Source organism: Micromonospora sp. NPDC048894 (assembly GCF_040649765.1).
Taxonomy (GTDB): domain Bacteria; phylum Actinomycetota; class Actinomycetes; order Mycobacteriales; family Micromonosporaceae; genus Micromonospora; species Micromonospora antibiotica.
Genome location: NZ_JBEZFY010000007.1, coordinates 341383 through 384990, shown reverse-complemented (window position 1 = coordinate 384990; position 43608 = coordinate 341383). Strand labels below are relative to the sequence as shown.

Below are 43608 nucleotides of genomic sequence, written 5' to 3'. Positions count from 1 at the left end.
TCCAACACCAAATCACCACCGCCAAAAACACCACCACCGACACCCCCGAACAACAACTCACCAACCTCCTCCACACCGGCGACACCTGGACGATCCCGGCGGCATAGCTGCGCGACCACGGGCCGGAACCTCACCGGCCGCCACCCGCCGAGGCCGACCCGACGCCGTACCGCACCGAGCCGGCAGCGGCGTCGAGCCGCGCACCCGCAGCACTGGATGAACGAGGGGACCACACCGATGAACGCCGGCATCTACGCCGTCAGTGACCTGCACGTGGCGTACCCGGAGAACCGGAAGATCGTGGAGAGCCTCTGGCCCCGCGCGGCCGGCGACTGGCTGATCGTCGCCGGTGACGTCGCCGAACTCTTCGCCGACGTCACCTGGGCGCTGACGCTGCTCAGCGAACGGTTCGGCAAGGTCATCTGGGCCCCCGGAAACCACGAGCTGTGGACCCACTCCCAGGACCCTGTCCGGCTGCGCGGGGAGGAGCGCTACCAGGCCATCGTGCGGCACTGCCGGAGCCTGGGCGTGAGCACCCCGGAGGACGAGTACCCGATGTGGACCGGAGCCGACGGCCCGCTGCTGGTGGCACCGCTGTTCGTCGGTTACGACTACTCGTTCCGCGAACCGGGCGTCACCAGTAAGGAACAGGCGCTGGCCCGCGCCCACGCCGCCGGGGTGGTCTGCGCCGACGAGGTGTTCCTGCACCCCGATCCGCACCCGAGCCGGGACGCCTGGTGCCGGGCCCGGGTGGCGCTGACCGAGACCCGGCTCGCCGGCTGCGACCCGACCGTACCGAAGGTCCTGGTCAACCACTACCCGCTGGTCCGGATGCCCACCGACATCCTGCGCTACCCCGAGTTCGCCCAGTGGTGCGGCACCGAACTCACCGCCGACTGGCACCGCCGGTTCCACGCCCGGACGGTGATCTACGGACACCTGCACATCCCTCGGGTGACCTGGCACGACGGGGTGCGGTTCGAGGAGGTCTCCGTCGGCTACCCCCGGGAGTGGCGCCCCCGCCCCCGCCCCGACTCGTGGCTGCGGCGGGTGCTGCCGGCACCCATCCAGGTCTGACGCCTCAGCCGTCCAGCAGGCGCTTCTTCTGCACCTTGCCCAGCGCGTTGCGGGGCAGGGCGTCGACCAGCCGGACCTCCCGGGGCCGCTTGTGCACCGACAGTTGCCGGGCGACGAAGTCCACCAGCTCCGGCCCGGTCACCCCGTCGCCGACCACGTACGCGGTGACCTGCTGCCCCAGATCCGGGTGCGGCAGGCCCACCACCGCAGCCTCGCGTACCCCCGGGTGGGCCAGCAGCGCCTCCTCCACCTCACCCGCCCCGATCCGGTACCCGCCGCTCTTGATCAGGTCGGTGCTCGCCCGCCCGACGATGCGGTGCCAGCCGTCGGGGCCGACGGTGGCGACGTCACCGGTGCGGAACCAGCCGTCGGCGGTACGGCTCGCCGCGTCGGCGTCCGGCCGGTTCAGGTAGCCGTCGAACAGGGTCGGGCCGGCGACCAGCAGCTCACCCATCGCCGTACCGTCGCTCGGCAGGTCGTGGCCCTGCTCGTCGACGATCCGGGTGCGTACCCCGGGCAGCGGCACCCCGACCGCACCCGGCCGGCGCGGCCCGTCGGCCCGGGCGCTCACCGTGATCAGGGTCTCCGTCATGCCGTACCGCTCGACGACCCGGTGCCCGGTCAACCCGGCGAGGCCGTCGAAGACCGCCGTGGGTAGCGCCGCGCTGCCCGACACCAGCAGCCGCGCGCGGCGCAACGCCCGCGCGGCGGCCGGTGCCGCGGCGATCCGCCCCCAGATCGTCGGTACGCCGAAACACAGCGTCCCACCGGCCGCCGCGTACCGCTCGGGGCGTGGCCGGCCGACGTGGTGCAACCGGCCGCCGATCCGCAACGGCCCGAGCACCCCGAGTACCAGCCCGTGCACGTGGAACAGCGGCAGCCCGTGCACCAGCAGGTCGTCCGGCGTCCACGCCCAGGCGTCGGCCAGCCCGTCCAGGCAGGTGGCGATGGCGGCCCGGGAGAGCAGCGCGCCCTTCGGCGCACCGGTCGTCCCGCTGGTGTAGAGGATCAGGGCGGTCCGCTCCGGGGCGGGCTCCGGATGCGTACCCGCCGACTCCCGGCGCAGGTCGACCGGGACGACCGGCAACCCGGCACCGGCCCCCGGGGAACCGTCGACCGCCGCGCCCACCGGCGCGAGCAGGGCCTGGGCCGCCGAATCGCGCAGGATGTGCTCCCGCTCCCGGGGTCCCGCGTCCGGCGGCACGGGCACCACCGCCGCACCGGCCCGCAGCGCGCCCACCACCCCCACCACGGTCTCCATCGTCGGGGTGGCCTCGACCGCCACCCGGTCCAGGCCGCGCAGGTCGTCGGCGACCGCGGTGGCCAGCCCCTGCAACCGGGACCGGGACAGCACCCGGTCATCCACCCGCACCAGGTCCGGGTGGTCGTCCATCGACGATGACATCGCGGCCAGCAGCGACACGGTCCCGCCCTCTCCGGCAGTTCGGCAGGGCGCGGTGCGGCCCCGTGCCGCCGACGCTAGTGCGGCGGCCGGCCCGTCACCACCCCCGACCGCCGGGGTGTCGGCGCGTCGACCCCGCCGCCGGGCACCACCGGCGGCCGGCACGGTTCAGGGGTCGGTTAAGGGTGCCGGTGCGCCAGCCGCGCCACCTACGGTCGATCCAGACGGATCCGTCGCCGGTCGACGGGGAAGGCGGCACCGACGTCATGACTTCCGAGCACCCACCAGCCGCGCCGTACCTCATGGTCACCGACGCGTCCGACGCCATCGCGTTCTACGCCCACGTCTTCGGCGCGGTCCCGCACCCACGGGAGTGCCTCGCCGACGGGCGGGTGCTCACCGCCGACCTCGTCGTGGCCGGTCACCGGTTCACCGTCAGCGAGTGGGCCGACCTGCCCGCGACGACCCCCCGGCTGCCGGTGCTGACCGTGGAGTCCACCGACCCCGATGCCGTGCTGCGCCGCGCCGTCGCGGTCGGCGCGCAGGTCAGTGCCGCCAACGGCACCCCCCGTGAGGTGCTGCTACGCGACCCGGACGGCCGCAGTTGGGCCATCACCCGGCCCGAACGCCCCGCCTGAGCCGCCCCCGCGCCCACACGGGCCCGCCGAGGCGGTTTGTCGGGGTCCGTCAGCGGTATCCGGGTCGGGTGTACGCCCAGCGCGGAGGAGGCACCGGTGAACGTCGACGACCTGCTGACCGAGACCTACGACCAACTGCCCGACCTGGTGGACGCCGCTGTGGACGGGCTCGGCCCCGACGAGCTGCGCCGGGCTCCCCGCCCCGGGGCCAACCCGGTCGGCTGGCTGGTCTGGCACCTCACCCGGATCCAGGACCAGCAGATCGCCGAGCTGCTGGGCGTCGACCAACTCTGGATCGCCGGTGACCGGGCGGCCCGGTTCGGACTTCCCGCCGACCCCGCCGACATCGGCTACGGCCACACCGCGGAGCAGGTCGCGGCGGTCCGACCGGAAAGCGCCCAGGTGCTCGTCGACTACCACCGGGCGGTGGCGGAGCGGACCCGCACGTTCCTGGCCGGCCTGCGCCCGACGGACCTGGACCGGGTGGTCGACGAGAGCTGGGACCCGCCGGTGACCCTCGGGGTCCGGCTGGTCAGCATCGTCGCCGACGCTCTCCAGCACGTCGGCCAGGCCGCCTACCTGCGGGGTCTGCTCCGCCCCTGAGCCGGTCCCACCCGCTCCGGGTGCGCCGACCTCATCCGGTGGGGGCGCATCTGGGTGCCGTGTGGCCGTCGGACAACTCCCTGATCCGGGCCGGCCCGCGCCGTTACCACCACGACGAGGAGGCCCCACGGGGCCGTCGCCCCCGGCTACGCTGACCGCCCGACCGGTGGCGGTGGTGTCGGTTCCGCCGGGGCGCCCCGGTCGGGTGTCAGGGCGTCCCGGTCGGGTGTCAGGGCGTCCCGGTCGGGCGGCGGGGTCGCGCCCCACCGGGCCAGGGCCCGGTCGACGCCGACGAAGAGCAGGCCGAGCAGCCAGAAGGCGACGGCGAAGAAGACCGCGCTGACCGTGACACCGGCGTAGCCGAGTTGTCCGGCGTCGACGAACGGGTACGGGTAGCGGTGCACGATCAGCCCGCGTACCAGGGCGAAACCCAGGTACGCCAGCGGGAAGGTCAGCCACCAGGCGGCGTACCGCAGGCGCAGCCGGCCACGTTCGTCGAACAGCGTCCAGTCGGCGAGGGCGAGCAACGGCACGACGGTGTGCAGGAACTGGTTGCCCACCGCCTCGGCGGGTCCCCGGTCCGGCTGGGCCATCGCGAACGGGCTGGCCGGGTTGGCCAGCACCAGGTGGTAGACCACGCCGGTGATGGTGATGTAGAGGGTCACCGCGCCCTTGAGCGCGGAGGGCGGTTCGGGTCGGGACTGCCCGGCCCGCCAGGCGGCGTACCCGGCGAACAGCCCGACCGCCAGGTTGCTCTGGATGGTGAAGTACGGCAGCAGACCGGTGACGGTGGCGGGGCCGAGGGCGGTGAGCACGATCCCGGCGAGCACACTGATCACGATCGCCAGCCGGAAGGCCACCGCCAGGCGTCGACGCCGCAGATTCATCGGCGCAAGCTACCAGCCGGTGGCACCGCTGGCGGCCGTGCCCCGTCCCTGGTCGCCAGCGGTGCCACCGGGCCGTCTGCCCGGTCGTCCCAGTCCTGCCCGGTTGTCCGGCCGGCTGCCAGGTTGCCCGATTGGTCCGTCCGGCTGCCAGGTTGCGAGGTCGTCCCGGCCGGTTGCCCGGTTGTCGCGTTCGGCTGCCGGTTGTCCGCTGGCTGGCGGGTCGTCCCGCCGACCGCGCGGCTGACTACTCGCTTTGTCCGCCTGGTTGGCGGGTCGTCCCCGCCAACCAGGCGGTTGACTACCCGCTCTGCTGGTCGGACGGGTCTGCGGAGGTGGGGCCGGGCGGTGCCGACCGCGACATGCCGGCCCGGGCGGCCCGGTAAGCGGACATCGCCGCCGGCTCCCCGCGCAGCTCAGCCGGGTTCGCAGCGGCGCGGATCGCGATCAGCAGCGCCACGAGCGGCGCGTGGCCCGGCACCGGCCCATCGCCCGGCCCGCTGAGCAGCCGCTCAGCGGTTTCCTGATCGAGGCGGTGTCCGGTCATCTCGTGTCGCTCAGCGCCACCCCGGTGCGGGGCGTCACATCGGGCGGGGCGCAGGTGGCCCCCGTCACACGGCACCGGACGGCGACGACGGGCCCGCCCGCGCCAGGCTCAGCCCATCGTCTTGGCGCCGTCGATCGACTCCCGGATGATGTCGGCGTGCCCGGCGTGCTGGGCGGTCTCCCCGATCACGTGCAGCAGGGTGCGCCGCACCGACCAGGCGGCACCCGGCTCGAACCAGGGCGCCACCGGCAGTGGATGGCTCGCGTCCAGGTCGAGGGTGGTGATCAGCTCGTCGGTGCGGGCCGCCGTCGCGGCGTACCGGGCGAGCAGATCGACCAGGGTGTCGTCGTCGGTCATCTGGAACATGCCGACCCAGTCGACCGGCTCGCTCTCCATCGCCTCGGCCCCGCCGACCATGAACCGTGCCCACCGGTCCTCCACCATGGTCACGTGCTTGATCAGGCCGCCCAGGCACAACTCGCTGGCGGTGCTGCGGGTCGCCGCCTGCGCGTCGGTCAGCCCGCGCACGGTGTGCCGCAGGAAGCCGCGGTGCATGCCGACAGCCTGCAACAGGTCGGCCCGTTCACCGGTGAGCACCCGCTCCGAAGTGGTCATCCCCGTCACCCTCCGTGGTCGATGTCGTCGAGGTGACCCTAGGGCCACCCTCCGACACTTTCCGGCCGCCACCCCGCGGCGTCACCACCACCGGGCGGTCGACGGGCGGCCACGCGGCGGAACCCAGCGGTTGCCGATCCGGTCGGCGGGCGGTCCACTGGACCACATGGGAACGATCAGGGTGGGCACCTCGTCCTGGGCGGATCAGACGCTGCTGCGCTCCGGCTGGTATCCCCGGGCGGCGCGTACCCCGGCCCAGCGGCTGGGCTGGTACGCCGGGCAGTTCGGACTGGTCGAGGTGGACACCTCGTACTACGCCGTCCCGGTGCCGGAGACCACCAGCGGCTGGGCGGCGGCCACACCACCCGGTTTCACCTTCGACGTCAAGGCGTTCAGCCTCTTCACCGGACACCCGACCCCGGTGCAGGTGCTACCGAGGGACCTGCGACCGGCCACCGGGCCGTCCCGGGTCCGCCGCCGGGACCTGCCCGAGGCGACGTACGACGCGTTGTGGGACCGGTTCCGGGCGGCGCTGGAGCCGCTCGCGGCGGCCGACCGGCTCGGCGCGGTGCTGTTGCAGTTCCCGCCGTGGCTGCTGCGGGGGGAGGGTGCCCGGCGGCGGATCGTCGAGCTGGCCGACCGGTGCCGGCCGTGGCGGGTCGCGGTGGAGCTGCGTCACGGGTCCTGGTTCGACGGCCTCGCGGCGGCCGAGACGGTGACCTTCCTGCGTGACCACGACCTCAGCCTGGTCTGCGTCGACATGCCGCAGGGGCACCCCTCCTCGGTGCCGCCGATCATGGTGGGTACGGCCGAGCCGGTGCTGGTCCGGATGCACGGCCACAGCGCGCACTGGGCGCACGGCAGCAAGGAGGACCGGTTCCGGTACGCCTACGCCGACGACGAACTACGTCGCTGGGCCGACCTGCTCACCGACCTGGCCGCCCGGTCCGGGGAGCTGCACGTGCTGTTCAACAACTGCTGCGCGGGGCAGGCCCAGCGGGACGCCGCCCGGCTGGCGGAGCTGCTCGGGGTGACCCCCACGACGGCCGTCGCCGGCCACTGACCCCGGTCACCGACCCTCGGGTGTGTCCCGGGCCGTCCACCACGCGACGTGCCGTCAGGCCGGGCGACCGGGCCGGCACGTTCGGCGGGCGGGTCGGGTCGCCGACCCGCCGGTGCGGGGCCCGCCGTCGTGCTGTCGACGGCGGGCCCCGCACCGGCCGGTCCCGGCCCGACGCTCAGCTGGCCATCGCCATCCGGCGGCGGGCCCCCGTCGCGGCCAACCGGCCCATCGTCATCGGGGCGCCCATCAGCCCACCGGCGCGACCGAGCATCCCCCGGAACACCTGGCCGGGCTTCTGCTGCTCACCCATGTACGCCGTGACCACCACCAACGCCCCGGTCAGTGCCGGAATGGTCCACTGGAGGACCTTCATCTGCCGCTGCCGGTGCGCCACCTCGGCGGGTGTCTGGTAGTTGGGCTCGGTGGTCCCCGACACCGGCGTGTTGCCGGCGTTCTGCAACTTCATGCCGATCAACCGGCTGTAGCCGGTCGCCGCGAGCGCGCTGACGGTCAGCGCCGTCTTCACCGCGCTCATCCGCCCCACCCCGGACTGGGCCATCATCCGGGGGCTCTCGGTGGCCAGTTCGCCCACCGCGCCGGCCAGGTGCGCGCCGATCGCCGCCGCGTTGACCGGGGTCCACCGCGACCAGCCGGCCGAGGCCACCGGGAGCCGTTGGGTCGAGTCGCTGATCCGTGCCGCCGCTCCGTTGACGCCCAGCGCTCCCATCAGGGAGCCACCGAACCAGGCCGCCAGGCCCAGGTCGTGCATCGAGCGTAGTGCGGTGTGTCGTTCAGACATCTGATCCCCCTCCACCGTGTGCTGGCGCAGCGGCATACCCGCCCCGGCGGCGGCTACGCGCCCGGCTCGCGGCCCGGCGGGGGATCAGCGGCGCGGCAGCCCGGCGGCGAAGTCGGCGACCCGCCGGGTCAGCGGCAACCCGGCCCGCACCCAGCGGAAGTGGTCCAGCGCAGCCCCCGCCTCGGCCACCGTGTACCGGTGCCGGGTGACCGGTGCGGCGGTGAGCTTGGCGCAGAGGTGGTCGACGACCGGGTGCGGGGTGTACTGGTCGTCGTCCACGCTGACCGCCAGCACCGGCAGGGACAACCGGCCCACGGCCGCCTCGCCGTCCACCCCGTCGAGGGTGGGGAAGTGGCCGGTCCGGGCGGTGCGTGCCCAGTCCCGGATCACCCCCCGCGCCTGCCGGCCACCGAACCCCCAGCCCGGCCAGACCCCGAGGGCCCCGGCCACCGCCGAGATCCCCTGGGAGTACGGCAGCACGCCGTAGCGCCGCAGACCCGGATAGCTGCGCCAGTACGGGACACCGACGGCGAGCAGGGCGAGCCCGTCGACCCGGCCCGTGCCGTGCAGTGCCAGGTGCAGCAGGGCGGCCTGCCCGCCGAGGGAGTGCCCGAGCAGCAGCGTGGGACGGCCGTCCAGCCGGGGCTTCAGCGCGTCGAGGACCGCGCCGACGTCGGTGGCCAGCTCGCGGTAGCCGTACCGGCAGGCCCGGGACGGCGGGGGCGTGCTGACGCCGGTGCCGCGCAGGTCGGCGACGGTCACGGCCAGGCCGGCGTCGTGCAGCGCGGTGGCGAACGGGCGGTAGTACCGGGCCCGGACCCCCATCGCCGGCCAGATCACCACCGCTGGGCCGCCGGGCGCCCCCACGGGCTCCGGGTAGACCTGGATGCCGATCCGTGCCCCGTCGACGTCGACGAACTCCTGCGTGTATGCCACGTCCCCGCTCACCGACCCATCCTACCGGCCGGTAATAACGGGTCGGTGCTCCGCCCCGACCGCTCCCGGCGCCCCCGGGGGTGGTCGGACCGGAGGCGGTCAGGCGGCTGCCGTGGCGACCTGACCGACCCCGCTGACCGAGGCGTAGACGGCGGTGAGCTGCTCCGCCCAGTGCCGGAAGGAGTAGCGGACGCGGATCCGGTCCAGGGCCGCCGTGGCGTACGCGAAGCGGCGTACCCGGTCGGCGAGCAGCCGGCGGATCGTGCCGCCCAGCGCCCGGGGGTCGCGCGGCGGCACCAGGTCCCCGGTCAACCCGTCGACGACGCTCTCCGCGATCCCCCCGACCTCCGTGCCGACCACGGGCACGCCGCACGCCATCGCCTCCAACGGGGTACGACCGAACGGCTCGTACCAGGGGGCGGCGACCAGCAGGTCGGCGGAGCGGTACCAGGCGGCCAACTCGTCGCGGGGCACCGACCCGACCAGTCGGACCCGGTCGGCGACCCCGCAGGACTCGGCGAGCGCGGTCAACCGGCGGGCGACCGGGTCGGCCGACAGCAGGTCGGCGGGGGGCCCACCGACCACCACGCACTCGGCCCCCGGCACCGCGGGCAACGCCCGGATGACGTCCTGGAAGCCGCTGCGTTCGCGCAGCGACCCGACGGTGAGCAGCCGGGGCCGGGCCGGGTCGCGGGGAACGACCGACCCCGCCGGCCCGAACACCGTCTCGTCCACCCCGGCCGGCACCAGGGTCAGCTTCGACCGGGGCACCCCGAGGCGGACCAGTTCCCCCAACTCGTCGTGCGACTGGACGACGACCCGGTCGGCGGCCCGCCCGAGGGCGCGTTCGTAGCCGATCCGACCCCGGGGTCCGGGGTCCCGGCCGGCCGAGCGGCGTCGGTGCGCGCTGCCCAGGTCGTGGTAGGTCAGCACCACCGGGGTGTTGGTACGGCGTCCGGCGTGCAGGGTGGCCAGGCCGCTCAGCCAGAAGTGGGCGTGCGCCACGTCCGGCCGCCAGCCGCCGTGCTGCCAGTGCTCGGCCAACCAGCGGCCGAACTCGCCCAGGTGCGGCAGGAGTTCGTCGGTCGGCACCTCCCGGGCGGGGCCGGCCGGCACGTGCCACACCTGGTACCCGGTGTCGGTCGACACGGTGTCGGGTGGGATGGGGGAGTCCCGCCGGGTGTAGACCCGCACCTCGTGGCCCTCGGCGGCCAGCGCCGCCGCCTGCTCGGCGACGTGCAGGTGCTGCGCACCGGTGTGCTGTCCGGTGGCGGCGAGCGGGCTGGCGTGCCCCGAGACCATCGCGATGCGCATGCTTCCTCCTCCGTGGGCCGGTCGCCGGCGAGGCGGCCCCGGTCACGCCGGGCCCCGGTCGTCGTCACCGGGTCCCGCGCACCGGGCGATCGGCGGGCACCCGGCCGCCGGTCAGGAGCCGATGCCCGGACGTCGCGCACCGCCCTGCATGCCCGAACCAGTTGCCCAGCGCGGAGGCGATAAACATCAACTTTCCGTACCGGCCCGACCGCCCTGCGTGCGCCGGTGGTCGGGCGGGGCGCGGTCCGCCGGACGGCCGTGGTGGGGAGGAACGTTCACCTCGGCTCGGGCAGCATCCCCGGGCCGAACACCTCGTAGCCGATCCGCTCCGCCGGTACGCCCCGGCGCAGCAGGTCGCCCCGGACCTGGTTCATGAACGGCAGCGGTCCGCAGAGGTGCACGTGCGCGTCCGGGGAGAGGGGGATCAGTTCCGGCTCGATCAGGCCCGGGGACACCTCGGCGACCAACGGCGGGGTGTCGTCCCCGGCGGTGCCCTGCTCGTACCAGAGCCGCAGGCGCAGCCGGGGCAGCCGGGCGTGCAGCGCGAGCAGGTCGGCCCGGTGGGCGTGGGCGGCGGCGTCCCGGTCGGCGTGGGCCAGCACCACCGGCCGGTCCGGTGCGGTGGCCGCCAGGTGCTCCAGGGCCGACATCGCCGGGGTGAGGCCGATCCCGGCGCTGACCAGCAGCAGCGGCCCGTCCCCGGCGACCGCGCTGACCTCACCGAAGGGTGGGCTCAGTCGCAGGATGTCGCCGGGGGCGACGCGTTCGTGCAGGAAGCTGGAGACCAGACCGTCCGGGGCGTCCCCGGTGCCCCGGACCCGTTTCACGGTGATCCGCCAGTGGTCGTCGGCGGGGCGGCCGGAGAGGCTGTACTGACGGATCTGCTGGCCGAGCCCGCCGCCGAGGTCCACCGCGACCGAGACGTACTGCCCGGGGACGAAGCCCGGCACCGGGCCGCCGTCGGCCGGGACGAGGGCGATCGAGACGACGTCGGTGGCTTCCGGGGTCACCCCGCCGACCCGCCAGTCGCGCCACACCGCGCCGTCCCCGGCCAACCCGGAGACCGTGTAGAGGCGGGCCTCCCGGGCGACGAGTTCGCAGGCCATCAGCCAGTACACCTCGTCCCAGGCGGCGGCGACCTGCGGGGTGACCGCCGCGCCGAGCACCTCGCCGACGGCGGCCAGCAGGTGCCGACCCACCAGCGGGTACTGGTCGGGGGTGATGCCGAGCGAGGCGTGTTTGTGCGCGATCCGGTCCAGGATCGCCGTCCACCCCGTCGTGTCGGCACCGGTGAGGTGCCCGGCGTACGCGACGACGGAGGCGGCCAGGGCCGCCTGCTGACGTCCGGTCGCCTGGTTTCCCCGGTTGAACAGGTTCAGCAGTTCCGGGTGGGCGGTGAACATCCGGGCGTAGAAGCGGCCGGTGATCTGGTCGGCATGGGCCCGGACCACGGGCAGGGTGGCGGTGACGACGGCGGCTGACGACTCCGAGAGCACGGCTCCTCCTTGCTGTTCGGCTACAGAGGACACCTAAACAGGAATCTCAGAGTCTTCTTAAGGGCCGAAGGTCCCGGGTCCGGGGACGCGGCGGTTCCGGCCGTCCGCCCCTGTCCGCCGCCGACTGCCCTGGTTAGGGTCGGGCGGTGAAGCTCAACCGGTCGACCGACATGGCCCTGCGGATCGCCATGCTCACCGCCCCAGCGTCGACCCGGACCACCGTCGACGAGCTGGCCGACCGGCTGGACCTGCCCCGCAGCCACGTGGCCAAGGTGGTGCAACGGTTGCAGCGCGCGGGCGTGCTGGTCACCGTGCGGGGCCGCTCCGGTGGGGTGGCCTTCGCCGAGGGGGCCGAGCGGATCACCGTCGGCCGGGTCGTACGCGCCTTCGAGGGGGAGGGTGAGGTGGTCTCCTGCGAGGAGTCCGGCTGCGCCCTGCGCGCCGGCTGCCGCCTGCGGGTCCAGCTCCGCCGCGCCCAGGCGGCCTTCCTCGCCGTCCTCGACGAGGTGCCGCTGGGCGACCTGGTCGACGCCTCGCCGACCGCCCTGCTGCTCAGCCTCGCCCCGCCCGCTCCGACGGCGACCTGAACCCGCGTCGCGCTCCCCGTGCCCCCGCACCCGGCCGGCGCGAGGCGAGCTGAGCGGCCCGGTCGGTGGGGCGAGCCGAGCGGTGCGGGCGGTGTGGCCGGTGGGAGCGGCTCGACCGCCCGCTCCCACCGGCCGCCGGTTCAGCTGACCTGGACCGTGCCGTCCGTCGACCGGACGCAGGCGACCGTACGGGCCGCCGTCGCCGCCGCGCCGGTCAGGCACCGACCCAGCACCTGGTGCCCGGCCGCGCTCGGGTGCCAGGACTCCTGGCAGGTCTGGAAGTACGTCCCGCAGGTGTTCGCGATCCGCTGGATGTCCAGCTTGTCGTAGCCGGACAGGCTGGTCACGAAGACTCCCGAGGTGCCGTCCTGGAGTCGGATCGGGGTGGCCAGCGCGTTGCCGGGGCTGCCCGCCGACTCGCACAGCCGGGCCCCGTCAAAGGCCCGCTGTACGTTGAGGTAGACCAGGTCGGCGGAGGGGAACTCGGCGGACAGCGTGCTGCGCACCGAGCTGACCAGGGTGCCCAGGCCCTGCGAGAAACGCTGGCCGGGGGCGAGGCTGGCCCGGTGGATCGGGCAACCGGCGGCGTACCGCTCGGCACCCAGGTCGCGGAACTTGTCCCGGGTGTCGTCCCGGCTGTCCTCCTCCCAGTAGGTCGAGGCCAGCTCCGGCGGCAGCGGGTTGGTGTAGTCCTGGAAGACGATCCGGTGCTGGCCGTCGGCGTCGATCTGGTCCAGCGTGGTGAGGATCTGCCGGACCGCCGCCGTCGTCTCCGCCGTCGCGGCGGCGACCTGGGCGGAGGTGGCCAGGTCGGCGTCCGAGCACGGCTCCTGCTCCACCGGTCCGCCCAGGTACGCCCAGAACTCCCACCACCCGGTCCAGGCGTCGGCGATGAACCGGTTCGCGCACTTCTCGGCGACGCTGCCGAACGTGAACGAGCTGTTGTTGGAGCCGAGGCCGACCAGCACCAGGTCGATGTCGTGGGTCTGCCCGACCGCGCGCAACTGGTCGAGCTGGGCGGCGACCTGCCGGCCCTTGGTCCGGCTGGCCGAGGCGTTGGCGATGTCGTACGGCTGGCCGCCGGAGCAGGCCAGGTTGAACCGGTCGGTGATCCCCGGCAGGTCCGCCTTGAACAGTGAGGCGTTGGGTGATCGGTGGCAGAAGTAGGCGTTGTTGTTCGGTGCCGACCAGCCCGGGAAGGGCTGGGCCACCCCGTTGAGGTCGGTCACCGGCGCGTACGCCCCGGCACCCTCGCCACTGATGAAGCTGTCGCCGAGGGCGACGGCGGCGGTGGGCAGGGCGGCGGCGGCCGGTGCGGCGGAGCCGACGGCGACCGGCAGGGCGGCCGTGGCGACGGTGAGGAGCGCCGCGAGGGCGCTCCGACGGAACCTGGACATGACGTCCCCCATCTGTCCATGCAAATGTGAAAGATCCTGCTGGGCCGGATCAGATCACTTGGCGAGATGGGCGTCAATGCCTCTTAACATGATCGTCGAATCACGGAAATGGTCGTTTCCGGGTCCCGTCCACCCGGCCGGGGAAGGCCCCGACGGTCGGCGGCGTTGTGCCCGGCAGACGCGCGACGCCGTCCGACGTGGGGCTGCACGCCGCTGTCGGGGCGTACGGCTACGCTCGCTGCGGCACGCCGCGCGTGGAGAGATCGAGACGGTGAGCGGCACCACACCGCCGAGACCGGGGAGTACGACCAGTTGACCGCACAGCCTGAGACCCTCTACGGGGCAGACGACCTCACCCACCTGGAGGGCCTGGACGCCGTCCGCAAGCGTCCCGGCATGTACATCGGCTCCACCGACAGTCGTGGCGTGGGTCACCTCGTCAACGAGATCCTCGACAACTCCACCGACGAGGGTGTCGCCGGTCATGCCCGTACCGTCGAGGTGATCCTGCACGCCGACGGCTCGGTGCAGGTCGACGACGACGGCCGGGGCATCCCCACCGACGTGCACGCCAAGTCCGGCATCTCCGGGGTCGAGCTGGTGCTCACCCGGCTGCACGCCGGTGGCAAGTTCGGCGGCTCCGGTTACAAGACCTCAGGTGGCCTGCACGGCGTGGGTGCCTCCGCGGTCAACGCGCTGTCCCGCCGGTTCGACGTGACCGTCCGACGCGGCGGCAAGGTGCACGCGATGTCGTTCCGGCACGGCGTGCCCGGGGTCTTCGCCGGTGACGGCCCGGACGCCCCGTTCACCGCCGGGCCCGGCCTCCAGGTCGTCGGGTCGATGAAGCGCGGCCAGCGCACCGGCACCTCGATCCGCTACTGGCACGACGCCCGCTACTTCGAGACCGGCGCCCGCCTCGACGTCGAGGCCGTCCGGATGAAGCTGCGCAACACCGCCTTCCTGGTCCCCGGGGTCGACTACCGGCTGCGCGACGAGACCGCCGAGGAGCCGGTCGAGGAGCGCTTCCACTTCCCCAACGGGCTCACCGACATGGTGGAGTTCCTGGCCCCGGCCGGCGACCGCCCGGTCTCCGGCACCCTGCTGGTCACCGGCGAGGGGAGCTACCGGGAGAACGCCGCCGACGCCAACGGCGTGATGCAGTCCAACGTGCAGCGCCGGGCCGAGGTGGAGATCGCCTTCCGGTGGGGCACCGGCTACGAGCGCACCGTCGAGTGCTTCACCAACACCATCCGCAACGCCCACGGCGGCACCCACCGCAAGGGGTTCGAGCGGGCGCTGACCCGGGCCCTGGCCGATGCCGTCCGCAACACCCGGGGGCTGCTCAAGCCCAAGGAGGACCCGCCCACCCTGGACGACGTCCTGGAGGGGATGACGGCGGTGCTGCACGTCCGCATCCCCGAGCCGCAGTTCACCTCGCAGACCAAGGACGAGCTCTCCACCGCCGGCATCACCAAGGTCCTCCAGACCCTGGTCGAGCAGCACGTCAAGGCGTGGCTGGAGGACAAGCGCAGCAAGGCCGAGGCGCGCACGGTGCTCCAGAAGATCGTCGACGCGGCCCGGGTGCGGCTGACCCAGAAGCAGCAGAAGGACGCCGCCCGGCGCAAGACCGCCCTGGAGGGCGCGTCGATGCCCGCCAAACTGGTCGACTGCCGCGCGACCGGGGTGGACCGCAGCGAGCTGTTCATCGTGGAGGGGGACAGCGCCCTGGGGTGTTTTACCGGCGACACCATGGTCGCGCTCGCCTCCGGCGAGGCTCGGTCCTTTGCCGATCTGGCGGCGGACTGGCAGCGGGGAGTGACCCATTTCGGCTACACCACCAACAAGGCGGGGCGCGTGGTGGTTGCTCCGCTGGTGGAGCCACGTCTCACCAAGAGAGCTGCCCGGCTGGTCCAGGTGCAGCTCGACAACGGCGCGTCGGTGCGTTGCACTCCGGATCACCTTTTCCGGCTGCGCGACGGTTCCTACCGACGGGCCGATGCCCTGACCCCCGGTGACTCACTGATGCCTCTGTACCGGAGCATTTCCAGTAAGGCCGAGGGGCACAAGCTGAACGGGTACGAGCGGATCTGGATGAACGACCGGGAGGAGTGGGTCTACACCCACTACCTCGCGGACGCCTGGAATCTTCGTCACGGTCGCGACAGCGCCACCAGCGGCAACGTCCGTCACCACATCGACATCAACAAGCGCAACAACGATCCGCGAAACATCCGACGGATGACCTGGGCCGACCACTCGGCACTGCACGCCGCGATGATGGGCGAACACGTCCACGCGGGCTGGCGGGAGTGGTTTGCCAACGGCGGCCGGGAGTTCAAGTCGGCCATGCTCAGCGCGCAGTGGCGCGATCCCGCATTCCGTGAGGCGTGCCTCGCCCGGCTGTTCGCGCTCAACGAGTCACCCGAATTCCGAGCCAAGCTGAACAAGGGCTTTCAGGACTGGTACGACGCGCTCAGTGACGAGGAAAAGGCCGCCTACGCCGACCGGATGCGGGACCGGCAGGCCCAGTACTGGTCACAGCCCGAGCACCGTGAGGCCGCTGCGGAGCGCGTCCGGAACTATTTCGCGGACCCTGCTCGTCGTTCCGCCTGGCGGGAGCGTTCGGTACGGCAGTGGGACAACTCCGAACTGCGTGCCTGGCGGTCGCGAAAGACCGTCGAACAGTTCAGTGATCCTGCCGAGCGGGAGCGCCAGCGCAACGCGGTGCGGGCGTGGCACGAGGAGAACCCCGAATTCGGGGCCCGTCACTCACGCTTGATGAAGCAGCGGTTGGCAGACCCGGACACCGGTCACCTTGCCCAGGCGCAGGCCGGTCGGGCTGCCTACGTGGCCAACGTGCCGAAGAGCGAGCGGGTCGGTCGCCAACAGGAGGGCAGGCGGCGGGCCGCGCTCAAGCGGCTCGCTCCGCTGCTGGTGCTACCGGATACGGAGCTTGCTGCGGCGTACGAAGCCGACCGTCTGACGTCCGCACGCACGGGACTCCGGTTCGATCGACTCCTGGCGTTCTACGACGGCGACTACGCCCGCCTCCGGGAGGCGGTCAATCTGGTGAACCACCGTGTCGTGTCGGTCGAGCCGCTTGACGAGACAGCGGACGTCTACGACCTGACCGTCGACGGTTACCACAATTTCGCCCTCGAAGCTGGGATCTTCGTCCACAACAGCGCACGGGTCGCTCGTACCTCGGAATACCAGGCGCTGCTGCCGATTCGCGGCAAGATCCTCAACGTGCAGAAGGCCAACCTCCAGCAGGTGCTCGACAACGCCGAGTGCGCGGCGATCGTGCAGGTGCTCGGGGCCGGCTCGGGGCGTACCTTCGACCTGTCCTCGTTGCGCTACGGCCGAGTGCTGATCATGGCGGACGCCGACGTGGACGGCGCGCACATCCGGACCCTGCTGATCACCCTCTTCGCCCGCTACATGCGACCGCTGATCGAGGCCGGCCGGCTCTACGCCGCGATGCCACCGCTACACAAGATCACCACCAAGGGGCGCACCCCGCAGACCACCTACACCTACACCCAGGCCGAGATGGAGGCGACGGTCCGCAAGCTGGAGAAGGCCGGCAAGCAGATCGTCACCCCGATCCCGCGCTTCAAGGGCCTCGGTGAGATGGACGCCGACGAGTTGTGGGACACCACGATGAATCCCGCCACCCGGGCGGTCCGCCGGATCACCCTCGACGACGTCGACGCCGCCGAGCGCATCCTCGAACTGCTGATGGGCGAGAAGGTCGAGCCGCGCCGCAACTGGCTCATCGACTCCTCCGACCGGGTCGACCGGGACGCGATCGACGCATGACCAGCACCGTGGCCGCCGTACCCCCGGAAGAGAGCTGAACGATGGCACGCCGTAAGGACGACCGCGCCAAGGTGGACCTGTCCGCCTTCGACCAGGCCGGCGCGCGGGTCTTCGACAACCCGCTGGTCACCGAGGTCTCCGACTCCTACCTGGAGTACGCCTTCTCGGTCATCCACTCCCGCGCCCTGCCCGACGCCCGCGACGGCCTCAAGCCGGTGCACCGCCGCATCCTGTGGTCGATGCACGAGCAGGGCCACCGCCCCGACCGGGGGCACGTGAAGTCCGCCCGGATCGTCGGGGATGTGATGGGCAAGTACCATCCGCACGGCGACACGGCGATCTACGACGCCATGGTCCGGCTCGCCCAGGACTTCTCCCTGAACACCCCGCTGATCGACGGGCACGGCAACTTCGGTTCCCCGGACGACGGTCCGGCCGCCGCGCGCTACACCGAGGCCCGCCTCTCCCGGGAGGCGATGCTGCTCGTCGGTGAGCTGGGCGAGGACACCGTCGACGTCGAACCCAACTACGACGGCTCGCTGACCCAGCCGACCGTGCTGCCCGCCGCCTTCCCCAACCTGCTGGTCAACGGCGCGTCCGGGATCGCGGTCGGGATGGCGACCAACATGATCCCGCACCACCTCGGCGAGGTGGTCTCCGCCGCCCGCTGGCTGATCAACCACCCGGACGCCGACCTCGACCGGTTGATGGAGTTCGTCCCCGGCCCCGACCTGCCCACCGGCGGTCTGCTGCTCGGCCTGGACGAGGTGCGCCGGGCGTACGAGACCGGGCGCGGCGTGGTGCGGATGCGCGGCCGGGTCGAGATCGGCCCGCTGGAGGGCAGCCGGGGGCGGCAGGCGATCACCGTGGTCGAGTTGCCCTACGGCGTCGGCGCGGAGAAGGTCATCGCGGCGATCACCAACGAGGTGAACAAGACCAAGCGGCTCACCGGCATCGCCGACGTCAAGGACCTCACCGACCGGGAGAGCGGCACCCGGCTGGTCGTCGAGTGCAAGGTCGGGGTCAACCCGCAGGCGTTGCTGGCCGACCTCTACCGGCTCACCCCGCTGGAGCAGTCCTTCGGCATCAACAACCTGGTGCTGGTCGACGGCCAGCCGCGCACCCTGGGGTTGAAGGCGCTGCTGGAGGTGTTCCTGGCCCACCGCTACGAGGTGGTGACCCGGCGCAGCGCGTACCGGCGGCGTAAGCGCCAGGAGCGGCTGCACCTGGTCGACGGACTGCTGGTCGCACTGCTCGACATCGACCGGGTGGTCAAGCTGATCCGGGCCAGCGAGGACGCCCAGGCCGCCAAGGACGGCCTGATGCAGAAGTTCAAGCTCTCCGAGATCCAGGCGACCTACATCCTCGACACCCCGCTGCGCCGGTTGACCAAGTACGACCGGATCGAGCTGGAGGCCGAACAGGACAAGCTGCGCGGGGAGATCGCCGAGCTGTCCAAGATCCTCGACGACCCGAAGGTGCTGCGCAAGGTCGTCTCCGACGAGTTGGCCGCCGTGGTGAAGCAGTTCTCCGGGGCGCGGCGGACCACCCTGGTCGACGGTGACCTCAAGGAGGTGCTCGCCGCGTCGGTGCCGGCCGGGCCGTTGGAGGTGGCCGACGACCCGTGTCAGGTGATCCTCTCGGCGACCGGGCTGGTCGCCCGCACGGCCGCCGAGTCGGAGGAGGCGTCCGAGGGGCGTCGCCGCAACGGCCGGGTCAAACACGACACCGTACGCGCCGTCGTGCACACCACGGCCCGGGGGCGGGTGCTCCTGGTCACCAGCGCCGGCCGGGCCTTCAAGGTCGACGTGTTGCCGCTGCCGGTGCTGCCCGAGCAGGCCGGCACGGTGTCGCTGCGCGGTGGCATGGCCGCCGCCGAGATCGTTCCGCTGGCGGCAGGGGAGACGGTGATCGGTCTGGCCCCGCTCGGCCCCACCGCGCAGGGCTCCCCGGGGCTGGCGCTGGGCACCCGGCAGGGCGTGGTCAAGGTCTGCGCCCCGGAGTGGCCGGTCCGCTCGGACGAGTTCGAGGTGATCTCGTTGCGCACGGGCGACGAGGTGGTGGGGGCGACCTGGCTGGCCGACGACACCGAGACCCTGGCCTTCGTCACCAGCGAGGCGGCCCTGCTGCGGTTCGCCGCCACGCTGATCCGCCCGCAGGGGCCCAAGGGCGGCGGGATGGCCGGGATCAACCTGCCGGCGGGTGCCCGGGTGGTGTTCTTCGGCGCGATCCGCACCGACGACGCCGCGCACGGGGAGCCGATGGTGGTCACCTCCACCGGGGCCACGGTCAAGGTGACGCCGTTCGCGTCGTACCCGGCGAAGGGCAGGGCGACCGCCGGGGTGCGGGCGCAGCGCTTCCTCAAGGGGGAGACGGACCTGGTGGTGGCCTGGATCGGGGCGCGGCCGGTGGGCGCGACGGCGACCGGTGACCCGGTGGAGCTGCCGCCGGCCGATCCGCGCCGCGACGGGTCCGGCTTCGCCGTCATGCTCGGCCCGACCGTCGTCGGGCACCTCATCGAACGCGACTGAGTCCGGCCCGGCCGTCGTGAGGGCTGACGGCCGGTCGCCCGGTCGGCGTCAGGCGACGTCGACCGGGCGGAACTGGACGCTGACCCGGGGGCCGACCGGGCGGGTGGTCTTGGGCACGGCGTGCTCCCAGGTGCGCTGGCAGGAACCGCCCATCACCACCAGGTCGCCGTGGCCGAGCGGGAAACGTAGCGTGTCGCCGCCGCCCCGGGGGCGCAGCAGCAGCGGGCGGGGCGAGCCGAAGGACACGATCGCCACCATCGTGTCGGTGTGCGCGGAGCGGCCGATGGTGTCGCCGTGCCAGGCGACGCTGTCCCGCCCGTCGCGGTAGAGGCACATGCCGGCGGTGACGAACGGCTCGCCCAGCTCGGCGGCGTAGTGCCGGCTCAGCGCCGTGCGGGCCGCGGTGAGCAGCGGGTGCGGCAGCGGGCGGTCGGGGCCGTACCAGCAGAGCAGGCGGGGGACGTCGACCTCGGTGTCGTACATGGTGCGGCGTTCGGCCCGCCAGGGGACCCCGGTGCGCAGGGCGTCGAGGACCGTGTCGGAGCCGTGCACCCAGCCTGGCAGGTGGTCGACCCAGGCGCCCCGGGTGAGCACCCGGCGGCGCAGCCCGGCCAGCGGGGTCAGTGTCGGGCCGGCGTCGGTGAGGTCGAGCATCGACGGTTGGTAGGCGGCCTGCGACATACCCGGCACCCTATCAGGGGTTTAGTACACCCGTACGATCGGCGATCCGGGTGAGGACGGCGTCGGCCACCCGGGCCCGGCCGCGCCCGTCGACGGTGGCCCAGGCGCGGGCCGCGAGCGCCGCCCGACGCTGCGGGGACGCCAGCAGGGCGCGCAGCGTGCGGCCCGCGTCGGCCCGTGCGGCCCGACCGGCCAGCCCCGGCGCGACCAGGTCCGGCAGTTCACCGAGGCCGGCGGCGAGCCGGTGCGCCACCACCCGGCGGTACGCGTCACGCTGGTTGTCCACCACGCAGACCAGCGCGGCGGGCGCACCCAGACAGCAGAGTTCCCAGGTGGAGGTGCCGGCGGCGCTGACCACCAGGTCGGCCGCGCCGATCAGCGCGGGCAACGTGTCGGTGGGCGCGAGGAGGTGCAGCGACTGCCCCCGCCCGGTGGCGACCCGCGTCAGCTCGGCCTCGATCTCCGGCCGCCCGACCACCACGGTCAGCTCCATCGGGTGGCCGGTGCCGAGCAGCACCCGGGCCAGCACCGGGGCCGCCCCGACGGCGTCGGTGCCGCCGAAGAAGGCCAGCACCCGGGGTCGGTCCGTCGGGGTGGCCGGCGGTGGGGCCGGCGGCCGGACGGCGGTCACCGCGTCGCGCAGCAGCGCGTACCGCACCCCGGCCAGCAACCGGCCGCCGCCGGTGCCCGTGCCGCCGGTGCCGTGCGTGCCGGCGGTGTCCGCGCCGAAGTTCTGGTCCAGGTAGAGGTCGGCGTCCTGGCCCCGGGTGTCGCCGTCGACGATGGCCAGGGTGACCACGCCGGCCGCCCGCAGCGCCCCGGCCCCCGCCGGGTCCAGCTCGTACGAGTCGAGCACCAGCGCGTCCAGGGCGTGCGCGCGGGCCGCCTCGACCAGCCCGGCGGGGGTGCCCGGACCGGGGTGGACCGGGATGCCGCGCGCGGTCAGTCGGTCGGCGGCCCAACCGACCCGCTCGACGGTCCCGAACAGCTCGACCCGGGCACCCCGGGCCAGGAACTCCTCGCCGAGGGCCAGGCAGCGCACCAGGTGCCCGACGCCGGTACGCGGGCCGGCGTCGCAGCGCAACCCGATCCGTGGTGGCTTCAGGACTCCTCCAGCCGCTTCTGGCGTACCGAGGAGTTGAGGGTACGCAGGTCGGGCCGCCCGTCCAACCAGTCGGCGAGTTTCGCCAGCGGCACGCTGACGTCGCCGAAGTGGTCGACGACCGCGCTGACCAGCGCCCAGTCCTGGTCGGTGTCGAGGGTGAGCCGCAGCGTCGACCGGTCCGGGGTGAGGGTCACCCCGAGCACCCGGAACAGCTCCGGATGGGCGTACGCCCAGGAGGTGACGTGCACCCGGTGGTGCTCGACGGCGAGCCGGTCCAGGGTACGCAGCGCGTCCGCCCGGATGATCTCCACGTCCAACCCCCGGGGCAGGGTACGGGCGATCGAGGTGCTGGCGTAGTCGAGCCCGGGGACGGCCCGGTAGACCGCCGCCACCAGGGAGACGATCTCCGGGTCGAGCAGCGGGCAGTCCGCGGTGAACCGCATGACGGCGTCGCCGGGGTGGGCGTCGAGCGCGCCGACGAACCGGCTCAGCACGTCGTCCACCGGTCCCCGGTGCACCGGCACGTCGAGCCGCGCGCACTCGGCGACCACCGCGTCGTCGACCGGGTCGACACTGGTGGCGACCACCAGGTCGGCGAGGACCCCGCTGTCCCGGGCGGCCCGGACCACCCGGCCGAGGACGCTGCGCCCGGCCAGCGGACGCAGCACCTTGCCGGGTAGCCGCGACGAGCCCATCCGGGCCTGCACGATCCCGACGATCCGCAGGTCGGAGCCGACCGGTGCGACCGCGTCGGGTCCGACGAGGTCGGCGTGGCCGGGCCGGCCCGTCGTCGGGACGCCGGCGCCGCCGGGCCGGCATGGCGGAGGGGTGTGCGGGGCGGTCACTGCTGCTCCTCCGGCGGTTTGGGGCCGAGCGCCTCACGGGCCCGCCGTTTCGCCGCCCGGGCACCCCGCTTGGCCAGCCGGGCGGGGGTGATGGCCAGCCGGCCCACCCGGTAGCTGAGCGAGCCACTGAGCAGGTTGATCGTGGCGTCGGCGCGACGTAGCGCCCGTTCCCGCGAGGTGAGCAGCTCCTCGGTCCACTTCAGCAGGGCCGCCAGCCGGGTCAGCTCCTCCCGCTGGCGTACCCAGGCTTCCCGCATCTGCTGGTAGCTGCGCGGCCCGGCGGGCGGGTCGGTGGGGGTGACCGCACGCAGTTCGGTGGCGAGCGCCCCGCGCCCGTCGGTGTCCAGGCCGCGCAGGGCGGCGGTGACCGCCGCCTCGGTCTGCACGGCCGCGTCCACGGTGGCCCGGTCCAGGTCGTGCCCGGCGACTCCACCGAGCACCACGGTCAGCCCGGCGACGTCCACGGTGGACGGCCACGGGTGGGCGTAGCCTCCGGTGAGCAGGGCGACCGCGAACCGCCACAGCCCCCGGGCCAGCACCACCTCGAGGGGCAGCGGCTCGCTGGCCTGCCAGCTCGGGTCGAGCACCGCGAAGGTGTCCCCGTCGACGACCACGGTGTCGGGGTCGGCCAGCGCCGCCGCGCCGGTCAGCCGTCCGTCCGGGTCGGCCTGCCCGGCGAGCCACCCGGCGTAGCCGCGCAGCAACCGGCGTAGGGCGTCCAGGTCGCGCCGCAGGCAGCCGTCGAGCAGCAGGGTCCGCAGCAGCCGTCCCGGCGGCACCGGCCCGGTGAGCGCGGCCGGGTCCCGGTGGGCGGCCTCCCGGCTGGCGAAGGGCGCCGGCCGGGTCCGGCCGGCCCCGCCGCCGGTGACGGCCCAGCGCCAGCCGGCGACCCCGTCGTGCACCTCGACCACCCCGATCCCCGGCGGGCCGGTCTGCACCAGCACCACCGGCAGCGCCGCGCGGGCGGACCGGTCGTCGTCGGCGGGCCGGTGGGCCACGACCAGCCAGCCCGGGGCCAGTGTCGCGCCGAGCCCGGCGTGCAGCGCGTCGACCGCCAGCCGGGCTGGGTCCTGGAGCACCGCGCCGCCGGCGAACCCACCGGCGCAGGCACCATGCAGCACCGCGTCGAGCAACCCCGAGGTGGGTGACCGGTCCAGCGCGTCGGTGCCGACCAGCGCCGTCGCGGCACCCGGATCGGGGTACGCGGCGTAGCTCGCGTCGGCGGTCAGGCCCACCTCGGCGAGCCGGTCCCGCAGCTGCTCCCGGTTGGCCGGGCGGCCGGCGTCCAGCACCCCGCCGATGCTCCACGCCGCGTCGGCCCGGTCGGCGTACCAGGGGGAGGTGGCGACCAGCCGGGACACCCCCAGCGGGTTGTCCAGGCGCAGCAGCAGCGTGCCGCCGGGCCGCAGTGCGGCGGCCAACCGGGCCAGCACCCCCGCCCAGCCCAGCCGGACGCCCTCCACCGACTCGACGGCGTCCAGGCCGGCCCCGGCCAGCACCACGTCGAACGTGTCGGCCGGGTCGAGTCCGGCCGGCCCGCCGACGATCACCCGGGCCGCCCGGTCGGTCAACACCACCGCGTCGGGGTGGCTGCGCAGCAGGCAGGTGACCTCCGCGTGGGCGAGCCGGTCCAGCAACGCCGGATCGTGCGGCCCGGCCACCAGGACCCGGGCCCCGGCCGGTACGACCCGCGCGGCCAACGCGCCCAGCGGACCGCCGTCGGCCAGCCGCTGCTCCGGCAGGTCGGACCAGGCCAGCATCTCCCCACCGGGCAGGACGACGGGGGCGGTGGTTCCAGTGGTCAACTCGTGCCTCCTGCGGGATGCGCCCAGCCGAGCAGCTCACGCAGCTCGGCGGGGGTGCAGCGGTGGTCGGTGCCCAGCTCGGCGCGGGCGATGTCGACGGCGGTCGGCAGGTCCACCGTCTCGCCGTGCAGCTGCGGCCACTGCCGGCGGATGCGGGCGGTGCCGCCGAAGGTGGGGTCCTCCTTGGCCAGGATCATCGGGTCGCCGTAGACGGCCGGTTCACAACCGGCGGCGATGCCGTAGAAGATGGCGCTGGTCAGCCGGTTGGATGCCACCCGGGCGTGCCGGCGCAGCTCGGTGAGCTGCTTGTCGAGGAAGAGCGGGTCGGTGTCGCGCCACCAGTGGCCCCGGTAGCCGTGGCAGATCACCCGGAAGCCGGCGTTCTCGTAGAGCCGGCGGACCCGGCGCATGCCGTACTCGTGCCAGTAGAGGCAGACGGTGACCGGGCCGGGTTCGGTGTCCCTGATCCGGGCGATCAGCTCCTTGTGGTCGCCCTTGACGTGCTGGCCCTCCCAACCGTGGAACGGGTACCAGATGGTGCCTTCCCGGGCGGCCGGCGGCGGGTCGTCGCGGCGCAGGTCGAGCAGGTACGCGAAGGGCGCACCGGTGACCACCACGTTGCGCCGCCCGACCGACCAGGCCCGCCGCCGGGTCTGCTCCGACCAGAGCAGGCTCGGGGTGCGCTCGGCGTACGGGTGGCCGGGAGCGAGGCCGTCGCCGATGTTCCAGCCGTGCTGGACGTACCCGTTGATCCGGGGCGGGTGGCCGTCGCCCAGCCCGCAGTAGCGGGCCAGCACGTGGGCGTGCCCGTAGAAGTGGTTCGCGTGGTGCATCGGTTCCCCCGGTCAGGCGGCGGTGGGCGCGGTGACGCCGCGCAGCGCCGCGCCGAGCGCGTCGATCACCCGGTCCTGGTCGGTGTCGGTGAGACCCGGGTACAACGGCAGCGAGAGCTGCTGTGCGTAGAACGACTCGGCCACCGGGCAGGACCCGCGCCGGTAGCCGAGGTCGGCGAAGGCCGGGTGCCAGTGCACCGGCAGGTAGTTGACCTGGACGCCGATGCCGGCGGCGCGCATCCGGTCGTAAACCTCGCGGCGGCGGCCGTCGAGGACCCGGACCGGGTAGAGGTGCCAGGCGGGGGCGGCCCACGGCCGGCGGGTCGGGGTGAGCACCCCGTCCAGGTCGGCCAGCGCCTCGTCGTAGCGGGCCACCAGCCGGGCGCGGGCGGCGAGGAAGTCGCCGAGCCGGCGCAGTTGGCTGCGGCCCAGCGCGCAGAGCACGTCCGGCAGCCGGTAGTTCAACCCGAAGGAGTGCACCTCCTGGTGCCAGCCGCCCTCGTCCGGCGCGCGCAGCTCGGCGCGTTCCCGGACCAGCCCGATGTTGCGGAACCGGCGGGCCCGCTTCAGCAGCTCAGCGTCGAGGCTGGCGACCGCGCCGCCCTCGGCGGTGGTGAGGTTCTTGGTGGGGAAGAACGAGAAGGTGGTCAGGTCGGCCAGTGAACCGACCGGCCGGCCCCGGTAGGTGGCCCCGATGGAGTGCGCCGCATCGGCCAGCAGCAGCGCGTCGGAGCCGGTCAGGGCGGTGCGCAGGGCGTCGTAGTCGGCCGGGTGGCCGGCGTAGTCGACGGCGGCGACGACCTTCGTCCGGGCGGTGGTCGCCGCGGCTGCCGCCGCCGGGTCCAGGGTGAACGTCTCCTCCTCGACGTCGGCGAAGACGATCCGCGCGCCGAGGGCGACCGCGCTGCTGGCCGTCGCCACGAACGTCATCGGCGGCACCACCACCTCGTCGCCGGGTCCCACCCCGGCCGCCGCGTAGGCGACGTGCAGGGCGGCCGTGCCGTTGGCGACCGCCGCGCAGCCGGCCCCGCCGGTCCAGCCCGCGAGGTCCGCCTCGAACGCGTCGACCTGCGGGCCGGTGGTCAGCCAGTCGCTGCGCAGGGTGGCGACCACGGCGGCGACGTCGTCGTCGGTGATCGACTGCCGGCCGTACGGGAGCATCGCCGTCACGCCGTGATGCCCAGCATGTCGCGCAGCTGCCGGACGCTCAACCACTCGTCGTTGCCGTCGGACTGGTAGGCGAACCCGTCCGGCACCGGCTCACAGTCGACGGGCGGCCGGTAACCCCAGGTGGCGATCGTCGGTTGGACGATGAACCGGTCCTTCGCGCGCAGCGTCCGGCGGCTGTCGTCCGGGGCGATCATCTCCTCGTGCAGCTTCTCGCCGGGCCGGATGCCGATCTCATGGGTGGTGGCGTCCGGGGCGACCGCCTCGACCAGGTCGAGGATGCGCATGCTGGGGATACGCGGCACGAACAGCTCCCCGCCCTGCATCTGGTCGAAGCTGTCCAGCACGAACTGCACGGCCTGGTCCAGGGTGATCCAGAACCTGGTCATCCGCTTGTCGGTGATCGGCAGGCTCTTGCCTTCGGCGGCGAGCCGGCGGAACAGCGGCACCACCGAACCCCGGCTGCCCACCACGTTGCCGTAGCGGACCACGGCGAACCGGGTGGGGTGCTGGGCGGCGTAGTGGTTGGCCGAGACGAAGAGCTTGTCGCCGACGAGCTTGGTCGCGCCGTACAGGTTGATCGGGCTGGACGCCTTGTCGGTGGAGAGCGCGATGACCTTCTTGACGCCGGCCTCGATGGCCGCGTCGACCACGTGCTGCGAACCGGTGATGTTGGTGGCGATGAACTCCGACGGGTTGTACTCGGCGGTGTCCACCTGCTTGAGGGCGGCGGCGTGCACCACGTGGTCCACCCCGTGCATGGCCCGGGTGAGCCGGTGCCGGTCCCGGATGTCACCGATGAACCAGCGCAGCCGGGGGTCGTCGCCGAGTTGCTGGCGCAGCTCGTACTGCTTGAGTTCGTCGCGGGAGAACACCACCACCCGGGCCGGGTCGGCCACGTCGAGGACGTGCCGGAGGAACGTCTTCCCGAAGGACCCCGTCCCGCCGGTGACCAGAATGGAGGACCCATTCAACTCACTCAATTTGGTGCTCCCCAGCTCGTGGTTGGTGCGCCACCGGCTCGGGCCAGGCGACCGGACGGACGCTAACCAGGTCGGGTTAACACCCCGACGCCCCCGGGTGAACCCACCGCGCTGCTCCCGTGAATGCCGGACCCCCGGCAGACGAACACTTGCCGACCCGGCTGCTGCCGGCTGACCAGCGGCTACGTCGCTGACTACAGTGGCCCGGCGCGGCCGGTGGGCACCCCGCCGCAGGCGCATCCGACACCCACGGTCGGGCACCCGCCCCGCCCGGCCCGGCCTGCGGGCCGGGACCGTCGCGCGTCCCGGGCGGGCCGACGGGGGTGCCCCGACGAGGCAGGAGACGACGATGGTGGCCGTCACCGAGGTAGGACCCCGGGTCGCCGACCCGCCCGGGCAGCCGGCCGGTCGAGGCCGTCGGCTGGTGCCGGTGCTGCTGGTGGTCGGCTGGCTGGTGGGCGTCGCCTGGCGGATGTGGTCGTCCCGGCACGTGCCGCTGCCCATCGCCCACACCGACGAGGACAGCTACCTGCACACCGCCCGCGCGTTGGCCGGCGGGCCGGGCGGCTTCAGTAGCGAGAACGGGCCGTTGCGGCGGGTCGGCTACCCGCTGTTGATCTCCCCGGCGTTCCTCGGGGAGCGGGACTTCACCGACAGCTACCGGCTGGTGCAGTTGATCAACGCGGTGCTGAACGCGACGGTGCTGCCGCTGGCGTACCTGCTGGTGCGTCGGCTGGTGCCGGTGAGCCGCGCGGTCGCCCTGGCCGCCGCCGCCGTCGCGGCCACCCTCCCGGCGACCGTCTTCTACGCAGGCGTGGCGATGATCGACGCCGTGCTGGCGCCGCTGGTGCTGGCCTGGCTGCTCGCCGTGCACCACTGGGTACGCCGACCCGGCCCGCTGGCCGCCACCGGGGTCGGTGCCCTGGTCGGGGTGTTCCACCTGCTGCACTCGCGGGGCCTGGTGATCGTGGGGGTGCACGCCGGTCTGGTGCTGCTGCTGTTGCTGCGGCGACGGATCAGCCCGGCGCAGGTGCTCGCCGCCGTCCTGCCGGTACTGGCGTTGGCCCTGCTCAACGAGGCGGTCATCCGGCTGCTCGGCGACCGGGTCTACCTGCTCGGGGACCCGCCCGGCGGCGGCACCGTCCGGGCGGTCGCCTCCGGGCCGGGGCTGCTGCGGGTCGGCGCGGCGGTCGCCACCCAACTCTGGTACCTGGTGGTCATCACCTTCGGCCTGGCCGGTGTCGCCTGGGCCGGCGCCGTCCGCCTCCTGCTCCGCCGTCCCGCCGCGTTGTCCTCCACCCCGGCCTCGGCACTGTCCTCCGCGCCGGCTCCGGCTCCGGCCCCGGTCCCGGTCTCCGCGCCGGCTCCGGCCCCGGTCCCGGTCTCCGCGCCGGCTCCGGCCCCGGTCCTGGCCTCCGCGCCGGCCGCGACCACGGTCGGCACCTCCGTCGCAGCAGGGTCGGCGGCGGACGATGCGGCGACCCGGTGGACGGTCGGGGTGGCGGTGGTGACCAGCGTCGGGGTGGCCGCCGGAGCGTCGGTGATCCTGGCCGGCATCACCGGTAAACCGCTGGACGCCATCTACGGCCGCTACGTGCAGATGCTCGCCCCGTTCTGGCTGCTGGTCGGGGTGGTGATGCTGGTGACCGCGACGCCCCGGGTGCGGTGGCGGCGGGCGGCGGTCGCGGCGGCGGTGCTGCTGGCCGGGGCGACGCTGATCGCCGCCCGGCTCGCCTGGGTGGCCGGCCGGGGACACGAACTGCGCTACGGCGGCTTCGGCGCACCGGACCTGATGGCCCTGACCGGGGGCTGGCGCGAGTTCCGGCCGTTCACCGGCGCGGCCGTCGGACTGGCCGGCTGCCTGCTGCTGGTCGCCGCCGTGCGGTCGCCCCGGCTGCGCGTGCCGGTGCTCGCCGCGCTGGTGGTGGTGAACATCGGCACCATGCAGGTGATCACCGACCGGCTGGTCCGGCCGATGGTCGCGGCGACCGCCCCGACCCCCCGGGTGGCCGACCTGGGGGTACGCCCCGGCGACCGGGTCTGGGCGTCGCTCGGCGTGCAGTGGGTGCTCCGGTTCAACCTCAGCCACCAGGTCACCTGGGCCGACGTGCGGTGGTTCGTGGACAACCCGCCGGCCGACGCGGACGTCGTCCTCGTCCGGTGGGCACCCGGCGAGCCGGACGACTGGGACGGCACCCGGTACGGCTTCGTCCGGTTGGGGGGTAACCCGGCGCAGCACTGGGCCGCCTGGCGTCGCCGCTGACCCGGGTGGTCCCCGCACGTCACCGCCACCCGGTGCCGGGTCGCGGTGGCGCACGCTTTCGCCATCCGGTGCCGCCCCGGTCGTGTGCGTTTCCCGCCGTCGCCCGGTGCGCGCCATTCGGTTAACGGGGGATGGCCGGTCGATGAATCGTCCCCGGACACCTGTCGACATCAGCGTCGGCGACGATTTTCCCGGGTCAGGGAAATGGGGACGACGGTGATTTCCCGGCCGTCGACCGTCTCGGGCCGCCCGGTGCCCTCGACGAACCCGAAACGACGGTTCATCTGTCGTACGACGGTGTTGTGCGCCAACACCTCGCCGTCGAGCCGGTCCAGCGCGAGCACGTCGAAGGCGTGGTCCACCGCCGCCCGCATCACCCCCAGCCAGGCGGGCAGGGTGGCCCCCCGTTCGGCCAGCCCGTCGGCATCCAGATAGAAACCCCAGGCACCGGACCGGGTCGGCCCGTCCAAGCACAGGTCGAAGAAGGTCACCACGCCCGCCGGTAGGTCGTCGTGGAGATAGACCAGCACGCGGCGGGCCGGGTCGGTGCGGACCCGCGACCACCACGCGGCGTGCTCGGCGGGGGTGATCTCGTGACTGGTCTTGCTGACCTGCCGGTTGGTTTCCTGATTACGCCAGGAAAACATCAGGTTAACGTCTTCCGTGGTGGCCTCGCGCAACACTCGTACCCCTTTTATTCACCTGGTGGACCCGGGTCGACCCTACCCGGGTAAATGGGCGAGGTAATTGTCGGGCTGTACACTCCGACGCATGAACGAATTGAGTCGCGCGCAGATCCGCGACCTCATGGCGCAGGTGGTGCGGAACCAGGGCAGGGTGTTGCCCGACGACGACTCCGCCGACCTGCGGGAGATCGGCTTCCGGTCCCTGGACTTTTCCGAGCTGGCGCTGCGGGTGGAGGACGAGACCGGAGAGGAGCTGAACTTCGACGCCCCCGGGCTGCGTCGGATCGCCACCGTCGGGGACGTCCTCGACTTCCTCGCCGAACTCCAACGGCAGTGACCGTCGCGACCTCGCCGGCCGGGCTGGACAACCGCATCGTCGTCGCCGGGGTGCCCCGGAGCTGGCGCGACCTGCCCGCCCCGGCGCTGCCGTCACCCGGTGCGGTCCTCACCGCCGGAGCCGCCGACGCCCTCGCCGTCGCCCGACACCACGCCGGCTACGGCACCGAGCTGCTGCTCGCGGGCCCTACCCGGGTCGACGCGACGATGCGGGACGAACTGCGCGCCGCCGGGTTCGCCGTCACCCTGCTCGTCGACGGGGTGCCGCAGACCACGCCGCCGGCCACCCCCCGGTCGCCGGAGCCGGGCCGGCTCTGGCTGCTCACCTCCGGCTCGACCGGGCGGCCCAAGCGGGTCGGGCACACCCTGGACTCGTTGACCACCGTGCGGGCGGCCCAGCCGGAGCGGACCTGGCTCTGCCCGTACGCTCCCGGCAGTTATGCCTGGTGGCAGGTGGTCACCCTGTCGCTGACCCAGCCCGGTCAGCACCTGGTGGTGGTCGACCCGGACGAGCTGGACGACTGGCCGGCGCTGGCCGCCGCGCACGGGGTGGACGCCGTCTCCGGCACCCCGACCTTCTGGCGGCGCACCCTGCACCGCGACCCGGAGGCGCTGGCCCGGGTGCCGCTGCGGCAACTCACCCTCGGCGGCGAACCCGTCGACCAGACCGTCCTGGACCGGCTCCGGGCGCTCTTCCCGGCCGCCCGGATCTCCTGGATCTACGCCTCCTCCGAGGTGGGCGCGTCGATCGTGGTGCACGACGGCCGGGCCGGCTTCCCGGTCGACTGGCTCGACCAGGCCGTACCCGGTAGGCCCACCCTCTCGCTGCGCGACGGCGAACTGGTGGTCGCCTCACCGCACCACGGCGTCGGGCACGACGGCCCGGTCCGCACCGGCGACCGGGCGCAGATCGTCGAGGGCCGGGTCATGATCACCGGTCGGTTGGACTCCGACGAGATCAACGTCGGCGGCAGCAAGGTCTCCGCCGGGCTGGTCCGCGACGTGCTCACCGCCCACCCTCAGGTGGCCTGGGCCCGGGTGACCGGCCGCCGCGCGCCGGTGCTCGGCCGGATGGTGGTCGCCGAGGTCGTCCCCACCACCGCGCCGGGCGACGCCGGCCAACCGGACGGGGCATCCCTGCTCGACGAGGGTGCGCTGGTGCGCTGGTGCGCCGAGCGGCTCCCGGAGTACGCGGTGCCCCGCCGCATCCGCCTACTGACCGAGATTCCCGTCAAGGAGACCCTGAAGAGCGATGTCTGATTCCGCGCTCGTCCCACCCAGCACCGTGGTCCTCGTCTCCGGGGGGTCCCGGGGGCTGGGCCTGGCCATCGTCACCGACCTGCTCGACGCCGGGCTCACCGTTGCCGCGTTCGCCCGCAGCGTCACCCCCGAGCTGGAGAAGCTGGCCGACGCGCACCCCGACCGGGTGCACGTCGGCGCGGTGGACGTCACCGACCTCGCGGCGGCGCAGGGCTTCGTCCGGGCGGTCGAGGCGCGGTTCGGTCCGATCGACGGACTGGTCAACAACGCCGCCGTCGGGCAGGACTCGATGCACACGCACACCGCCACCGCCGACATCGCCCGGATCGTCGAGACCAACCTGACCGCGCCGTTGCAGCTCACCCGCCTGGTGATCCGGCGGATGCTCGGGCAGGGCCGGCGCGGCCGGGTCGTGAACGTCACCTCGATCTGCGCGCAGCGCGGCTTCCCCGGCCTGGTGGCGTACTCGGCCACCAAGGGCGGCATGGACGCGGCGACCCGGTCGCTGGCCCGCGAGCTGGGCGGGCGGATGCTGGTCAACGCCGTCGCGCCGGGCTTCTTCGCCTCGGAGATGTCCGCCGTGCTGGGCAGCACCCAGCTCGACCAGATCGTCCGCCGCACCCCGACCGGGCATCTGACCGAGCCCGCCGAGGTGGTACCGGTGGTGCGGATGCTGCTGCGCGAGCACACCAACATCAACGGCCAGGTCATCGTGGTCGACGGTGCTGCCTCGATCTGACCGTGCCTGCCCCGACCACCGGCCCGGCGGCGGTCGGGGCGACGGTGTCGTGACGGCCCGGTCCGGGTCGGCCGGTTCGGGTGCGGTCGGGTCGGTGGGCACCCGGCCGGGCGGGCAGGCGGGGCGCGCGGTCGGCCCGCCGGTCCGGCCGGCGGGAAACGTCGGGCTGCGACCGGTGCCGGCGCTGCTGGGCGCCGCCGAACGGCACCTGCGCGTCGGCACCCCCACCGAGCTGCGGTACGCGGTGACCCGCAGCCATCTCGACGACGGGCGCTGCGTCGGCTGGTACGGGCCGGTCACCCCAGGTTGGCGGGTGGCGATCGACGCCGAACGGGCCACCGCCGAGGTCCCGCCCGCGTTGGCCGCCCGCTTCGGCCCGGTCGACTTCTGGGCCCGCTGGACCCGGGCGGAGAGCCTGTGCAAACTGGCCGAGATACCGGTGGCCGCCTGGTGGCGGCGGCACGGTCTGGCCGTACCCCCGCACACGCGTGCGGTGTGGCGCACCCTGCACCTGGCCGACCTGGTGGTCACGGTGGCCTTCGCCCCCTGAACGCGCCCCCGCCCCGCGCGGTGGCGCGGGGCGGAGGCGGGCGGTGTCAGACGAGGTCCCAGCTCAGCGGGGTACCGCGGGGGACGTCGGTGGTGAAGGTGCGGCCGAGGACCCGGGCGATCTCCACCGGAGGCAGGCCGCCGGCCGGGCGGATCGAGCGGACGTTGGCTGCGGTCACCTCGTCGCCGGCCCGGACGTCGGCCACCACGAACAAGGAACGGCGGAACCGCAGCCCCTCCCGCTCGGCCGGGGTCGGGCCGATGGCGGTGCCGCCGAGCGCCGCGTGTGCCCGCGCCGACTCGACCACCAGGGCGGCCAGCTCGTCGGGGTGCAGCGAGAAGTCGGAGTCGACCCCGCCGTCGCCCCGGTCGAGGGTGACGTGCTTCTCGATGAAGCACGCGCCCAGCGCCACCGAGGCCACCGGCACCCCGATGCCGGGGGTGTGGTCGGACAGGCCGACCGGCACCCCGAAGGCGTCGGCCAGCACCGGGATCCGGCGCAGGTTGCTGTCGGCCGGTGGGGCCGGGTAGGCGGCGGTGCAGGCCAACAGCACGATGCCACCGGCCCCGCCGTCGCGGGCGGTGCCCACCGCAGCGTCGATCTCGGCGACGGTGGCCATCCCGGTGGAGATGACCAGCGGCTTGCCGGTGCCCGCGACCAGCCGGATCAGCGGCAGGTCGACCAGCTCCGACGAGGCGATCTTGTACGCCGGGACGTCCAGCCCCTCCAGCAGCTCCACCGCCGACGGGTCGAACGGGGACGAGAACACGGTCAGCCCCCGCTCCCGGGCCCGTTCGAAGATCGGCCCGTGCCACTCGTACGGGGTGTGGGCCCGCTCGTAGAGCCGGTAGAGGTTCTGCCCGCCCCACAACTCGTGCCCGCCGGAGATGCGGAACGCCGGGGTGTCCACGTCGATGGTGATGGTGTCCGGCCGGTACGTCTGCAACTTCAGCGCGTGCGCCCCGCTGGCCGCCACCGCGTCCACGATCGCCAGGGCCCGCCCCAGGTCACCGTTGTGGTTGCCGGACATCTCCGCCACCACGAACGGCTGCTCGCCGGCCCCCACCAGGTGCGGCCCGATCTTCACTGTCGTCGTCATCTGAGACCCCTGTTCCTGTGCTCGTTGCTCGTGTCCCGGCGGGCACCCCGACGCCGGCCGGTCACCGGCTGCCGCGACCCGCGAGCGCGTCCCGGTCGGCGGGGGAGTCGTGGGACGGCCCGACGACCGGCGGCACCGGTTGCGGCACAGCGGCCGGGCGGCACAACCACCCCGCCAGCCGGTGCGCCTGGCGCAGCACCGCGTACGCGAGGTAGGCGTCCCGGCCGACCAGCCGGTGCTTGAGCCCCGCCACGCCGCCCGGCCGGGGGTAGCCGCCCGGCGGCAGGTGCCGGCGGTGGTGCGCGGCGATGCGGTGGAAGAACTCGCGGCGCAGGTGCGGGTGCAGCCGGCCGTCGTTGCCGACCACCACCAGCATGTGGTTGATCATCAGAGTGAACAGCTCGCCGCGCAGCCGCTCGTCGGGATACCGGCGGGCGACCCAGTCGAACAGCCTGTCGTACTGGGCGAAGGCGTCGAAGTGGCGACCGCTGCGGGTGGAGGTGATCGCGCCCTGCCGACCCTGCCGGTAGAGGTAGCAGACCCGGTCCAGCACGGAGATCCGTTCCGCGCCGATGAGCAGCGGGTTGCTGAACGGGATGTCCTCGTACCAGCCGGGGTGGAAGCGCAGTTCCAGGTCGACCATGAACTCCCGGCGGACCACCTTGTTCCACGCGGTGTGCTGCACCCGCAGCAGCCCGGGTCGGTCGGCCAGCCGGACCACCCCGGGGATGCCGCGTAGCAGGTGACTGCTCGCGTCCACCTCCCGCCGGCCGTCCTCGCTCACCCGCAGGTGGTCGAGCATCAGCACGTCGGGGCGGTGCGCCCGGAGCCGGTCCAGCACCGCCGCGATGGTGCCCGGCGGCAACCAGTCGTCGCTGTCGACGAACCAGACGTACTCCCCGGTGGCCACGTCCAGGCCGGCGTTGCGGGCGGGACCCAACCCGACGTTGCGGGTCAGGTGCATCGTGCGTACGCCCGGATGCTCGGCCGCGTACGCGCGCAGCAGCTCACCGCACCGGTCCGGCGAGGCGTCGTCGACCGCGACGATCTCGACCGCGCCCGCCGCGTCGGCCGGCACGTCCGTGCGCACCGAGTCGAGGCACTGGTGCAGGTACGCCTCCACCCCGTGGACGGGGACGACGACGCTGAGCAGCGGGGTGGGCGCGGGCTGGTTGACCACCCCGCCACCCTGGTGCACGGGTATGGACGGCCACGGAACGTGACGTATCCGGCGGAGATGGAGCTGCTGAACAGCGGCCGAGCGGCAGGTTAACGGTTCAGCATCCGCCGTACCGGTGCGCCGACCGCCCGCTTGACCCGGGCCCGCAGCCGCTGTTCCCGCAGCTCCCGCACGTCGTCGCCGAGCGCCGCGTTACGGTCGCGCAGCCACTGGATGCGGGCCAGCAGTTCCTCGGGCGAGGTGGCCCCGGCGGGCCGGACCGCCGGGGGGAACACCGTCTCGCGGACCTGCGCGTCGAACCGGGCCGCGCTGTCGCCGTCGTCGAACGCGTTGCCCAGGTCGTGCCGGGCGAGGAACGCGCGCAGCACCTCGTAGCGGGCCCGGTGCCCGGTGTTGAGGGCGGTGTAGTCGGCCTCGGCATAGAGCTGTGCGGCGTCCACGTCGGCCGGCACGTCCTTCATCAGCCGGTGCGGGATGTCGAAGTACCTGGCCAGTTCCAGGGTGCGCGAGTCGTGCGCGAACAGGTAGCCGGGGGTGCCGGAGACCAGCGCGGTGATGGTGCCGTGGATGCGGGTGCCGAACGCGAAGTCGAAACCGGCGAGATAGTCCATCCAGGTCCACGGGTCGAGGAACATCCGCACCTTGTCCTCGGTGAACAGCGGGTGCGAGGTGTGCACCGGGATGGCGCTGGTCTTGCCCCGGTCCTCGGGGGCGTCGCCGTAGAGCAGGGTGCCCAGCGTCTTGAGGTCCTGCGGGAGGTAGCGCAGGTTGGGGTAGCGGGCCTGGTGCGAGGTGATGATCTTCGCCATCGACTTGACGTACGGGGAGACGGTCAGCGCCACCCGGGCGTCGGGCGGCAGGGCCGGCGCGGACTTCTCCACCCGGAACCGGTCACCGTGCAGGAACATCGACGGGCAGCCGATCACGTCGACGGCGGAGAAGCCCAGCGTGTTCAGGTACCGCGCGGTGATCTCCCCCCGCACACCGATGCTCGGCCCCCGCTCCAGCGCCGCCCGGACGAACCGGCTGACCACGTCGTCGATCGGACGCAGGTACTCCCGGTCTCCGGTGACGTCGGTCTGCACGCCGACCCCGAACACCACCACCGGGATCCGCAGCCGCTCGACCAGCTTCGTCATCAGCTCGATGCGGTGGGCGTAGCTGCGCCGGAACGCGTTGGCCAGCGGGATGACGTACACGTCGTACTGCTCGTTGATCCGGTCGGCGTCGCGCAGGTCGACCTTGAACTCGGTCGACGTGATCCGCGCGGTGGAGGTGCGCAGCAACTTGTGCGCGGCGTGACTGAAGACCAGGTTGCCGTTGTTCTCCCCGATCCAGTTCCCCTCGTATGCCTCCTCCGGGCCGCGTACGTCGAACGGGTCCTTCTTGGCCCGCATCAGGATCCGCTGGTGCACACTCTGCTCCGTTCCTCGTTCGCCGGGCGTGCCTGCGACGGGCCGCGCCGGTCCGCCCCATGGGCGCGCGCCGACACCGACGGGTCCCGCGATGTTAGGGCAGTGGAGGGATTTCGTACACCTTCCGCACATCCGCACCACCCCGGCGCGTCACCCGCGGTGGGGTGGTGCCGGTAGGGTGCCCCGGGTGACCAGCGTGCCCACCCCCGCGTCCCCGGCGCTGAACCGGCTGCCGTCGCTGACCGGGCTGCGGTGGATCGCCGCCATGCTGGTCTTCGGCTACCACGTCGGCACCATGCGGATCGTCACCCAGCCCGACGCCAGGGCGGTGGTCGACTGGCTGTTCACCCTGGGCCTGTCCGGGGTGCAGTTCTTCTTCATCCTCAGTGGCTTCGTGCTGGTCTGGTCGGCCCGCGACGGCGACCGGCGGCGGGACTTCTGGCGTCGCCGGCTCGCCAAGATCTATCCCAACCACGTGCTGACCTGGGCGGCGGCGCTGCTGGTGATGTGGTGGTTCGCCGACCCGGTGGTGCCGCGCGCCGCCCTGGAGAACCTCTTCCTCGTCCAGGCGTGGGACCCCACCCCCGGCTATTTCTACAGCATCAACAACGTGAGCTGGTCGCTGTCCTGCGAGCTGTTCTTCTATCTCTGCCTGCCGCTGGTGCTGCCGGCGATCCGGCGGGCCCACTCCGGCGTGCTCTGGGCCGTGGTGGTGGCGGTGCCGCTGGTCATCCTGGCGCTCTGGCCCGGTCAGCAACTGCTCCCCGAGGGCAGCAACTGGTGGTTCACCCAGGTCTTCCCGCTGGTCCGCTCCACCGAGTTCTGGCTGGGCGTCGCCGCCGCCGAGCTGCTGCGCCGGGGCCACTGGCGGGGGCCCGGCCTGCCGCTGGCCAGCCTGCTGTTCGTGGTCGTCTGGGTGGCGGCGCACTGGATTCCGGCCGAGATGTGGGCGGCGCTGCTGTCGGTGGCGTACATCCTGGTCATCCCGGCGGCGGCCCGCGCGGACGTGCAGGGCCGCTGGTCGCCGTGGCGGCACCGCACCCTCATCTGGCTCGGTGAGGTGTCGTTCGCCTTCTACCTGGTGCACGTGCTGGTGATGATGACGGTGCTGCGGCTCACCGGGCACTGGGGTGTGGGGCTGCCCGGCTGGTCGGGGCCACTGGCCGTGCTCGGTTTCCTGGTGCTGAACCTGGCGTTGGCCGCCGCCCTGCACCGCTTCGTGGAGACGCCGATGATGCGCCGGCTCGCTCCCCGCCGCCGTACCCCACCCGTGCCGGCCGCCCCCGACGCCGCCCGCGGTGCCGCTGTCCCCGACGCCGCTGCCCCCGGTGCCGTTGTCGGCGGTGGGGCGCCGGCCGGCGTCGCCGCCGCCGGTGGGGTTCGGCCGGACGACGCGGCCGGCAGCGGCGGTGTCACCGTGCCGGGGCCGCGGGCTGCCGGCGACGGGCGGCGTGCCGGACTCCCCGTCGAGTACGTCGGACCGCGCGACCCGCACTGACCTCCCCGCCCGGCCGTCCGGACCAGGTCCACGGTGGTGGGCGCGGCGACACGCCCGGCGGTGCTGCGGGTCGGTCACCCCGGCGGTAACGTGGACATATGCTCCCGGCCGCACTCACCAGTCCGCTGTGGTGGGTCGCCCGCTGGTGGTCCCGGCTGCTGACCGGCCTGGCTGTCGCGATCGCGTTCGCCGTCGCCGGCCCGTCGCTGCCCGGCCCGGCGTCGTTCGACCCGGGGCCGGCGGCAGCCGCCCTGCCGGTCGACGCGTCGCTGTCCTTGCACGCGGCCGGAGCCCCGGCCACCCCGACCGGCATCCGCAGCGGTGGGCAGGAGGCCGACCCGGCCGGCGTCGCCGCAGATCGGGCCGTCGCCGTGGTGCTCGCCGTGCCGGCAGCGGACCGGGCCGCCGTGGTGCTGGCCGTGCCGACGGCAGACCGGGTCGACGCCGTCGTGCCGGCCGGCGTCGCACGGAGCGCCCCGCCCCCGGCGCTGCCGGCCGGTCGAACACCCGTCGCCACCGCCCCCCGGGCACCCCCGGCGGGCTGACCGCCCACGCGGGGGCCGACCCACCCGCGACCGCCTCCGCCACGCACCACACCCGCACCGTCCGGCCGGATGTTCCCGCCGCCGGTACGGCCTCCTCTTCCGCATCCCGCCTGCGAGGTGTCGACCGTGAACACCGTGCTCTCCCAGTTCCTGATCGAGGTCCCGACCGCCACCGTGATCTGGTCCGCGCTGCTCGTCCTGGCGCTGACCGGGATCACCATCCTGGTGGCCCGGCCCGAGCGGGACCAACCGGCCGCCGCAGCCACTGCCGCCGCGCCGGCATCCGACGCCCCACCCCCCGTCGCCGACCTGCGTCGCTACGCGGAGGAGGTGGCCGTCGCCGCCTCCGGAGCCGCCCGGAGGGCCCGCCACCACCGCGTGGCCTGGCTGGCGGCCCACGACGCCCTGGAACGGGCCTGGCAGGCGTACGACGAGGCGGAGACGCTGGCCCGCCGGTTCACCGGTGCCCGGGCGCTGCCCAGCCCGCGTACTCCCCGCACGCCCGCCGAGTACGCCGGTCGGGAGCGGTGGCTGCACCAGGAGGCCGTGGCGGCGCACTGGCGGGGAGAGTTGTCGGTGGAGCGGCTGCGGGACGTCTTCGCGCACCGCGACGGTTGGGACCCGCGTCGGCACCCGGTCGAGCACGAGGTGATGCTGGCCCGCGCGGTCCGCGAGGACCGGCGTACGGCGTACCGGGCTGCGGTCGGGCGGGAACGGGCGGCGTGGCGGAACGCCGAACTGGCCGCCGAGGCGGCCCGGTCGCTGGCTGCCGAGGCACACGCGGCGGCGCAACGGTGGCGGCCGACCCGGGTCCCACTGCCCCGTCCGGCGACGTCCGCCACCCGCCCGGCCCCCGCCACCCGCTGGCGTCCGGCCCGGGTCGGCTGACCCGGCCGTCAGGTCGGCCGGCCGCTGGTTGGCGAAGCCGGACCGGTCGTCGGGTCGGCGGGTCGGCGGGACTGAATTGTTATCTGCGGGTTGTGGGTGCCGTCACTGCGGGTGGAAACCGGACACCTGGTCACAGTCGGTCACATCGACTGCGACGATCATCGGTGGTCGGTGCCCCGCCGTCCGGGTTTTCGCCTGGACGCGCCCGGGCGCTCCGACCGTCCCACGCGTGGCGGGTCAGTGCCCGAGTGCCCCGAAACTGACTCGTCCAGCCCATGTTTGTGCAGCTCAACGGGCTTGGCGAGGGGGGAAACCGGCCAGTAGTGTCGCTGCGGTCCGGTGCGGTTTCCGATCGCAAGAGGCGACGCCGTGCCGACCCGCTCAATCGTGCCAGTCACGAACCGGGGACCCACACGCACCACTTGGGGTGAATCTCCGGGCCACGGCCCGGGGTAGGGCGATCTTCCCGCCCGAATCCGTCAGCTAACCCGGTCGGCGGCAAAGGAAGGAGTTCCCTCCTCGTGCAGCATGACCCCACCCCCTCGGTAGTTCCTCCACCTCGGTGCCGGGGCACCGCCGGACCGTCGCGCCCGACGCGCTGACCCGGCTCTGTGCCCCGCCGCCCGGCCCCTGCCGGGCGAGCCGCCGATCCGCCCGGCCCCCCGTCGGGCGGTCCCTGCCGAACGAGCGGCGCAACACCCGATCCGCGCGTGGCGTGTCCGCCGCGTGCCGATGGGTTGTGCCCGCCGCCTCGCCCCGTGGAGGAACACCCTGTGAAGCACCACATGAAACGACAGCTCCGCCTACTGGGCATCCGACGCCCGTACCGGATGGTCGTCGGCTCGGCGGCGGTCCTCGTCCTGGCCGCCGGTGGCACCGCCCTGGCCGCCGGGGTCGACGACGCCCCGACCGACCAGCAGCGCGCCACCGCCGTGGCCGAGACCGCCCCCCGCCTCGACGACGTCGCCAGCCGCGCCCAGGCCCGGGTCGCCGTCCCCGCCCCGACCAGCCCGTCGGCCACCCCCTCGGCCAGCCCGTCGGCGAGCGACGCCCCGTCGCCGCGCGTCACCCGGGCGAAGGCCAGGGCCACCGCCGACCCGGACCTGACCCGCAAGGCGGCCCCGAAGCCGCCGTCGTCGAAGGTCCTGCGCTACGACTACCAGGCCCAGACCACCTACTACTACTGCGGCCCGGCGGCGGTCCGCAACGCGCTCAGCGCGGCCGGCATCGAGCGCGGCCAGGACGACCTCGCCGCCCTGTTGGGCACCACCGAGATGGGCACCAACTCGGCCGAGGACACCACCCGGGTGCTCAACGCCGTGGTCAAGGGTGACCCGTACCGGACCAGGATGTTCGCCGGCACGCCGAGCGACGCGCAGATCGACCGGCTGCGGGCCGACGTGGTCACGGCGGTCGCCGACAAGCGGGCCGTGGTCGCGAACGTGGCCGGGGACGCCACCGACCTCGACGGCGGCTGGCACTCCTTCCCCGGCGGCCACTACATCGCCGCCGTGGGCTACCGGGACAACGGTCGTACCGTGCGGATCGCCGACTCGGCCGACCCGTCGCTGCCGGCCTACTGGGTCAGCGTGACCACCCTGGCGAACTGGATCGCCACCCGGGGCTACTCCGCCTGACCGAGCCACCCCACCCGCCCCGGCCGCCCGACCACGGGTGGCCGGGGCGGTTCGCTGTCCCAGGGTCGACCCGGCCGGCCGGACGAAGATCGTGCTCGAACATGGTTGTAGTGGCCTCCTCGCAGGAGGCCACTACAACATGGATCGAGCACGATCTTGCCGACGGAGGCGGGCGCGAGCGGAGGCGAGCGGGTGCGGGCGGAGGCGGGTGCGGGTCAGGTGTGGGGGGAGAGGGGGGCGGCGGGGGCACGGGGGGTCGGCGGGGCCCAGCCCGGTTCCAGCTCGCGGCGGGCCGCGGCCAGGAAACCCTCGGCGTACGCGTCGGCGGGGAAGTCGCCCAGGTAACGGCGGCGGGTCTGCCAGCGGGCCGCCGCCAGCGGGTCGGTGTCCAGCAGCCCGGTCAGCACCTCGTCCAGGTTGGCCATGTCCCGGCGCAGCACGTAACCGGAGCGGGCCAGCGGGAACCGGTCCAGGAACTCGTCGCCGTCGACGCCCAGGTCGGTCACCGCGTACGGCTTGCCGGAGTAGAGGTAGTCGGAGATGACCCCGGAGACGTCGGAGACCAGCGCGTCGGAGCGGTTGACGCACTCGGTCAGGCTCAGCTCGCGGCTGGCCGCCGCCCCCCACAGGTGCTGCCGGCCGGTGCGGGTCCGGTCGGCGGCGAGCAGTTCGGTGAGCCGGGCCAACTGCCGGGCCGAGGCCGGATTCTGCCCGGTGTACGGGTGGGCGCGCAGGATCACCGTGGCCCCCCGGTCGAGCAGCCGGCGCAGCAGCGGCTCGGCCACCGGCAGCGAGCAGTAGTTGGCGTCGGCGTGGTGGCCGGTCCAGGTGGGGGTGTAGAGCACGGTCGGGGCGGTCAGCGGGCGGGCCTCCCGGCGTACCTCGATGGCCTCGACCTGCGGGCGGCCGACCACGACGAACTTCTCGGCGGGGATCTCCACCCCGGCCCGCGCGTACCGCTCGATCGCCGCCGGACCGGCCACGAAGATCTTGTCGAAGATGGCCGAGACCGGGTTGGCGCTGGGGGCCTTGTCGCTGTCGCCGTGGTGCAGCTGCACGTGGGTGAGCTGGGTGAACCGGATGCAGTGACTGTTCTTCGCCCCGTGGTTGACATAGAACGCCACCCGCAGGCAGGGCACCAGCGCCTCGTCCATCGCCTTGAGGGTGGGGCAGTAGACCACCGGGGCGCTCGTCGCGGCGGCGATCGTGGGCAGGAACTCCGGCTCCCGCAGCAGCACCAGGAACGGCCGGCCGAGCCGCTCCAGGTAGGGCAGCCACATGGTGACCTGGTATTCCGAGCCGGGTGGGGCGGAGAAGTAGAGCAGGAACTCCGGCTGGTGCGCGCGCAGCGCCCGGGTCACCGGGCCGCCCCCGCCCGACGGCCGGAACCGCCGCCGGGCCAGGTCCAGGCCGACCGCACCGCAGCCGGCCGCGACCACCAGCACGACGACCAGCGCCAGCACGGCAGGCAGGGCGAACGCGGCGGCCACCGCCACCACGGCGAGCAGCCCCAGCAGTACGCCGCCGAGCCGGGCGGCGACCAGCGGGGTCCACGCCCGCACCGGCAGGTTCGCCGCCCGGATCTCCAGGTTGCCGGCATCGCGCAGCGGTCCCACCAGCAGCACCAGGCCCAGCAGCAGCAGCGCGGTGAGCGCCAGCACCGGGTCGAACCCGTCGTCGAGCCGGCGGGCGTAGCCGACCAGGATGCCGGCGGCCAGCAGCACCGTCTCGGCGACGATGTCGGCGTCGGGGCGGACCCGACGTTCGTAGCCGGCGGCGGCCAGCGCGGCCACCGCCAGGGCCAGGCCCCAACCGGTGGCCCCGGTGAACGCCACCACCAGGAAGGCGACCACGGCCAGGCCGGTGGTCAGGCACCGTGCGATCAGTTTCCTGACCAGCTCACCACGCATGTCGTACCGTCTCCGGGGGTCGGGTCAGCCGGCGTCGACGCCGCTGGGCAGCCGGTCCTGCTCGGCCGCGGTCGGCTGGGCCGGCACCGGGGCCGCCTCGCCGGGGGCCCGCCGGACGTCGATCACCTGACCGGTGAGGTCGGAGATCAGCACGTCGAGCGAGGACTGGGCGACCGTTTCGGCGGCCAGCAGGGTGTGCTCCGGCTCCTCACCGAACGCCTTGGTACGCATCGGGGTGGCGGTGCGCTCCGGGTTGATGCAGTTGACCCGGACGCCGTACTCGGCCCACTCGTCGGACAGTGCCTGGGTCAGGTTGACCAGCGCCGCCTTCGTCGAGGAGTAGAGCGCGTACTGGGCCCGGCCCCGGGTGTAGGAGCTGGACGTGTAGAGCAGCAGCTGACCCTTGGTCTGCTGGAGGTACGGCAGGGACTGCCGGGCGGCGATCACCGGGCCGACGAAGTTGACCTGGAGC

37 protein-coding genes, 3 pseudogenes and 1 riboswitch (1 of these 41 only partly in view) are annotated in these 43608 nt (G+C 73.7%); of the genes and pseudogenes, 18 read left to right on the top strand and 22 right to left on the bottom strand.

The annotated features are described in order from the left end of the window. Window positions 1-237: 237 nt before the first annotated feature. Window positions 238-1077, top strand: a complete 840-nt coding sequence (locus AB0C22_RS18610) for a metallophosphoesterase (protein WP_219469160.1) — start codon at window positions 238-240, stop codon at window positions 1075-1077. A 4-nt stretch (window positions 1078-1081) separates the two neighbouring features. Here AB0C22_RS18610 and AB0C22_RS18605 read toward each other — a convergent pair whose 3' ends face one another. Then, entirely contained in the window at window positions 1082-2500 is a 1419-nt protein-coding gene (locus AB0C22_RS18605) for an acyl-CoA synthetase (RefSeq protein ID WP_357536105.1), read from the bottom strand. Window positions 2501-2745: 245 nt separating this feature from the next. Here AB0C22_RS18605 and AB0C22_RS18600 point away from each other — a divergent pair, with 245 nt between their 5' ends. Continuing rightward, window positions 2746-3117 carry a VOC family protein gene (locus AB0C22_RS18600; RefSeq protein WP_219469166.1) on the top strand — a complete coding sequence of 124 codons (372 nt, stop codon included), beginning with the start codon at window positions 2746-2748 and terminating at the stop codon, window positions 3115-3117. A gap of 96 nt (window positions 3118-3213) precedes the next feature. Then, window positions 3214-3720, top strand: coding sequence for a DUF664 domain-containing protein (locus AB0C22_RS18595; RefSeq protein ID WP_357536103.1), 507 nt, complete (start codon window positions 3214-3216; stop codon window positions 3718-3720). A 146-nt stretch (window positions 3721-3866) separates the two neighbouring features. Here AB0C22_RS18595 and AB0C22_RS18590 read toward each other — a convergent pair whose 3' ends face one another. The 3 genes from AB0C22_RS18590 to AB0C22_RS18580 form a co-directional block, all read right to left on the bottom strand. Next, on the bottom strand, window positions 3867-4607 hold the full coding sequence (locus AB0C22_RS18590) for a Pr6Pr family membrane protein (protein WP_357536101.1): 741 nt from the start codon (window positions 4605-4607) through the stop codon (window positions 3867-3869). 298 nt (window positions 4608-4905) lie between these two features. Continuing rightward, on the bottom strand, window positions 4906-5151 hold the full coding sequence (locus AB0C22_RS18585; RefSeq protein ID WP_357536099.1) for a hypothetical protein: 246 nt from the start codon (window positions 5149-5151) through the stop codon (window positions 4906-4908). 108 nt (window positions 5152-5259) lie between these two features. Then, complete coding sequence (locus tag AB0C22_RS18580; protein WP_357536097.1) at window positions 5260-5766, bottom strand: DinB family protein; 507 nt, start codon at window positions 5764-5766, stop codon at window positions 5260-5262. Window positions 5767-5932: 166 nt separating this feature from the next. Between AB0C22_RS18580 and AB0C22_RS18575 the strand changes: the two genes are divergently transcribed. Then, window positions 5933-6829 carry a DUF72 domain-containing protein gene (locus AB0C22_RS18575; protein WP_219469180.1) on the top strand — a complete coding sequence of 299 codons (897 nt, stop codon included), beginning with the start codon at window positions 5933-5935 and terminating at the stop codon, window positions 6827-6829. A 175-nt stretch (window positions 6830-7004) separates the two neighbouring features. Here AB0C22_RS18575 and AB0C22_RS18570 read toward each other — a convergent pair whose 3' ends face one another. The 4 genes from AB0C22_RS18570 to AB0C22_RS18555 form a co-directional block, all read right to left on the bottom strand. Beyond that, window positions 7005-7628: a hypothetical protein gene (locus tag AB0C22_RS18570; RefSeq protein ID WP_357536095.1), complete on the bottom strand. Its 624-nt coding sequence runs from the start codon at window positions 7626-7628 to the stop codon at window positions 7005-7007. An 84-nt stretch (window positions 7629-7712) separates the two neighbouring features. After that, on the bottom strand, window positions 7713-8576 hold the full coding sequence (locus tag AB0C22_RS18565; protein WP_357536093.1) for an alpha/beta fold hydrolase: 864 nt from the start codon (window positions 8574-8576) through the stop codon (window positions 7713-7715). Between the two features lie 87 nt (window positions 8577-8663). Continuing rightward, the gene (locus tag AB0C22_RS18560) at window positions 8664-9878 is read right to left on the bottom strand and encodes a glycosyltransferase (RefSeq protein WP_357536091.1); all 1215 of its coding nucleotides are present in this window, start codon (window positions 9876-9878) and stop codon (window positions 8664-8666) included. Window positions 9879-10153: 275 nt separating this feature from the next. Next, window positions 10154-11407, bottom strand: a complete 1254-nt coding sequence (locus AB0C22_RS18555) for a globin domain-containing protein (RefSeq protein WP_357536089.1) — start codon at window positions 11405-11407, stop codon at window positions 10154-10156. A gap of 113 nt (window positions 11408-11520) precedes the next feature. Here AB0C22_RS18555 and AB0C22_RS18550 point away from each other — a divergent pair, with 113 nt between their 5' ends. Then, the gene (locus AB0C22_RS18550) at window positions 11521-11961 is read left to right on the top strand and encodes an Rrf2 family transcriptional regulator (RefSeq protein WP_219469197.1); all 441 of its coding nucleotides are present in this window, start codon (window positions 11521-11523) and stop codon (window positions 11959-11961) included. A gap of 140 nt (window positions 11962-12101) precedes the next feature. Here the strand turns inward: AB0C22_RS18550 and AB0C22_RS18545 are convergent, their stop codons facing one another. Continuing rightward, on the bottom strand, window positions 12102-13358 hold the full coding sequence (locus tag AB0C22_RS18545) for a hypothetical protein (protein ID WP_219469200.1): 1257 nt from the start codon (window positions 13356-13358) through the stop codon (window positions 12102-12104). A gap of 213 nt (window positions 13359-13571) precedes the next feature. Here AB0C22_RS18545 and AB0C22_RS18540 point away from each other — a divergent pair. From AB0C22_RS18540 to AB0C22_RS18525, 4 genes and pseudogenes are all read left to right on the top strand, one after another. Next, window positions 13572-15089: pseudogene (locus AB0C22_RS18540) on the top strand (ATP-binding protein); the annotation flags it as partial. After that, a pseudogene (locus tag AB0C22_RS18535) lies at window positions 15066-16535 on the top strand (DNA topoisomerase); the annotation flags it as partial. The pseudogenes AB0C22_RS18540 and AB0C22_RS18535, both read left to right, overlap by 24 nt. Before the next feature lie 6 nt (window positions 16536-16541). Further along, window positions 16542-17180: pseudogene (locus tag AB0C22_RS18530) on the top strand (toprim domain-containing protein); the annotation flags it as partial. Between the two features lie 41 nt (window positions 17181-17221). Next, a complete protein-coding gene (locus AB0C22_RS18525) occupies window positions 17222-19711 on the top strand; it encodes a DNA topoisomerase IV subunit A (protein WP_357536086.1) in 2490 nt (829 codons plus the stop codon). 48 nt (window positions 19712-19759) lie between these two features. Here the strand turns inward: AB0C22_RS18525 and AB0C22_RS18520 are convergent, their stop codons facing one another. From AB0C22_RS18520 to pseB, 7 genes are all read right to left on the bottom strand, one after another. Further along, window positions 19760-20392 carry an alpha-ketoglutarate-dependent dioxygenase AlkB gene (locus tag AB0C22_RS18520; RefSeq protein ID WP_219469209.1) on the bottom strand — a complete coding sequence of 211 codons (633 nt, stop codon included), beginning with the start codon at window positions 20390-20392 and terminating at the stop codon, window positions 19760-19762. A gap of 13 nt (window positions 20393-20405) precedes the next feature. Further along, a complete protein-coding gene (locus tag AB0C22_RS18515; RefSeq protein ID WP_357536120.1) occupies window positions 20406-21497 on the bottom strand; it encodes a spore coat protein in 1092 nt (363 codons plus the stop codon). Then, window positions 21494-22222, bottom strand: coding sequence for a glycosyltransferase family protein (locus AB0C22_RS18510; protein WP_219470838.1), 729 nt, complete (start codon window positions 22220-22222; stop codon window positions 21494-21496). The genes AB0C22_RS18515 and AB0C22_RS18510 overlap by 4 nt, the downstream gene beginning before the upstream one ends. 116 nt (window positions 22223-22338) lie before the next feature. Continuing rightward, window positions 22339-24102 (bottom strand): class I SAM-dependent methyltransferase, encoded by a 1764-nt coding sequence (locus tag AB0C22_RS18505; RefSeq protein WP_357536118.1) that lies wholly within the window; start codon window positions 24100-24102, stop codon window positions 22339-22341. A 41-nt stretch (window positions 24103-24143) separates the two neighbouring features. Then, a complete protein-coding gene (locus AB0C22_RS18500; protein WP_219469212.1) occupies window positions 24144-24980 on the bottom strand; it encodes a hypothetical protein in 837 nt (278 codons plus the stop codon). A 12-nt stretch (window positions 24981-24992) separates the two neighbouring features. Then, window positions 24993-26150 (bottom strand): aminotransferase class I/II-fold pyridoxal phosphate-dependent enzyme, encoded by a 1158-nt coding sequence (locus AB0C22_RS18495; protein WP_219469216.1) that lies wholly within the window; start codon window positions 26148-26150, stop codon window positions 24993-24995. Continuing rightward, on the bottom strand, window positions 26147-27130 hold the full coding sequence (gene pseB / locus AB0C22_RS18490; protein ID WP_219469218.1) for a UDP-N-acetylglucosamine 4,6-dehydratase (inverting): 984 nt from the start codon (window positions 27128-27130) through the stop codon (window positions 26147-26149). Before pseB ends, AB0C22_RS18495 begins: the two co-directional genes overlap by 4 nt. 349 nt (window positions 27131-27479) lie before the next feature. On the opposite strand from pseB, the gene AB0C22_RS18485 reads away from it, so the two are divergent. After that, window positions 27480-29393: a hypothetical protein gene (locus tag AB0C22_RS18485; protein WP_357536083.1), complete on the top strand. Its 1914-nt coding sequence runs from the start codon at window positions 27480-27482 to the stop codon at window positions 29391-29393. 170 nt (window positions 29394-29563) lie between these two features. Here AB0C22_RS18485 and AB0C22_RS18480 read toward each other — a convergent pair whose 3' ends face one another. After that, window positions 29564-30076 (bottom strand): GNAT family N-acetyltransferase, encoded by a 513-nt coding sequence (locus AB0C22_RS18480; RefSeq protein WP_357536081.1) that lies wholly within the window; start codon window positions 30074-30076, stop codon window positions 29564-29566. Between the two features lie 88 nt (window positions 30077-30164). Here AB0C22_RS18480 and AB0C22_RS18475 point away from each other — a divergent pair, with 88 nt between their 5' ends. The 4 genes from AB0C22_RS18475 to AB0C22_RS18460 all read left to right on the top strand — a co-directional run bounded on the left by AB0C22_RS18475 (window position 30165) and on the right by AB0C22_RS18460 (window position 32964). Continuing rightward, complete coding sequence (locus tag AB0C22_RS18475) at window positions 30165-30416, top strand: acyl carrier protein (RefSeq protein ID WP_244252945.1); 252 nt, start codon at window positions 30165-30167, stop codon at window positions 30414-30416. Then, window positions 30413-31675: an AMP-binding protein gene (locus AB0C22_RS18470; RefSeq protein ID WP_357536079.1), complete on the top strand. Its 1263-nt coding sequence runs from the start codon at window positions 30413-30415 to the stop codon at window positions 31673-31675. The genes AB0C22_RS18475 and AB0C22_RS18470 overlap by 4 nt, the downstream gene beginning before the upstream one ends. After that, window positions 31668-32414, top strand: a complete 747-nt coding sequence (locus tag AB0C22_RS18465) for an SDR family NAD(P)-dependent oxidoreductase (protein ID WP_208569046.1) — start codon at window positions 31668-31670, stop codon at window positions 32412-32414. Before AB0C22_RS18470 ends, AB0C22_RS18465 begins: the two co-directional genes overlap by 8 nt. Before the next feature lie 94 nt (window positions 32415-32508). Beyond that, window positions 32509-32964: a hypothetical protein gene (locus AB0C22_RS18460; RefSeq protein WP_357536076.1), complete on the top strand. Its 456-nt coding sequence runs from the start codon at window positions 32509-32511 to the stop codon at window positions 32962-32964. A 46-nt stretch (window positions 32965-33010) separates the two neighbouring features. Here AB0C22_RS18460 and pseI read toward each other — a convergent pair whose 3' ends face one another. The 3 genes from pseI to AB0C22_RS18445 form a co-directional block, all read right to left on the bottom strand. Then, window positions 33011-34063, bottom strand: a complete 1053-nt coding sequence (pseI, locus tag AB0C22_RS18455; RefSeq protein WP_219469228.1) for a pseudaminic acid synthase — start codon at window positions 34061-34063, stop codon at window positions 33011-33013. 61 nt (window positions 34064-34124) lie between these two features. After that, the gene (locus AB0C22_RS18450; RefSeq protein WP_219469231.1) at window positions 34125-35243 is read right to left on the bottom strand and encodes a glycosyltransferase; all 1119 of its coding nucleotides are present in this window, start codon (window positions 35241-35243) and stop codon (window positions 34125-34127) included. Between the two features lie 89 nt (window positions 35244-35332). After that, the gene (locus AB0C22_RS18445; protein WP_219469234.1) at window positions 35333-36658 is read right to left on the bottom strand and encodes a polysaccharide pyruvyl transferase family protein; all 1326 of its coding nucleotides are present in this window, start codon (window positions 36656-36658) and stop codon (window positions 35333-35335) included. A 187-nt stretch (window positions 36659-36845) separates the two neighbouring features. Here AB0C22_RS18445 and AB0C22_RS18440 point away from each other — a divergent pair, with 187 nt between their 5' ends. The 4 genes from AB0C22_RS18440 to AB0C22_RS18425 all read left to right on the top strand — a co-directional run bounded on the left by AB0C22_RS18440 (window position 36846) and on the right by AB0C22_RS18425 (window position 41226). Then, window positions 36846-38156 carry an acyltransferase gene (locus AB0C22_RS18440; RefSeq protein ID WP_357536073.1) on the top strand — a complete coding sequence of 437 codons (1311 nt, stop codon included), beginning with the start codon at window positions 36846-36848 and terminating at the stop codon, window positions 38154-38156. Window positions 38157-38254: 98 nt separating this feature from the next. Then, a complete protein-coding gene (locus tag AB0C22_RS18435) occupies window positions 38255-38701 on the top strand; it encodes a hypothetical protein (protein WP_219469237.1) in 447 nt (148 codons plus the stop codon). 126 nt (window positions 38702-38827) lie between these two features. Further along, window positions 38828-39589, top strand: a complete 762-nt coding sequence (locus tag AB0C22_RS18430; RefSeq protein ID WP_307799557.1) for a hypothetical protein — start codon at window positions 38828-38830, stop codon at window positions 39587-39589. Between the two features lie 368 nt (window positions 39590-39957). Further along, a riboswitch (cyclic di-AMP (ydaO/yuaA leader) is annotated at window positions 39958-40102 on the top strand. A 272-nt stretch (window positions 40103-40374) separates the two neighbouring features. After that, complete coding sequence (locus AB0C22_RS18425) at window positions 40375-41226, top strand: C39 family peptidase (RefSeq protein WP_357536070.1); 852 nt, start codon at window positions 40375-40377, stop codon at window positions 41224-41226. A 215-nt stretch (window positions 41227-41441) separates the two neighbouring features. Here the strand turns inward: AB0C22_RS18425 and AB0C22_RS18420 are convergent, their stop codons facing one another. Both AB0C22_RS18420 and AB0C22_RS18415 read right to left on the bottom strand, forming a co-directional pair. Then, window positions 41442-43136, bottom strand: a complete 1695-nt coding sequence (locus AB0C22_RS18420; RefSeq protein WP_357536069.1) for a CDP-glycerol glycerophosphotransferase family protein — start codon at window positions 43134-43136, stop codon at window positions 41442-41444. Between the two features lie 24 nt (window positions 43137-43160). Continuing rightward, window positions 43161-43608 carry the final stretch of a bifunctional cytidylyltransferase/SDR family oxidoreductase gene (locus AB0C22_RS18415; RefSeq protein ID WP_219469240.1) on the bottom strand. Its footprint extends 1061 nt past the window's final position, so only the last 448 of its 1509 coding nucleotides appear in the window; its start codon lies off the right edge, out of view; the stop codon is at window positions 43161-43163.

Bases quoted from the DNA above. Each gene is read 5' to 3' on its own strand.
- AB0C22_RS18610 (WP_219469160.1), top strand. From the start codon at position 238: ATGAACGCCGGCATCTACGCCGTCAGTGACCTGCACGTGGCGTACCCG.
- AB0C22_RS18600 (WP_219469166.1), top strand. From the start codon at position 2,746: ATGACTTCCGAGCACCCACCAGCCGCGCCGTACCTCATGGTCACCGAC.
- AB0C22_RS18590 (WP_357536101.1), bottom strand. From the start codon at position 4,607: ATGAATCTGCGGCGTCGACGCCTGGCGGTGGCCTTCCGGCTGGCGATC.
- AB0C22_RS18585 (WP_357536099.1), bottom strand. From the start codon at position 5,151: ATGACCGGACACCGCCTCGATCAGGAAACCGCTGAGCGGCTGCTCAGC.
- AB0C22_RS18580 (WP_357536097.1), bottom strand. From the start codon at position 5,766: ATGACCACTTCGGAGCGGGTGCTCACCGGTGAACGGGCCGACCTGTTG.
- AB0C22_RS18575 (WP_219469180.1), top strand. From the start codon at position 5,933: ATGGGAACGATCAGGGTGGGCACCTCGTCCTGGGCGGATCAGACGCTG.
- AB0C22_RS18570 (WP_357536095.1), bottom strand. From the start codon at position 7,628: ATGTCTGAACGACACACCGCACTACGCTCGATGCACGACCTGGGCCTG.
- AB0C22_RS18560 (WP_357536091.1), bottom strand. From the start codon at position 9,878: ATGCGCATCGCGATGGTCTCGGGGCACGCCAGCCCGCTCGCCGCCACC.
- AB0C22_RS18545 (WP_219469200.1), bottom strand. From the start codon at position 13,358: ATGTCCAGGTTCCGTCGGAGCGCCCTCGCGGCGCTCCTCACCGTCGCC.
- AB0C22_RS18525 (WP_357536086.1), top strand. From the start codon at position 17,222: ATGGCACGCCGTAAGGACGACCGCGCCAAGGTGGACCTGTCCGCCTTC.
- AB0C22_RS18520 (WP_219469209.1), bottom strand. From the start codon at position 20,392: ATGTCGCAGGCCGCCTACCAACCGTCGATGCTCGACCTCACCGACGCC.
- AB0C22_RS18505 (WP_357536118.1), bottom strand. From the start codon at position 24,102: ATGCTGGCCTGGTCCGACCTGCCGGAGCAGCGGCTGGCCGACGGCGGT.
- AB0C22_RS18500 (WP_219469212.1), bottom strand. From the start codon at position 24,980: ATGCACCACGCGAACCACTTCTACGGGCACGCCCACGTGCTGGCCCGC.
- AB0C22_RS18485 (WP_357536083.1), top strand. From the start codon at position 27,480: ATGGTGGCCGTCACCGAGGTAGGACCCCGGGTCGCCGACCCGCCCGGG.
- AB0C22_RS18475 (WP_244252945.1), top strand. From the start codon at position 30,165: ATGAACGAATTGAGTCGCGCGCAGATCCGCGACCTCATGGCGCAGGTG.
- AB0C22_RS18465 (WP_208569046.1), top strand. From the start codon at position 31,668: ATGTCTGATTCCGCGCTCGTCCCACCCAGCACCGTGGTCCTCGTCTCC.
- pseI (WP_219469228.1), bottom strand. From the start codon at position 34,063: ATGACGACGACAGTGAAGATCGGGCCGCACCTGGTGGGGGCCGGCGAG.
- AB0C22_RS18435 (WP_219469237.1), top strand. From the start codon at position 38,255: ATGCTCCCGGCCGCACTCACCAGTCCGCTGTGGTGGGTCGCCCGCTGG.
- AB0C22_RS18425 (WP_357536070.1), top strand. From the start codon at position 40,375: ATGAAACGACAGCTCCGCCTACTGGGCATCCGACGCCCGTACCGGATG.
- AB0C22_RS18420 (WP_357536069.1), bottom strand. From the start codon at position 43,136: ATGCGTGGTGAGCTGGTCAGGAAACTGATCGCACGGTGCCTGACCACC.